The organism is Deinococcus taeanensis (assembly GCF_020229735.1).
Lineage (GTDB): Bacteria > Deinococcota > Deinococci > Deinococcales > Deinococcaceae > Deinococcus > Deinococcus taeanensis.
In genome coordinates this window covers 1732571-1790085 of the sequence record NZ_CP083455.1, presented here as the reverse complement: position 1 = coordinate 1790085, position 57515 = coordinate 1732571, and the positions used below count along the sequence as shown (strand labels likewise).

The window sequence follows — 57515 nt, the reverse complement described above, 5'->3', positions numbered from 1 at the left end:
CACCGGCGATGCGGGCGCGCAGGCGCTTGCCCACGAGGCGGTAGATGCTTTCGTAGGCGCGTTCGAGGGTCCGCACGAGGTGGGTGGTGACGTGCAGGTTGTCCTCGGCGCTCATCAGGGCGGGGTTGATCACGTCGATGGAGGAGTCGGTGACGGCCTCGGCGAAGTAGGCGCGGTTCACGCCAGCGAGGGCTTCCTCGCCGAAGTACTCGCCGGGCTTGACGTAGCGCAGGGTCAGGCCGTTGCCATCGTCGTCCATGGTGTGCACGCGCACGAGGCCGGAGGCGACGCGGTAGAGCATGTCGCTCTTGCCGGGGTAGAGGATGACGGCGCCGGGGCGGTAGGTCACGGTGTCCACGAAGGTCCGGGTGTTGGTGCTGATCATTCGTTTCGCCTCCTTGGGCGGATGAGGGTGGGGGAGGAGCCGGGAGGAGTGGGCACTGGGCCCCATTCCCGACGTGCTTACAGTGTAACCGAAAATCACTTTTTTGTAAACACTTTTGTTTCTTTAATCAGTGTTCAGGTCACAGATCGACCGGGTCTGGTGGCTCTCACAGATGGCCCGTCAGACGATAAAAACCGCTCCGGGACGTTTGTCTCAGGACTCACCGGGTGCTCATTCGTTCGGAGGGAGGAACAGAAAAGGGGCTGGCGTTGACCAGCCCCTTGCGTCCCGACAGACCTTAGAGTTCGTCCTCGCGGCGGATCGGGAAGGCGCTGATCACACTGTCACGCTCGGCAATGTTGATCACCTTCACGCCCTGAGCGTTCCGGCCCGTTACGCGGACCTCCTCCACACGCGTGCGGATGACGGTGCCCTTCTCCGTCAGCACCATCAGTTCCTCGTTTCCAGCCACGCGCGCCAGCGTCACGAGCTTCCCGGTCTTCTCCGTCACGTCCAGCGTGATGACACCCATACCGCCGCGCCCCTTGGCGGGGTAATCGCCCACAGGCGTGCGCTTGCCCAGCCCGCACTCACTGACCGCCAGCAGTTCGCTGTCCACGTCACTGCCGGGCACCAGTGCCATGCTGACCACCGCGTCGTCCTCACCATCACGCAGACGGATACCGATCACGCCCTGGGTGGCGCGGCCCGTGTCACGCACCTCACTGCTCTCAAAACGCATGGCCTTGCCGTTGCGCGTGGCCAGCACCACGTGATCACCGTCCAGCACCAGACCAACGCTGATCAGCTCGTCACCGGGCTGCAGGTTGATGGCGATCAGACCTGCGGACGTGATGTTCCCGTAGTCCGTGATCAGGGTCTTCTTCACGATGCCCTTGCGGGTCGCGAAGATGAAGCACCCCTCCTCATCGAAGCCCCTCACGCTCAGCACCGAGGCGACGTTCTCCTCCTCACGCAGGCCGGGCAGCAGGTTGCGGATGTGCGTGCCCTTCGCGTCACGGCCGGCTTCGGGCAGGTCGTAGATCTTCTCGTGGAAGACGCGGCCCTGGTCGGTGAAGAACAGCAGGTAGTCATGGGTGGAGCCCACGAACACGCGGGTATTCACGTCCTCCTCGCGCAGCTTGCCGCCGCTCGCGCCGCGCCCGCCGCGGCTCTGCGCGCGGTAGGCGTCCAGCTTCGTGCGCTTGAGGTACCCGGCCTTGGTCATGGTGATCACCATGTCCTCCACCGCGATCAGGTCCTCCTTGCTGATGTCCTCTTCGAGCAGCGTGATGGTGCTGCGGCGCTCGTCGCCGTAGCTGTCACGCACGTGCCGGATTTCCTTCTTGATCTCGCGCCACAGCAGCTTCTCGTCACCCAGAATCGAGCGCAGGAACGTGATGGCCTTCTGCAGTTCGTCGTATTCGCCCTGCAGTTTCTCGCGCTCCAGGCCCACGAGGCGCTGCAGACGCATATCCAGGATGGCCTGGGACTGCACCTCGGTCAGGCCGAAGCGCGCCATGAGCGAGTCACGTGCCTCGGCGCCCGTGTTGCTCGCGCGGATCAGGCTGATGACCTCGTCGATGTGATCGAGCGCCTTGAGCAGGCCTTCCAGGATGTGGGCCCGTTCCATCGCCTTGTCAAGCTCGTACTGCGTGCGCCGTGTCACGACGTCCCGGCGGTGCTCCAGGAAGTAGCGCATGGTGTCGATCAGGGGCAGCACGCGCGGCTCGCCGTTCACGATGCTGAGGTTGATGACCGTGAAGGTGCCCTGCAGCTGCGTGTACTTGTACAGCTGGTTCAGGACCAGGGTGGGAATTGCTCCGCGTTTCAGGTCGATCACGATCCGGACCGGGTCCTTGCGGTCGGACTCGTCGCGCAACGCGGCGATGTCCGGAATCTTCCCGGCTTTGTACATGGCGCTGATCGTCTGGATCAGGTTGGTCTTGTTCACCTGGTACGGAATCTCGCTGATGATGATCTGTGTGCGGCCGTTCTTCTCGTCGATACGGGCCTTGCCGCGCACCTTCAGGCCGCCGTGACCGGTGGCGTAGGCCTCACGGATCCCGGCGCGGCTGATGCGTCCGCCCGTGGGGAAGTCCGGGCCCTGCACGTGGGTCATCATGTCGTCCAGGCCGATGGCCGGGTCGTCGATCAGGGCCAGCAGCCCGTTGCAGATCTCGGTGAGGTTGTGCGGCGGAATGTTCGTCGCCATGCCCACCGCGATTCCGGACGCCCCGTTGATCAGGAGGTTCGGCACTGCGCTGGGCAGCACGCTTGGTTCCTCGGTGGTTTCGTCGTAGTTGGGCTTCAGATCGACGGTTTTCTTCTCCAGGTCGGCGAGGACTTCCTCGGCGACCTTGGTCATGCGGGCTTCGGTGTAACGCATGGCGGCGGGCGGGTCACCGTCAATGGAACCGAAGTTTCCCTGGGGGTGCACCAGGGGGTAGCGCATGTTCCACCACTGGCCCAGGCGGACCATGGCGTCGTAGATGGACGAGTCGCCGTGCGGGTGGTACTTTTTCATGACCTCGCCGACCACCGAGGCACTTTTGGCGTGCTTCTGGTTGGCATACAGGCCTTCGAGCATCATGGCGTACATGATTCGGCGCTGCACGGGCTTCAGACCGTCGCGCACGTCGGGCAGCGCGCGGTCCACGATCACGTTCATGGCGTAGTTGATGAAGTTGGTCTTGACTTCACTGGTGATGTCAACGGGATAGATTCCAGTCATGTGGCTCCAGTCGTGTGGCTGCGGCGGCGCTGCTCTGCCGCCCCAGTCCGGAATGTCGAGGCCCGGCCGTTCCGGGAATGCATTGATTCTACCACAGAATTATGTCTAAAGCGTAATAGAATCGGATTCCTCAATGCCCCTATTATAGCCCGAAACCCCGCACCACACCGAACACCGGCGCCCCCCGGACCCCCTCCAGACTGCCCCCGCCGGAGACAGCAGCCAGTCAGCCGGACCTGCCGGGCCGCACCCCCCCAGACGCCCCCGGTACCCCCGACCCTGGCGCGGCATATCATGACCCCACATGCTTGACCAACTCACGCAACTCGTGAAGGACGTCGACGGCGCCTGGGCCGCCGCCATTGGCGGACTGGACGGCCTGCTCATCGAAGGCCACGCGACCCTGGACGCCGACCTCAGCCTCCTGATCGCCGAACACGCCGGCCTGTACCGCGTTACTCAGACCGTGTACACCGACACCCTCCAGGGCGGGCAGCCCCGTGAACTGTACCTGCGTGGCGAACGCCTCAGCGTCTACCTGCACCCCATCAAGAGCGACTACTTCCTGCTGCTCGCCGTCGACGGCCGCGGCAACCTCGGCCAGGCCCGACTGTACGGCCGCGATACCGCCCGCAAACTGGAGGCCCAGCTGTGATCCTCGACCCCCTGCGCACCCTGCCCGGCGTGATCGCTGCCGCCGTCGTCGGCCCGGACGGCCTCGCCCTCGAATCCCACGGTGACGGCGGCGACGGCATGGCAGCCGAACTGGCCGCGCTACGCACCCAGCTTGACCGCACGGGCCGCCGCCTCGGCGCCGGCGAGGTCACCCGCATCGCCTTCACCAGCGAACGGGTCGAAGTCGTGGCCGTCACCACCGGCGACTTCATCCTGGGCGCCGCCATGACCCGCGGCACCGACACCCGCACCGCCCAGCAGACCCTCGCCCGCGTCGCCCTGGACCTCAACCTGCCCCGCCCGGAAACCACATGATCGACAGCCTCCTGGAAGTGCGCGGCGTGCGACACACCGCCCTGGTCGACCTGGACGGCCGCGTGATCGCCAAGGCCGGCCTGCACGAAGCCAATCTCCCCGCCGAACTCACCCTGATCGCCGCCGGCCGCGCCGTGATCGGCAGCCTGCAAAGCAATCTGAACACCGGTGACTGGCAGGAACTCCTGCTGGACGTCGACGGCGGCCCGGTTCTCCTCACCCCGCACGGCAACCAGATTCTCCTGACCGCCTTCGACGACGTCAGCAGCCTGGGCCGCATCCGTTTCGCCGTGCGCCGCCTCCTCGGCACCGCGTAACCCCGTCCGCGCACCCGGAACCCGCCCCGGCCCCCACCGGGGCGGATGCCATTTCTCCCCCCACACACGCGCTAGCGTGAAGGCATGAGAGACCGCCCCCGCCGCCTGCGCCGCACACCTGCCCTGCGCGCCCTGACCCGCGAAGTGCAGCTGCACCCCACCCAGTTCATTCATCCCATCTTCGTGCACGAATGCAGTGACGTCACCCCGATCAGCACCATGCCCGGCGTGCACCGCCACTCCATCGACAGCGCCGTGCAGCAGGCCGCGCTCGCCCTGAGCCTGGGTATTCCCAGCGTCATCCTGTTCGGCATCCCCGATCACAAGGACGCCCTGGGCACGGAGGCGTACGCCGACGAAGGCGTCATCCAGCGGGCGACTCGCGCCATCAAGGCGGCCGTGCCGGGCATCACCGTGATTGCCGACACCTGCCTGTGCGAATACACCGACCACGGCCACTGCGGCCCCCTGTGCGAAGTCCCCGGCCTCAGCGGCCCGGACGCCTGGACCGTCGACAACGACGCCAGCCTGAACCTGCTGGCACAGACCGCCGTCTCGCAGGCCCGCGCGGGCGCCGACGTGATCGCCCCCAGCGCCATGATGGACGGTCAGGTCGCCGCCATCCGCACCGCCCTGGACGAAGCCGGCTTCACGCACGTGCCCATCATGAGTTACGCCGTGAAATACGCCAGCGCCTACTACGGTCCGTTCCGCGACGCAGCCGGCAGCACCCCCAGCGTCGGCAACCGCGCCACCTACCAGATGGATCCCGCCGGCGGCTACCGCGAGGCGCTGCGCGAAGCGCGCCTGGACGCCGAACAGGGCGCTGACACCCTGATGGTCAAACCCGCACTGGCGTACCTGGACGTCCTGAACCTCCTGAAACGCGAATTCGACCTGCCGGTCGTGGCGTACAACGTCAGCGGCGAATACGCCCTGATCAAGGCCGCCGCGCAGGCCGGGTTCATGGACGAACGCCGGACCGTCCTGGAAACCCTGACCGGCATGCGCCGCGCCGGGGCGGACGCAATCATCACCTACCACGCCCTGGACGCCGCCCGCTGGCTCCAGGCGTCCGGAGACCTGTGACGCCGCGCCGCGACAGGAGCCCAGCGTGACCGGCGTCACGAACCCTATCCGGGTGGACTGGATCCCCACCGGGCTGTGGCCGGGCCGGCTGGGCCTGACGTTCGCCCCCGGCAAGAAAGGCGCCAGCGTGTACCAGCCGGGCCTTACCCACGACCGCAGCGTGACCGACGACATCCGGACGCTCGCGCAGCAGGGCGTGAATGTCCTCGCCCCGCTGATTGAGGACTTCGAGTTCAGCCTCCTCGGCATGGACGGTTATCACGACGCTGCCGACGCGAATGCCCTGGCCGTGGCGCCCTACCCCATTCCTGACGGTCAGGCTCCACGCAACCTGCAGGATTTCACGGCGTACATCGATGAGCTCATGACGGCCCTGCTGGACGGCCGGAGTGTCGTGGTGCACTGCCGGGGCGGCCTGGGCCGCGCAGGCCTGACCGCCGCGTGCCTGCTCGTCCAGGGGGGCCTGAATGCACAGCAGGCCATCGACCTCGTGCGGGAGACCCGCAGCCCCCACGCCATCGAGACGACCGAGCAGGAACAGTTCATCATCGCCTTTGCCCGGTAATCCCCGTGGGCTGCAGCCCGGTTCATGGCAGCCTCAACCTGAGGACAGGCGCCTGGCAAGACAGCCGGCCCTGAGCGTCAACTCCGCGCGGCCGGTCGAGGCGTCTGTGGGGCTGACCCCGAAAGGCAGGCGGCCGGCGGCCCTGACCGGTGGCCCGTGCTGCGTGCCGCCCCTCCTCACGGCCACGACCAGAAGCTTTACGCTGCCCCCGCCCGCGCTCTGAGCCGCTCAGCTCTGCGGTTCAGTCCAGACCTGGGCAGGTCAGGCGAGCAGGCTGACTGCCCGGTGCCGGACCGACCGGACCCGCAGCGTCAGGCGGTCATCGGGGCTCGCGGTGGGCCGCGCCACCTCCCTTAACTGGTAGGTGGGGTCCCCCTCGAGATCCAGGGTGCGCAGGATGGCCGCGAGATTCAGCAGGATCAGGCCCTCCGCCATGCCGCTGCCGGCACACACGTGCGTGCCCACCCCGTATGGGGCGAACACCCCCGGGCGCCGGTGCTCCATGCGGCCCGGCGCGAACCGGTCCGGGTCGAAGTGTGCCGGGTCCGGGTAGCAGTCCGGCAGGCCGTGAGGCACGGTCGTGGCAATGATCACCTGCCGACCGGCAGGGATGGTGTAGCCCGCGAACGTCACGTCCTGCGTCAGCGTGCGCGTGAGGGCCGGGGCTATCGGGTGCAGGCGCAGGCACTCCAGCACGAACCGGTGCAGATGCGGCAGATCCGCCAGTACGTCCGGATGGGGCGGGCCGTCCGCGAAGACCCGGTCGGCTTCCGCCATGAGGTCCACGGCGTATTCGGGGTGGCGCCCCAGGCGGTACAGCACGAACGCGAGGGTGTTCGCGGCGGTGTCCATCCCGGCCACGAACGCCCCGATGGCTGCCATTCTCACGTCCAGGTCCGACCAGAACGCTGGATCCGCTGCCTGCGCGGCCAGCAGGTCGTCGATGAGGTCAGGGGCGCGTCCGGCCGTTTCAGGAGTGTGGCGGCGGTGCTCGTCGATCAGGTCCTCCACCATACGCAGGGAACGGGTGCGGGCGCGGCGGAACGCCGGCAGGTGCTCGGCCAGGGCGGGGCGCTGCTGCGTGACGCGCACCATCAGGGTCGTCTGCACGAAGGTCAGCAGGTCAGGCAGGAAGGGGCGGGCGGTGCCGTTCACCACCACACGCGCCAGTTGTTCCGTAATGACTGCTTTGCAGAACGCGGCGACCGGCAGCGCGTCACCGGCACGCAGCGCGCTGAGGTCCTCGGCCACGACGGCCAGGGCCGGGCGCAGCCGCTCCAGCAGGTAGGAGCGGGTGTACGTGCGGGCCTCCACCCGGCGGAACGCGCGGTGCTCCTCGCCATCCACGCTGATCAGGGAGCGGTTCACGCCAAACGCCTGGTCGTTGGGCTGCCACGCTTCCCTGGACCGGAACACGCGGTGCCCTTCTTTCATGGCGAACACGTTCGCATCCGGTCCGGCCAGCACCGTGATGGTGCGCCCCAGACCCGTCACATGGAACACCGGGCCGTGCGTTTCGTGGCAGCGGGTCAGGAATGTCCGCAACCGGTGCGGCCACAGCTGCGTGAGGCTGCCCAGCACGGGCGGGCCGGGCACGCTGGGAATGACCCGCGGGGCGGGGGAGAGAGGAACGGCGCCGGTCATGCGTCACGATACCCTGCGCCCCCGCTACGGGAGGACAACACGGCCCCGCCGGTGAGGGCGGGGCCGCAGGGAGAACTGAGATTCAGGACTGGGCGTACATCACGGCGCGTTTGACTTCCTCGATCAGCTGCGTGATCGGGATGTCGCGCGGGCACGCTTCAGTGCAGTTGTACGCCGTGCGGCAGCGCCACACGCCGGTGTTCTGGTTCATGATCGCCAGACGCTGGTGGGTGGCCTCGTCACGGCTGTCGAAGATGAACCGGTGCGCCTGCACGATCGCCGCCGGCCCAAGGTAGGAGCCGTTCACCCAGAAGATCGGGCAGGAGGTGGTGCAGCACGCGCACAGAATGCAGTTGCTCGAGTGGGCCATGCGCTCGGCATGCTCCTCGGACTGGATGCGTTCCGCGGCGGGCGCCGGAGACTCGTTGATGAAGTACGGCATGATCGCCTTGTACGAGTCGAAGAACGGATCCATGTCGACCAGCAGGTCCTTTTCGACCTTCAGGCCCCGGATGGGTTCCACGGTGATGGTCCCGCCGTTTTTCGCCACGTCCCGCACCAGTGTCTTGCACGCCAGGCGGTTGCGGCCGTTGATGAGCATGGCGTCACTGCCGCAGATGCCGTGCATGCACGAGCGGCGGAACGTGAGGCTGGGCTCCAGGTACCACTTGATGTGGTTGATGACGTCCAGCACGCGGTCGCCCGGCTGGGCTTCCACGTCGTACGTGCTCCAGTGGGCTTTCTTGTCCTTTTCAGGATCGAAGCGCAGGACTTTGACTTTCAGTTGCAGCATGGGCACGCTCGCGCTGACGGGCGCGCTGCTGGCTTGTGCATGGGTCTGGGTCATTGGGGTTCCTTCCAGAGGCCGGGAGAACCCCGGCCCGGGTACGGACGTCAGTACACGCGGGGTTTGGGCTCAAAGGCCCGCGTGAACCCCTTGAGGGCCACGGGTTTGTACCCGATGATGACGTCGTTGTCGTTGTTGAGGTTCTTGTACGCCATGGTGTGCTTCAGCCAGTTGGTGTCGTCCCGCTCGGTGTAATCCTCGCGGTCGTGCGCGCCGCGCGACTCCGTGCGGTTCAGGGCGCTGGCCGTCATGGCCTCGGCGCAGTCAAGCATGAAGCCCAGTTCCATCGCCTCGATCAGTTCACTGTTGTAGCGGCGGCTCGGATCGGACACCGTGACGTTCTGGTAGCGGGCTTTCAGTTCCTTGAGCACCTCAACCTGCGCGGCCATATCCTTGCCGTTGCGGAAGATCCCGACGTTGTTCATCATGGATTCCTGCAGTTCCTTGCGGATCAGCGCGGCATTCTCCTTGCCGCTGCCGCTGCGCAGCCGCTCGAACAGATCCTGACTTTCACGCTCGGCCCCTTCGGTCATTTCGGGGTACTCCGCCTGACGGGCGTACTTCGCTGCAGCAATCCCGGCCCGGCGGCCGAACACCACGAGGTCCCCGAGGCTGTTCGTGCCCAGGCGGTTGGCCCCGTGCAGGCTCACGCAGGCCTGCTCACCGGCCGCGTACAGACCCTCCACGGTGCCGCCGGACCCGTCGCTGAGGCACAGGCCGTCGAGGTTCGTGGGAATGCCGCCCATCGCGTAGTGCGCGGTCGGCTGGATCGGCACGAGGTCCTTGACCGGGTCCATGCCCAGGTACGTGCGGGCCAGGTCCGTGATCTCGGCGAGCTTGCCTTCGATCACCTCGCGCGGCAGGTGCGTCAGGTCGATGTTCACGGCGTCCTTGTCGCGGCCCACCCCGCGGCCCTCACGGATCTCGGTGATGATCGAGCGCGACACGATGTCACGCGGCGCGAGGTCCTTGATGGTAGGTGCGTAACGCTCCATGAACCGCTCGCCACTGTCGTTGCGCAGAATCCCGCCCTCACCACGGATGCCTTCCGTGACCAGGATGCCCAGCTTCGCCAGACCCGTCGGGTGGAACTGGTAGAACTCCATGTCCTCCAGCGGCAGGCCCTTGCGGTAGTAGATGCTCATCAGGTCGCCTGTGAGCGTCAGGGCGTTACTGGTGATCTTGAAGATGCGCCCGTACCCGCCGGCCGCGAGAATGACAGCTTTCGCGTGGAAGGTGTGCAACTCCCCGGTCGCGAGGTGGTACGCCACCAGCCCCCGGCAGCGGCCATCCTCGATCAGCAGGTCCGTGACGTGGAACTCGTTGAAGAACGTCGTGCCGGCTTTCACGTTCTGCTGGTACAGCGTCTGCAGAATCATGTGCCCGGTGCGGTCCTTCGCGTAACAGGAGCGCTCCACGGCCGCCTTCCCGAAATCCCGGGTGTGGCCGCCGAACTTGCGCTGCGCGATCTTGCCTTCCGGCGTGCGGGAGAACGGCAGGCCCATGTGCTCCAGCTCGTACACGGCGTCGATGATGTCCTTGGCGAACACCTCCGCGGCGTCCTGGTCAGTCAGGTAGTCGCCGCCCTTGACCGTGTCGAACATGTGCCATTCCCAGTGGTCTTCCTGCACGTTCCCCAGCGCCGCGCCAATCCCGCCCTGCGCCGCGCCCGTGTGGGAACGCGTGGGGTACAGCTTGCTGATGCAGGCCACGCTCACGTTGCCTTTCGCGGCGTACAGCGCGGCCATCAGGCCGGCGCCGCCCGCCCCCACCACCAGAACGTCATAACGATGATGCATAGTCAGTGTCTTCCTTTACCACCCGCCGCGCGGCGGGGGAGAACCAAGAATGTCAGCGGCTCAGATCGCGAACAGGCCCACGGTCCCGAACGCGAACAGCAGGGCCACCACCGTGTAGAAGATGCCCTTCACCCACGCCCGGTTCGGGCGGGACCGCACGTAATCCTCGATGGAGTACCGCGCGCCGTTCGCGCCGTGCAGCAGCGACAGCGAGAGAATCAGCCAGTCGTAGAACTTCCAGGCGGGATTCGCGAGTTTGTTCACCACCGCGTCGAAGGTGGCGTCCGATTCGCTCACCTGGATGAACGTCATGTACACGTGCCCCAGGATCAGGAACATCAGAATCAGCCCGCTGACGCGCATGAAGATCCACCAGTTCAGTTCGGCGTTGTTGTGCGACTGCTGCCGCGCGTCCGTAAACGTCCGTGCACGGATCATCAGTAGCCCCCCACCAGGCGCGGGTACAGCGACACCGCCGACCCCACGAACGCCAGCACGCTGAGCAGCAGTACCACGTACCACATCTGACGCTGGTACGCCACGCCGGCCCCCGTGAAGTCCATCACGATAATGCGCAGACCATTGAACGAGTGGTACACCACGCCCGCCACCACGAACAGCAGCCCCACACGGAACGGCCACAGGTCATACCGCTCGTGAATCGTCATGTAGAAGCGCTCCCCGAAAATGAACGACCCGATGCTGAACACGTGCAGCAGCAGGTAAGCCAGAATCGCCAGCCCCGACAGGCGGTGAAGCAGGAACGCCCACTGCCCCTCTCTTCCTCGGTACATCCAATCCTCCTCGACGTCTCAGCCCCGTCTCGCCTACACACTAGGGCGAACGTTATGCCGTGTGGGTGACCATTCACACCACGCTTTCAGACCGTCCAAGAATAACACCCCCCCACCCAAAGACAGTGACACCCGGCCGACAGCGCGGAACGCCCGAATGTCACCGCTGTCACCCCGTGAGGGGCAGGCGCCCCGCGCGCTACCCTGAACACCATGACCACCCCCCCGCCCAAGGACCCGGCCGTCGAGGCCGAATTCACCCGCAAAATGGTGCTGGGCCTGCTCAGCACCCTGGAACAGAAAGGCCTGCTGAGCCGGGAAGAAGTGGACGGCATCATCCGCGCCGCCCGTCACGCTGCCACCCCGCCCGCCCCGCGCCGCCCCGGTGCGCCCGCAGGTCCCGGCACCCGCTGGGTCAAGCCCGGCCAGCCGCACGAACCGCTGGACCGCACCACCCCCGTCGCCATCCCCGACGTCAAACGCCAGGCCGACGCCCTCCCTGAGGAAGAGGTCATGCCGGTCATAGATATCGACCTGCAGTGAGGCTGCCTGAGCGCGGCCCCGTGGTGCTACACCACGGCCGCCGTGTGAACCCACACCCGGCTGAACCACTTGCGTCCGGGTCAACTGGACTGTGCTAGATCCCCAGGTGAAACCTTGTGTTACGAACAGTCCAGGCAAGGAGCCCACCTGACGTACCGGTGGGCTCCTTTACCCTATGACGCGGCCAGGCGCGCTGCCCCATCATCCGGCGGAGTGCTTCGATTTCATCCATTCAGGCCGCCGTACCCCAGCAGCTGTGCCGGGACAAGTGGTATCCCCGCTCCTTGAACCCCTGCTGTAACCCTGCGCAATCAGGTTGCCCAGGTACTCTGGGTTGCGCCTTGAGCTGTCGCAGCGACCCCGCTAAGCCCCATTGGTCAATTTCCACCAGCAGGTCAATCGGCCTACTAGGCAAGGGGGCCGGCGCGGAGGCGGCTGACTGGCCCAGTCCTAAGTCGTCACGTTCGACCCTGCCCGCTGATCCTCGGGCTCCGGGCAGCGTCAAATGCACCGGCGTGACAGAGGGGGCCGTTATGCCGTCCTGGCCCACCACTCTACGGGTACCAGGTTCACGGACCGGCGTTCTGCCGCATTGCTCGGTCTCTTTGCGTAGAGGACGCGGCGCAACGAAAAAGGGGTGGCTGACCCGCCACCCCCCTTCCGCCACCCGGTGTTACGGGTTTACCTTCACCCGGAAGCATACCCGGCCATACTGACCATTACTCAACGTGCCCGGCAGCGTAAAGGACAGGCCCGCGGAGCCCACTGCCCCGGCCGGAAGGACCTGACTGCTCCCGCCGTTCAGCGTGTACGTCCCGGAGCCCGCCAGGGTGGCCGTGTTGGCCGGGACCAGATCCGTGATGGTGAAGTTCGCGGCGGTCACGGCGCCGTAGTTCCGGAAGTCGATGCAGTACTCCACAACATCCCCAGGGGCGGTCGGTACCATGGCGTTTCCAGCCGTGCCGTCACTGCGGGAATACGCGCCACCTGTGGGGAGGCTCTTCGTGACGTTGCGCATCACCTTGATCAGCTCCACGTAGGCCATGCGCGTGGTGCCACTGCTGCTGTTATTCCCGCTGGCAGGGTCAAACGTGTCCGTACTGACCGTTGCCGTGTTCTGAACGCTCGTGGTACCAGCCTTGACCGCAGGAGCGTCCGGTGCTTTCACAAGCACGGTGTAGGTCCGGGTGGCGCCGCTCATCAGGGACGCGTGAGTCCAGCTGAGGGTGCCGCTGCTGTTGGAGAAGGTGCCCGCCTGACCATTGGGGGTCACCGACCACGACTGGTAGGTCACGCTGCTGGGCAGGACGTCCGTGATGACCACGTTCGCGGCGGCGGAGGGGCCAGCGTTCGACACAACCAGCGTGTACGTCACCGTTCCGCCAGGCAGGACGGTACTCGTGGCTGTCTTCGTGATACTCACGTCGGCGCCGCCAACCGTCACACTCACGCTGGAGGTGTCGTCTTCCCCGTTGGTCGTGCCGTTGCCGGGAATGGAGTTCGGGTCGAACGTGTTCGGCGTGGTCTTCACCTGAGCGCTGTTGCTCACGACGCCGTCGGCCGTCATCTTGACTTTGATGGTCGCGGTGACGGTCGTGTTCGCCGTGATAGTGCTGGGTGACCAGGTGCACACCACCGGGCTGCTCGAGGTCACGCACGTGACGGCCGAATCAGCGCTGACTAACTGCGCGCTGCCGGGCAGGATGTCCTCCACGGTGACCCCGGCTGCGGCGCCAGGGCCGGTGTTCGTCAGAGTCAGGGTGTAAGTGACGTTGGAGTTCAGCGGAGCGGAGCTCACACTCGCGGTCTTGCTGAGGCTCAGGTTGGCGTTTGTCACGGTATCCGTATTGGAGACCGCCGTACCGGTCGCACCGCCGCCTGTGACAGACGCTGTGTTCACAATGTTGGTGGTGATGCCGGTCGGGACATTCACATTGAGCGTCAGAGTCGTGCTGCCGTTCACGGCGAGCGGCGCCCCTGAGTACGTGCAGGTGAGGCTGGTGGTCCCGGTGCACGTCCAGCCCGCGCCGCTCGCAGTCGCCAATGTCAGGCCGGCTGGGAGAGTGTCAGTGAGGGTAAGGGTGCCGCTGCTGATGAGGTTCCCGGTGTTTGTAACTGTAAGTGTGTACGTGCCGCCGGTGGCGCCTGCCGCGTAGTTGCCGACGCGGAAGGTTCCGTGGGTCTTGGTCACCCCGAAAGCAGTCACGCCATTTTGAACGGTGACGCTACTGGCCGGCGTTGTGGACAGGCCAGTCGTGGCGGTGGCTGTGTTGGTGTACCGGCCGAGATTGGTGGGCACAGTAGCGGTGTAGGTAATGGTGAGCACGCCGCCGCTGGGAATGAAGAAGGATGTGAGGGGCGTCCCCAGAAAGGTGACGGTGCCGGTGGAGCCGGGGCTGGGCAGACTGTTCGGGGTGGTGATCACGCCGGTTGTGCCCGTGATCGTCGTGCTATTCAGCGTGACGTTGGCGGGCGCGGTGGGCAGCACGTCCGTTACCTTGTCAAGGTAGGCCCCGAACTGCGTACTGGTATTCGTAACCTTCACGGTGTACGTCACGGTGCCGCCAGCTGGGAGCTGGGTCGGTGTCACGGTCTTGGCGATGGAGAAGGCGTTTGTTGCGCCTGGGAAGCTGATGGTGAAGCCTGCGGCCTTGTAGTTGCCAGTGTACTTGACGTTGGTGTTCCCGCTTGTTGAGGAAGCGAAGGCATTAGCTATTGTGGTTGTATTGGCACATTTGTACATGAACCAGTAGCGCACTGAAACCAGGTTGCCGCCCTGAGGAGCGCTCTGTCGATCTGCGTTGGTCGATCCTGCTTTGAAGTAGATCAAGTCGGTGCTGTTGACCGGAATGGCATTCACCGCTGAGGCGGTGACCTGAGACTTTACCAGTTGCAGACAGTCGGCCCTAAATTCTGGATTCCCCGCCGGCTGGAGGCTGAACTCGTCGGAGGGGGAAGTGCCACCGAAGGAATAGGAAGCGTCATAGACGATGAGCTGCCCCACGATGGCGCCGGCGCCTAACAGGCTGCTGCTGAGCTGACCGCCGGCGTTGGCACTGATACTGTTGTAGGTGCTGACCGTTGTTGAGCTTGAAACGGTGCTGGTGGGCGTCCCGGTAATCGGGTCCGGGTCGGCAACGGTCACGGTGAGGGAGGCCGTGCTTATCCCAGCGGATCCGCTATAGCAAGGATAGGTGATGAACCAGTACAGCGTTCTCGAACTCCCTGCTGCCAGGGTGCCGATGTACTGCTCGGCGGCTTGGTTGCCGGCAAGGCCAAAGCTGGGCTCGGCAGTGTTGATGGTTCCGGTCCCTGCCGGGCCGGCTGTGATACCCAAGGTGGCCTTGAGGTTGATTAAAGTTCCACCTGAGGTGTTCGTGATTTTGAATGCCTGATAGGCCGCCTTGGGGGTGCTGTAGGTAAGGTCTGTGTTTTTGGTACAGGAGTTATTGCTGTCTGAGACGAGGTGGGTATCCGAGACCAGCGTGATGCTCACCGCACCGGCGTTGAGTGCTGCTGCCGGCCCACTCAAACCCAGCAGGCCCAAAATGGCCGTCAGTAGGCCGAGCAGGCGCGCCAGCCATCTGCGGTGAAGCAGGGTCGGGGTCAGGCGAGGCAGGGTGATTGGCACGGTCATCGCGCACCTCCTGTGTGTTCGTCAAGGATGAGGTCGAGGCGCAGGTACGCGCCCTGCTTGGTGTAGGTGCTGCCGAGGCCCTGGAAGCCGGTGGGGTTGTAGCCCAGGGTGGCCCAGGTGCCGGGCAGGAGGCGCACGGAGCCTTCCACGCCGGCGCCGTACAGGGTGGTGTCTGTGGCGGGTTGGATCAGGGCGCGGGCGGTGAGGCCCAGGCCGATCCGGTCGGTGACGTAGACGGTGGCGCCCAGGGTGGGCTGCCAGGTGAAGCTGGCGGGGTCGTTCAGGGTTTCTCGCAGGGCGACGCCGCCGCGTGCAGCCCAGGTGGGCTGGTGGTACTCGCCGGTGAGTTCACCGGTGAGCAGGCCGCCGCTGGGTCCCAGGCTGCCGCTTTGGTAGCGGAGGTACCCAAGGGCGTTCAGGGAGCCGGAGCGGTACGCGGCGGAGACGCTGGCGCGCGTGCCGGGGGTGGCGCCCAGTTCGGTCAGGGCGTCGGCGCTGAGGGTCAGTTCGGGGCTGAGCGTGCCGGTAATGCCGGCGCGCAGCACGGTTTTGAAGGTGCCGGCGTGGCGGGCGATGTCAGCGCCAACCATACCGGTGAGGCCGGGGCGGGCGTAGCGGAGGCTGGTGCCGACGCTGAATTCGCCGCTGCTGGCGCGCAGGTCGTACAGGTACGCGCCGTTCAGGCCGAGCGTGACGTTGCGGGCGACATTCAGGGTAGTGTCCGCGCCGAAGCGGGCGCGGTTGCCCTGGCCGCTTGCGGTGGGCAGGTCGTACGACGCGGTGAGGTTCGCTCCGCCGAGTTTCGCGTTGAGGCCGAAACTCGCACGCTGCCCGGCGGACCAGTCGATGGTGTCGGTGACGCGCGCAGTGACGTTCGGGGCGATCTCGGCGCTGGCGCTGACATGCGTGGTCGTGCCGCTGCCCGTGAGGGTCTGCGTGTGGGTGACGTCCACCCGGTATGGCGCGGCCTGGTACGACGCGCTGACGATGCCGGCCGTGCCTGCGTGTGTGCCGTAACCGGCGCGGGCGCCCACCCCGAAGGACCAGGGGGCGGCGGCGTAGCGCAGCAGGCCCGTGAGGTCGGCGCCGTTTCCTTCAGGCGTGCTGGTGAGTGTGGCGGTGCTCTGGGCGGTCCAGGAGCCGCCCAGGCTGGCCTGGACGCTGCCGGTGACGTTGAGTCCTTCGTTGAAGGCGTTCAGGCCGGCATACGTAGCCTGACGGTACCGCAGGCCGAAGCTGGCCTGACCGCTGGTGAAGGCGTGGCTGACGTTCACGCTGGCCTGAACGCCGCCGGACGCGGCGATCTGGGCGGTGAGGGTGTTGGTGCTGTCGGCATGGGTGGTTTTCACGCCATAGGTGGTGTGACCGTCGAGGTGCACGATGGCGGCGGCCACCTGGGTGTCGCCGTCGCGCGTGCCGACTTCGGCGCCCCAGGCGGGCGTGCGCTGGTGGGTGGGATCGGCGAGGCGGTAGGACGCGATGAGGGTGACGTCATTCAGGGCGTCGTCCACGGCGGTAAGGGGCCGGGCGAGTTCAATGGTGCCGAGGGCCGGGTCGATGACGTAATCCTCAAAGCGGGTGAGCGTCACGCGGTGCAGTTCCTGTCCTGTCGTGCGGTCGCGGGTCACGACCTCCAGTGTTTCGGAGTCGGGGCTGATGGGGCCGCGCGTGAGGCGCAGCAGACGCGTGCCGTTGGGCGTCAGGAGGTCCTGGGTCCGGCCGTCCGGAACGAGGGCGCCGAAGGCGGCGGCGTACGTGTCGCCGCGCGTCCGGGCGGACAGAGCGGTGAACTGCTCGCCCAGGCCAAACACCGTGATGGGCAGCGCGGCGGCGCGGTACTGGGCGCTGAACTCCGGGTGTTCGTAGCGGAACGCGACCGGGTCGATGCCCTGTAGCGGAATCGTTTCGGTGCTGGCGTCCCCGTATGCACCGTACCGGTCGTTCGGGTTCACGCTGCTGGGCAGGCCGCGCGAGGCGACGCTGGCGTACAGTTTCCCGCGGCCCTGCATGCCCTCGTAGTACCCGCTGGCCGTCCAGGCGCTGACGCCGAAGGGACTGGCGCCCAGCGTGACGGACGCGTGGCCGATGCCGACGGTCGTGTCGCGCGGGGTGATGTCGAAGGTGAAGCGCTGCACGGTCCGGCCGACGAGGACGTCGAGGTGCCAGGTGCGGGGGGTGGCCTGCGCGGGCAGTTCGAGAATCGCCTCGCCGCCGTGCAGGGCCACCTGCTGGCTGCCGGTGGTGGCGCTGGCGTCGGCGGTGAGGGTCTGAATGTCGGACTGAATGGTGAGGGTCTCCTGGTCGGTGGTGAGGCCGCTGTCGTCAAGCACGCGGAGTTTCACCCGGACGGGGGTCGCGCCGTCTGCCTGAAGTTGCAGGGGCAGCACCTCGACGCGCGCGGCGGGGCCGACCATGCGCACCCTGATGGTGTCGGTGCCGTGCCCGATGACGTTCGTGCCCGTGTGAATGCGCACGCCGTAGTAGGTGACCCGTTCGGTGCCGGTGGCGGTGTCCATGTCGCGTGTGCCGGCATTCGATTCGGGCACGACCTCACCGTTCACCGTGAGGGGTGCGGCGGCGCCCCGAGGGTTCACGACCGTGACAGTAATGGCGTCGCGGTCCCGGATGACGCTGTCTGTAGGGGGGAAGGTGATGCTGCCGGGGTTGGCGGCCGGCGAGCCCGGCAGTGGCGCGGCCAGGGCCAGGTCGGCGCGGTCCAGGGTGCCGATCAGCGTGACATTCTGGCCGTTCACGCGGCCGCCGAGCGCAGCGGCCGGCAGCTGAGCCAGCGGCGCAGCGTGCGTCACGCGGTAGGTGAGGGTGCCGCTGGGGCCAGCTGGGAGGACCCAGTACAGCGTGCCGCTGGCCCCGGCAACCGGGTCGGGAATGGGATGGCCGTTCACGGCGCTGCTGCCGGGCACGTAGGCGGCGCCGGTGGGGAGGGCCTGGGCGATCAGCAGGTCGCTGGCCTGGGTGGGCGCCTGGTAGGGGAGAGTAAGGGTGGATGCCCTGGCGTCCGTGCCGGTGGTGGGCGTGGCCTGTGCGGCCCCTGTGCCCCCCGCAGGAAGGGGCGGCAGGGTCTGCGCGGCGGCGTGCGTGAGCATGGTCGCCATGAGCAGCATCAGCGTGCGGTTCATGGGGTCCTCCAGTGAACGGTTGGATCGGTGACGGCGGGGGTGCCAGGGACAGTGAAGCGGTAGGTGACGTGGGTGGTCCCGGCATTCAATGCGGTGACATCCAGGGTGCTCGTGCCTTCGGTGAGGGTGGCGCCGGTGGGCAGGGGGTCAGTGAGCGTGAAGGCGGCGAGGTCCACCTGGGTGGTGAGGGTCAGGGAGACGGCGTAGCTTCCGTCGGGGTTGGCCGTCACGTGCTTGTCCACGGTGAGGGGGCCCTGCGTGAGGCGTGTGTCGCGGGTGGCGCCGAGCGTCGCAGTCAGCGGGGTGAGGGGGAAGTCGGCGCTGGTCAGGCCGCTCACGACCACGAGTCTGGAGCCGTTCAGGCCGCCGTCCTGCGGGACGCTCAGCGGCGTGTAAGGCACGCTGTTCGGGTCGAGGCGCAGCGCGACGGGTCCTTCGAGGCGCGCGACGTGGTACAGGCCGGTGGCGTCCGTCACCACTGTCCGGCCGGTGGAGAGCACGATGCGGGCGTTGCCGACGGGCTGGTCCGTGCCGGGCTCGTAGCGGCGGTTGAGGTTCCGGTCGACGAACACGCGGCCGATCAGGTCGCCGTACACGTCGAAGACGGTTGCCTGGATTTTGGTGTGGGCCGTGGCGGTGTTGGCGTTGACGATAACGCTGCCCAGGTTCAGGCCCTGGGCCTGTGCGGTCACGGTGTTCACCAGGTCGGCCGGAGCGCCCGGCAGGACGCGCGTGTCGAAGGTGATCGTCACCTGCTGCCCGGCAGCGAGTTCCGGCACCGCCCAGACGAGCGCTCCGTTCTGCACGGCAGGATCGGGAACGCTTTGCCCGGCGATGCGGGACGTGCCGGGCACGTACTCCAGCGTGGCGGGCAGGGCGTCCATGACCGTGAGGTTCACCATGCTGGCGGTCGCAGAGGTGTTCTTTGCGGTGAGCGTGTAGGTGAGTCGCCCGCCGACCGTGACCTGCTGGGGCTGCGCGGTCTTCTGCATGAACAGCGCCGCGCTCCACACCGGGCTGCTCGTGCAGGGCGACGTGACCGCCTGCGGGTGCTGGTCGCTGGTGAAGGTGAAGCAGTTCGTGATGGCCTGGTCGTCCGGGGCGGTGGTTGCCACGCGGGCCGTGACGGTGTACGACACGGTTTCGGCGGGCGCGAGCGTGCCCGCGTGCCAGGTGAGGGTGGGGCCGTCGACGCTGGGTGTGCCGGTGGCGCTGGCCAGCGCGAGGCTCGCGGTGAGGGTGTCGGTGACCGTCACGTTCGTCAGCGGGAACGGGTACGGGTTGGTGACGCTGAGGGTGAAGGTCAGGGTGTGCCCGGTCGACACGGTGCCGGTTGGCGTGACGGTCTTGGACAGGGTGGGGCCCTGGTCGAGGATGCCGCTGATCACGTCCACAGTCTGGTTGGGTTCCGCGCCTGCGCTGGAGGACGCCGTGAGGGTGAGGGTGACCTGGCCGGCGCTGCGGGGCGTGACGCAGACCTGCACGTTCACGCTCTGCCCGGCCGTCAGGGTCAGCGGTTGCTGCAGGGCGGTGCCCTGGGCGTTCAGCAGGGTGATGTCTGCCAGACCGCCGGCAACCGTGGGCGTCAGCGAGACGAGGTCACTGACATTCCCGGAATTGAGCAGGGTGTGCGTGAAACAGACGAGTTGACCGGTCACCACGCCCTGACGGCGCTGGGTGTCCTGCTCACTGAGCTCCGGCGCGCCGGGGTTCCCGACCGGGCCCAGCGCGAGGGCCGGGGCAGCCGCGACGTTGAGTGTGGCGGTTGCGTCTGCGGCGGCGCCGGTGGGGGTGTGCAGGTCCGGCGAGACAGGAGTCAGCGTCGCGGTGTTGGTGCGCAGGCCGGGAGCAGCCGTGGCGGCGGCGCGCAGGCGGAACGTCAGTCGGCTGCTGCCGTGGGCGGGCACCCCCTGCGGAAGCGTCCAGCGCAGCCCGGTCACGGCGTTTCCGGGCGTGTCGGTCCAGGTTGTGCCGTCGCTGGTGTAGGTGAGGCGGCCACCGGGCACGTTGACACTGCCCGGCTCAAAGCTGAGACTGGAGAGCGCCTGCGTGCCCAGCAGGTCCTCGATGACCACCGCGTCGGAGGTGATGTCGCCAGTGTTGGCAACGTCAAGGGTCACGGTGTTCGCCGCGCCGGGCTGCAACGCGGCGGGCGTCATGCTCTTCGTGAACAGCAGGTGCGCTTCGCCGGTGACTTTCAGGTGAACCACGTTGTCCGCGTCAGGGATTCCCTCCGCGCAGGCGGTCACCGGCGCAAAGTCTGCCTCCCCGATCATCGCGGCCGTTGCGGCCACGATCATCAGGACGTTCACGGTCCTGTCCTGCGCGAGCGTCAGGCTGCTGATCTCAGGCTCACCGCTGTCCAGCGCCCGGTTGCCGTTGAGGTCCTGGAAGAACTTCACACTGCTGGCAGCCGGGGTCACGCCGGACACCGGCTGCCACGACAGCGGAAAGGTGAAGGTGTCGTTCCCGGCGTTCGTAACGGTTGCCCAGTACGTCGCGGTGTCCCCCACCCGAACCGTCTGGGTCTGGGCGGGAGAGGTGACGCTGCCGTTCGGAAGCAGCGACACACTGCAGACAGACGCCACCGTGGACTGCACGGCGTTAGACACGCTGTGCAGCGTGCCGTCGGCCGGGTCGTCGGTGCGGACCGTGCCCGTCGCCTGGTTCTGGATGATGGTGCCAGCGGGCGTAAGGGTCGCGGCGCTGGCGCCCGCCATCAGTGGAAGCAACGTGAGCAGGGCGGTGAGGAGTGGTGAACGGTGCACGAAGCCTCCTGGGGCAGACAGGCCGCGGAGCGAAAGACGCCGGACCCCCGGGTGAAACGGAAGGTCCGGCGTGCGGTTCATTTGACGCGGACGATGATGGTAACGACCACCGTGTGCATGGCACTGACGGTATCGTCCGTGTCGATGACGTTCTGGGCGTTGGCACTGTCCACGGCGATCTGCAACGTGGAACCGGCGCTGACGACCATGGGTGCGCCCGTGGTGTCGAAGCTGTTCGAGAAGCCGGTGCCCAGCTGAGCCCAGGCGGCCGTGCCGACGCTGCTTCCGGCAGCGGCGTAGCGGTAGGCGAAGTTCGCCGGCAAGCCGGTGACCGTGCTGCCCAGGCCGTCAAGCAGGGCTGCATTCAGGCTGACGAAGTTCACGTTGGCGTTCAGGATGTCCTGCAGAATTACGGTGTTCACCGCGCCGTTGCGGGTGTTCTTCGCGCGGATGGTGTACTTCAGGTAGTCGCCCGGCTTCACGTCGTTGGTGGTGACTTCCGTGTTGGCGGTTGCGCAGTCGGTGAGTAGCTTGCCGCAGTTCACCACCGTTTTGCCTGTGCCAGCCGGGCCGCTCATCTGGAGGGTACCGGAGGACTTCACCGTGAACTGGTCGGAGTTCGGGACGCCATATGTGGTGCCGCTGATCGTGTAGGTCCCGTCCGTGAGGGTCGTGACGGCCGTTCCGGCAGGAACACCGGTCGGTGAAGCCGTGCTGGACAGGAGCTGCTGCACGAACGACAGGGGCGTGTTCATGGCGGCGGCGGTACTGGGTACGCTGACGACACCGATCACGGTCACCGTGCTGCTGGCAGGCACACTCAGGGGGTTGGTGCTGTTCAGCTCGGGGCCGGTGGGTTCTCCGTTCACGTCCGCCAGGTAGAAGCGCACCGGAGTGGGGGTGGGGGTGGCGTTGACACTGCCGGTGCTGGTAACAACCGGGATTACCACCTGGTTGATGGTGGTGCCCGCCGTGGTGGGCACGTAGGTTTCAGTGATTGTCCCGAAGTTGGACACGGCCATGGTGTACTTGACGTCTGTTGGGCCGCTGGTGCTGGGCGTGACGTTCTGCGCCTGGGTGGGGGTGGTGCTGAGCACGTTGCCCAGGTAATCGCCGAATGCGGCGGCGCGGACGTTGAGGGTGTCGGTGGTGGTGTCAGGTGTGCCTTTCAGGCCGCCCGCGCCGCCGGCGGCGGCCGTGGAGTTCTGTGACGTGACCTGCACGGTCGCGACGGGTGTGGTGGTAATGGGCGCAGTCACGGAGCCGAGCGTGAGCTGTACCGTGAAGTTCACGGTGGCGCCGGCAGCCACGTTCGTGACCGCCGGGTAGCTCGTCCCGTCAATGGTGATGCCGGTGGCGCTGGTCAGTTCCGTGCCGCTCAGGTAGTACTTCACGGTGGTGCCGGCAGGGAAGCCGCTGAGTTTCGTGGCCAGCGCGTAGCTGTCCGTGCGGGAGCCGGTGTTCTGAAGGGTTTCGGTGAACGTCAGGGTCGTCTGGCCGGCGTTGACGTTCACGGTGCCGGTCTGGTTGTCGCCACTCGCAACAATGGTGTAGCCGGGGCTGGTGGTGGTGTCCTGCGTGCCGGCCGGGGCGTTCCCGGGAGCGAACCCGTTCGGGCCGACGCTGAAGGAATCGTTACGGGTGATGTTGGCTTCGTTCTGGTTGTTCGTGTCGTCCGGGGCGCTGCCGTCAGTAACGTTGTTCGGGATGCTGGTGTTCGTGTTGCGGTGCCCGACCGGGTTGCTGGAGTACACGCTGCCGTCGGTGGCAGTCGTCGGAATCTGGTACACCACCCAGAAGTCCTTGGTGCTGCCGGGATCCACGTTCGTGAATGACAGGCTGGTCTGGCCGCCATTCGTCCCCGGACTCGTCAGTTCCGGTCCAGCGGGCTGGTGCGTGAAGTAGTACACCGTGCCGGGCGTCTGAACGGTTTTTCCACTGATGGTGGTCAGATCCAGGGCGCCGCTGTTGACGGCGTAGCTGTCACCATTCACGTTCCCAGTGTTCGCGAGGGTGTACTTGTTGAACGTCACGTACGCCCCGGGAATGGCGCTGACAGGCGTGCGGTCCACCGTGTTGGGGGTGATGGTGAAGGCTGGAACAGCCTGCACGGTTGACGTTACCGTATTGGAGGTGGAGGGCGGCCCGCCGTTCGGCCCTGGGACGGGCGTGTTCGTTTCATCGTTGAATGTAGCGGTGGCTGTGTTCGTGATCAGCGTCCCAGCGGCGGTGGGCGTGCTGGGGGCGACGGGCTGAGCTACGAGGGCGTGCGCAGCGCCGACGGAAAGTGCGGTCATAAGGGCCAGCAGGGACGAAGTTCTGTTCATAACACCTCGGGTTTATTTGACTTTCACGCGAAGACTGAACTTCAGCGTTTCGTCCGGGTTCATGGTGGTGATCGTCCAGCGCGCGTTGGTGTAGCGCGTCGGGGGGATCACGACGTCCTTGGTCATGGCGCGGCCGTTCTCAGTGACGGTGAGACGTTCGGTCAGGGGCGCCCTGGCGTAGGTGCGGCCTCCGTCCGCGCTGAAGGTTGCCGTCCAGCGGGCGCTGCCAAGTACCGCGTCGCCGGTGAACGTGGTGCCGGCCGGGACGGGAAGGTTCACCGCCACACCGCGCAGGGTGCGGCGGGTGGTGTTGGTGGCGGTCACGGTCTGTTCAAGGACGTTGCCAGGCTGGACCGTGACTGGGGCCGGTTGACGCCGCTCAGTGACCTTGTCACCCGTCTGTACGGTTTCAACCAGGGCCTGCTCCAGGCGCAGGACCAGTGGGGCGGCCGTCTGGGCGACCGTCAGACCCGTCAACACAAAGAGAAATGGAAGGGTGGATCGTCTGAGCATGCGGGGTGTCTCCTGAGCAGCAACAAAGGGGCGAAGCGCCCAGGTTCACGGCACGCACTGGGAACTGACGTCTGTCGGTGGTGTCCCGCGAAGCTCACAGCTGGCGCACCGCTTCATCAGGACTAAGAACGATTAGAAGATAATAAAGAATTTATTACGGCCTTCTGACAGCCGGTCATTCAGTCCTTTCCGTGCCGCGTAGGAGCCGAGGCCGCGTCTTAACCCCACCCCCTGCGTTCACAGGAGCAAGCGGGTTGTCCACGCCCACGGTCCTCGCCATTCTTCTTGCGGACGTCGGCGCTGGACAGGATGGTCCAGGACAGTGACCGCTGCCCCCAGGTGCACCGGTACGGCAGGCCTCTGCGGGCGCACACTGTAGACCAGCGCCCGACATCAGGCCCGGCGGCCCCAAGACACCTCCCAGCACGACAGAAAACGGAGCGACACTCCTCAGCGTTGCCCCATGAAATCTTCGCTCCTACAGACGAAAGGGGGCGCCCAGACATCTCCTGCCTGGGGGCCCCTTCTGCTTCTGGTTGTTACCGCTTCAGGTCTTGAGGTTAAGGCTGGTTTTTCTGTTCAGCGCGTCGGCGGAGTTCGGAGGCGAGGTCACTGAAGTCCTGCGCGCCTGGCAGAACGCGCCGGGCGTCCTTTTTGGCTTCCTGCACCACCTGCACCTGCTGCTGGCGGCTGCTGGGCAGGCCCTGAGCGCGCCTTTCGAAGTGGTTCTGCGCGAGGCGGCCCAGGGCGAACGTCCAGCCGTACACGGCCGGCGCGGTAATCAGCCCCCCGATCAGTGGGAGGGCCAGTTTTGCCAGTCCGCGCATGACCTGCCGCGCGGCGACGCCGTACGCGACCGTAACGCCCAGTTCCCGCGCGATTTCCAGGGCGCGTTCACTGCTGATGTCATGCCCGTAGATCTTGCCGATGTGCAGAACCATCTTGGCCTGAACGGGTGTAATCAGGAGGATGTCCGCGAACGGAATCGGTTCGACGCTGATGGCGCCGGACAGCAGGGCCGCACTTTTGATGACTTCCTCGACGTTCTCCTCCGGGCTGAGGGCAGGGTCGACGTCGAAATTAAAGTTGTCCAGCACCTGTTTGACGAGGGGAGGCAGCATGCTGGGAGTGTACTGCCCCCACTTTGGGGCCGGTGTGGGCCTCCGTTTACGTTTACGACATGGACACAGGAAACGGACACGCCCAGGGGGGGAGGTGGCGTGTCCGCGGAGGGAAGAATGAGGGTGGATTCACCACTCACCGTCATGGTAGGACTCAGGGCCGGTGAAAAGCTGACAGTCCGGTCAGGCGGATGCGGTCGCTTCTGTCATGCACGGCTCATTCAGGCCCCCTGAATCTTGAGGTTAGGGGGGGTTCAGCGTCTCCAGCGTGGTCCGTCCTTGGTGTCCTCGACCGTTACGCCCACCCGTGTGAGTGTGTCGCGCAGCTCGTCGGCCTGCGCGTACTGCTTGTTCAGCCGATAATTCTGCCGGGCCTTGAGCACGAGGTCCATCAGGGCGCTGACCACCTGCGTGTCGTCCTGACCGCGGGCGGGGGCGCCGGTTTCCGCGAAGAGCCCCAGCACGTTCCCGCCCAGGGTGCGGAAGGCGTCCCGCGTGCGCTCGAGGGTGCCGCGCGGCACCGCGCCGGCATTCAGGGCCGCGTTGATGTCGGTGGTCAGGCCGAACAGGGCCGCCACAGCCTTGGGCGTGTTGAAATCGTCGCGCAGCGCCTCCTCGAAGGCCTCGGTGTGGGCTGCCACCCTCGCGTCGAGCGCGGCGTCCTGCCCGGCCGGCGCGGCTGGCAGGCGACGTTCGGTTTCGTGGAGCGCTTCAGTCAGGCGGCGGTAGCCGCTGCGGGCACTTTCAAAGGCGGCGTCGCTGAACTCGGTAATGGACCGGTAGTGACTGCCGACCAGCAGAAAGCGCACCACCATGGGGTCGTGCTGCGTCAGGACATCCTGAATGGTCAGGAAGTTCCCCTTGCTTTTGCTCATCTTCTCGCCGCCGATGGTCAGCATGTTGTTGTGCATCCAGTAGCGCGCGAACGCGTGCCCGGCCGCTTCGGCCTGCGCGATCTCCGCCTCGTGGTGCGGGAACTGCAGGTCGAGGCCGCCGCCGTGAATGTCGAACCCTTCGCCCAGGTACTTCAGGCTCATGGCGCTGCACTCGATGTGCCACCCGGGAAAGCCCACGCCCCACGGGGACTCCCAGCGCATGATGTGGCCGGGTTCGGCGTTCTTCCACAGCGCGAAGTCGCGCGGGTCGCGTTTCTCTTCCCGGACCGCCTCCCGCGTGCCTTCCTCCTGGTCGTCCAGACGGCGACCGGACAGCTTGCCGTACTCCGGCCAGGACCGCACGTCGAAATACACGCTGCCGCGCGACTCGTACGCGTGCCCGCGTTCGATCAGTTCCTCAATCAGGCGGATCTGCTCAAGAATGTGCCCGGTCGCGCGCGGGTTGATGCTCGGCTTCAGGACGTTCAGGGCTTCCATGTCCTTCACGAACGACCACAGGTACTTGTCCGCGACCTCCATGGGTTCCAGCTGCTCCAGCCGCGCGCGGGCCAGCATCTTGTCCTCGCCGTCGTCGGAGTCGTTCTGCAGGTGCCCCACGTCGGTGATGTTCGCCACGTACCGCACCTGGTACCCGAGGTGCGTGAACGCCCGGCGGATCACGTCGAACGCCACTTCCTTCTTCGCGTGGCCCAGGTGCGCGTCGCTGTACACGGTGGGTCCGCACAGGTACATGCCGACCCGCCCGGGGGTGGCCGGCACGAAAGGAACCTTCTGGCGTTGCAGGGTGTCGTACAGCACGATATTCGGGTCCGGTTGGCGCTGGGTCATGAAGTCTCCTTGAACACGCTGAAACACAAAAAGACCGCGCCACACAGAGGAGGGCGCGGTCACAGGCCGTGGGCTGCGCGACCGCTAGGGGAGGCAACACACGGACATCATGCGTTCAATGTAGCAGAGTCGGCGCGCCCGGCGCGGCCACGCCCACCGGGCCTGGCAGCGCTGCGGCGGCCGGGCGGCGCAACACCTCAAGCAGCACGTCCAGGAAGGCGCGCAGCAGCGGCAGGTTCGCGCGGTGCGGCAGGGTCGCCAGGGCCAGCGGGCGCGGCAGCGGGTCAGGCAGCGGCAGCGCCACGAGCCCGTCGGGCAGGGGCGCCAGCGCCAGGCGCGGCATCACGCTGACCCCCAGCCCGTGCGCCACCATGCTCAGGATCACGCTGTCCTCCGTGATTTCCGTGACCCGGTCCGGCTGGACGTCGTAGCGCCGCAACGCCGCCATGACGCGCACGTTGCAACTGTTCGGACCCGGCGCCAGCAGCAGCGGCCCGGCCGTGAAGTCGTGCAGCGTCACCGGGTGTGTGCCGCGGCGCGCGGGCGCCACGAACAGGTACTCATCCAGCACCAGCGGCGTCAGGCGCAGGTCCGGCATCACGTCCTCAATCACGACTGCGGCGTCCGCCACGCCCCGCCGGACCATGCTCTCCCCACCCACCTCGCCGTCCAGCAGGCGGACGGTCACGTCCGGATGGCGCGCCCGGAAGGCCGCCAGGGCCGGCGGAAGCAGGTGCGTGGCGGTCGAGCGGAAGGACGCCACCCGCAGCACCCCCCGCAGCGCGTGGTCGTCCTGCGCGGCCAGCAGCGCGTCCCCGGCCGCCTGCACCGCGGCGCGCGCATGCGGCAGCAGCCGTTCACCGGCGGGGGTGGGCAGCGCGCCGCCGCGGCCGCGGCGCAGCAGCGGCCGGCCGGTCAGGGCCTCGAGTTTACTGATGGCTTCACTCAGCGTGGACTGAGACACGCCGAGGTCCGCCGCGGCTTCACTGAACCCGCCGGCGTCCGCGACGGCCAGCAGAGCACGCAACTGCGCCAGGGACGGCGCGGCAGGGAAACGTTCGGACGACATACACCAGTGTAGACCCCGGCCTGCACCCCAGCGATCGGTTTCACCGATGGAACGCACCGTCCGGCCCGGTCCCCACCGATGGCCCCGGCACCCCGGGGGAGCGCACCCTGAGGGCAGAGGTGATGACCATGACCGCCAGCATCCGCCCCACCACCGCCCTGCCCGTCCCCGCGCCACACGGCTTCCTTCCGGTGTACACCCTGGAAATCACCACGCCCACCGGGCAGCCCACCACGCCCCTCCTGCCTGGCTGGACCGTCCACGTGTGGCCCGTGGCCCGCCTGGGAGACGCGACACTGCAGGTTCAGGCGCTGTACACCCACCTGACTGAAACCGACCTGCGCCGCGCCCTGCATGCCGCCGGGTACGCCGCGCTGGGCCCTGTCCGCGCCCACCAGTGACCTGCCCCGCATGAAGGCCGGGCCCGGCGCGCCTTGACCCGGGCATCACAAGGCGGCACGATACTGAACGCATGACCGACGGCGTCACCCCAGCCCAGACCGGCGCCGCCGCGTCCCTCAGCGCCGGTCAGGCCGGCGTTGCCCGGGTCAAGGCGCGGTTCCTGCGGATGCTCAGCATCACGCTTGAACAACTTGACGCCGTGCGCGACGCCCATGCCCGCGCCGAATTTGCTGGCCTGACCGCCCGCGCCGAGGCGCTCGAACGGGAAACGGACGCGCTGGAACGGGAACTGGACGACCTGTGCCTTCAGGCGTTTGCCACGCGCCTGACCGACGCGGAACTTGCCTTTCACCTGATGGTCTACCGTTCCCTGACCAACCTGGAACGGGTGGGCGACTACGCCTTCAACGTGGCCCGCGACCTGGAGACCTTCGCGCCCCGCGCCCGCAGCGCCACCCTGCAGGACGCCCTGCCGCTCGCGCGGCTGCTTTCCACCATGATTGAACGCCTCTCGTACGCTTTCACGGAGCGTGACGTTCAGGCCGCGCGTGACGTCATGCGCCTTGATTACGAGCAGGTGGACGCCCTGTACGAGCAGATGCAGCGCGCCAGCCTCACCCGCCTGCTTGAACGGCCCGAGGACACGGACGTGGCCCTCACAGCCGGCCGCATGGCCCGCAACCTCGAACGGCTCGGCGATCACCTCGTGAACGTGGCGGAGCGGCTCGAGCAGGTCATCCTGCACCACAGCGCAACAGAATAAGCGAGAGGAGCGGCTGGGCCACCAGCCGCTCCTCTCCTGGCGGTCTCAGGCGACCGGCGCGACCCTGTCCGTATGAATCGTGCGTTCCTCTGCCTGCGTGCCCTTCAGGAGCGGCATGACGAGTTCCCCGAACCGGCGCGCCTCCTCCAGGTGAGGGTACCCGCTGAAAATAAACGAGCTGAATCCCATCGCCTCGTACCGGCGGATCTTGGCCGCCACCTGCTGCGGGTCACCCACCAGCGCCACGCCCACCCCGCTGCGGGCCATGCCCACGCCGGCCCACAGGTTCGGTTCCACCATCAGGTCCTCATCCACGGCCCTGAGCAGGTCAATCTGTCGTTGCTGCCCCACGCCGTCCACATGCGCGTGACTGGCCACGAACGCGGCCCGGACCTCCGGGTCCACGCGGCTGATCAGCCGCTCGGCCGCGGCGCGCGCCTCTGGTTCGGTCTCGCGGACGATCACGTGGGTGCGCAGCCCGTAGCGCAGGGGCCGGCCCGTTTTCGTCTCCAGGGCGCGCATCTGCTTCAGGCGTTCGGCCAGCATGTCCTCCCGCTCCCCCCACATCAGGTACACGTCCGCGAGGTCCGCGGCGATCTCCTGCGCCACCGGGGACGCGCCGCCAAAGTACAGCGGGATGGGCTGCACCGGCGCCGGGTCCAGCACCGCGTTCTCGAAGGCGTACACGTCACTGCGGAACGACTGTGGCGGCGGGGCGGTCCACAGCTGGCGCAGCACACTCATGAACTCCCGCGTGCGCTCGTAGCGCCGCGCATGATCCTCGAAGTCTCCGTACATGGCGTTCTCGGCGGGGCTGCTGCCGGTAACGATGTTCACCCGCACCCGGCCCGGGAACAGGTTCTGCAGCGTGGCCAGCATCTTCGCGTACATCGCCGGGTGGAACATGCCCGGTCGCACCGCGATCAGCACCCCCGGATCGGTGGGCGCGCTGCGGGCCAGCGCCGCCACGGCCGCGGTGTAGTTCTCGTGTTCACTGTGGTAGTTGGTGGCCGTGAGCAGCGCCTCGAAGCCCGCCTCGCCCGCCGTGCTGATCAGCGACTGCAGGTACGCCAGGGTGGGCTTGCGGGGTGGTTTCTCCCGCGTGCCGATGAATTCACCGTCACGCGACAGCTGAAGGAACCACAGAAATTCGGACTGGGATGGTTGGGTCATGACTTGCCTCCTGGCAGGGTCTGCCAGACGCAGACGGTGGGGCCGTGGCCGCCGGGTTCCGTCGCGCAAAGAAACTGAACGTGGCGCGTGGAGTGCGGCCCGTTCTGTGCGGCCTGCCACGTCCTCAGGAGCCGCTGGGCAACGAGCCCGCCGGCCTCTGGCGGTTCGTCACCACTGGACGGCACGAGGCCCGGACGGCGGCTATGGTTCAGAACCCTCCCGGCCGCCCGCCGGTCGTGCCCAGTGCTCTGCTGGCACGCCCGGACGTTGTCCGCGTTACAACGGTCTGCAAGGATGAGGTGATCTTCAGACTCGTTAAAGGGCGGCCAGAGCACGGCGCTCAGTGGGCGTGCGTACGTGAGGTTGCCCCCGTTGGCGGGGAGATCGGCCGCAACGGTCGCCCACGCCCCTGGTATGGTGAGAACGGCAGACGCCTGGGGCAGAGCGCTCACGCCTTCACCCCTCCGGCCGTCAGTCCAGCCACGAAGCGGCGCTGGAACACCGCGATGAGCAGCACGAGGGGCACGGTGGCAACCACGACAGCTGCAGCAATCAGGGGCCAGGGAAACGCGAATTCACCCTGGTAGAGGGTCACGCCGACCGACACCGTGCGCATGGAGAGTTTGGTGTTGAAGCTCAGGGCCAGCAGAAATTCATTCCAGGAGTTCACGAACACCAGCAGGGCGGCTGTCACCACGCCCGGCGTGGACAGCGGCAGCACCACGCGGGTGAGCGCGCCGACGCGGGTGGTGCCGTCGACCATTGCGGCGGCTTCCAGGTCACGGGGAATGGCGCTGAAGAACGCAACGAGCGTGAGGATGGCGATAGGCAGGCTCAGCGCCGCATACGGCAGAATCAGCGCAGGGGCTGTGTTCAGCAGGTTCGCGCCGCGCATGAGGCGAAAAAGAGGCACGAGCAGACTCACGACGGGCAGCATGCTGAACGTCACGATGGTGGTCATCAGCACCCCGCGCCGGCGGATGTTCAGGCGGGCGAGCGCGTACGCGGCGGGCACGGCGGCCGCGATACACAGCGCGGTGCTGAGCAGGCTGACCGTCAGGGAATTCAGGAAGAACTGCGCGAACGGCTGCTCGCTGAACACCCGGGCGTAGTTGCTGAAGTCCAGCCGGGACGGCAGGTACTGCACCGGGAACTGCTGCAGTTCCCCCTCGGACTTCAGGCTGGTGAGGATCATCCACACGAACGGGAAGAAGCCGCCCACGATCAGGGCGCCGAGCGCGGCGAACCGGCCGGCGCGCTGCCCTGGCGTGAGGCGCTGCGGGGCGACGTCGCCGCTCACGCCTGACCTCCGTCGCGCACGAACCGCACGTACACGGCGGTCACGGCGAGACTCAGGGCGAACAGGGCCACGCTGAGGGCCGCGGCGTACCCGAAGTCCAGGAACTCGATGCCGGTGCGGTAGATGTAGACGCCCAGCGTTTCAAGCAGGCCCTGCGCGGGCGCCTGCTGAATGAACGTGTACGGAATGTCGAACACCTGCACGGCGCTGATGGTGCGGAAGATGAACGCGACGGCCAGGCTGGGGGCCAGCAGCGGCAGGATCACCCGGAAGAACGACTGGGTGCGGGTGGCGCCGTCCACCTCGGCCGCTTCGGTCAGGTCGCGGGGGATGCCCTGCAGGCCGCCCAGGACGATCAGCGCCACGAAGGAACTGGTTTTCCAGACGATGGTGATGACCATGGCGAGCACGCTCAGGCCGGGCGTGCTGAGCCAGCGCAGCGGCTCCTGAATCACCCCGGCGCGGACGAGCAGATCGTTGACGACGCCGTACTGCGCGTTGAACAGCCACGCGAAGATCAGCCCCGTGATGACCGGGGGCATCGCCCAGGGGAGCAGCAGGGCCACGCGCGCCAGGTCGCGGGCGCGGCTGGGCATGTGCGCCGCGAGCGCCATGGGAACGCCCACCAGGAACGACCCGCTGACGGTCAGGACGCCGAACACCAGGGTGTTGCGCAGCGCCGCGCCGAAACGCGCGTCGCGCAGCATCTGCCCGTACTGCGACAGGCCCACGAACCCCTGCAGCCACGGTTCAGTCAGTTTGTTCAGGTACAGGCTGTCGCGGAAGGTGGTGAGCATGGGCAGCAGCAGGACGCCGAGCAGCAGCGCCGCGGCCGGCAGCAGCAGCAGCAGCGCCAGCAGGCCCTCGCTGGGCTCGCGGCGTGCCCGGCGGCGGAGGGGGGTGGGAGCCCGGGTCACTTCAGCAGCGGCTCCAGGTCACGCTTCATGTCGTTCAGGGCGGCGTCCACGCTCTTGCTGCCGGCGACCGCGGCCGAGACGTTGTTGCGGATGATCTCGCTGACGCGCGGGTAGGCGGGCGTCACGGGGCGCGGGCGGGCCTTCGTGACGATCGGGTACAGGGCCTTGAAGTGCGGGTTGGCGGCGAGCACGGCCCGGTCGTTGTACAGGCTCTTGCGCACCGGGAGGTACGCGCCCTTCACGGCCATTTCCTTCTGCACGTCGCTGCTGGCCATGAACTGCAGGAGCCTCACGGCGGCGGCCTTGTTGCGGCTGAAGGCGTTCACGCCCCATTCCCAGCCGCCGGTGCAGGTGGCGCTGGCGTTCTTCCCGAAGGCGGGCAGCGCGGCGACTCCCACGTTGCCCTTCACGCGGGTGGGCTGGGGACTGTTGCCCTGAAAGTGCGCCCAGGCGTAGCTCCAGTTCAGGCCGAACAGGACGTTTCCGCCCTGGAACTGCTGGCGGGAGTCGTCGGTTTTCATTTCGGCGCTGGCGGCCGGGGCAAGTTTCGTCTTCACGGCGTTCACGAGGAACCCCAGGCCCTGTCTCGCGGCGGGACTGGTCACGTCATTGACGCTTCCCCCGCCGGTCCAGGTGAGTTCCAGGAAGTTACACACGGTGCCCTCGATGGGCGCACCCTGGAAGTTGAAGCCCTGCAGGCTGCCGCCTTCGGCTTTCTGGATGCGGGCCGCCGTCGCGGCGAGTTCCTCCCACGTTCTGGGCACTTTCGCCTTGTGTTTCTCGAGCAGGTCCTTGCGGTAGTACAGGAACTGCGAGTCCGTGAAGGCCGGCATGGCGTACAGTTTGCCGTTCACGCTGGCCGCGCCGATCGGGCCGGCCAGGAACGCCTTGAGGTACGTGTCCTTGCTGGGCAGGTACGCGTCAAGCGGTTCGGCCCAGCCGGCCGCGGCGAACGTGGCGGTGCGGACCACGTCGATGAGGAAGATGTCCAGGGTCGTGTCGCGGGCGGCCAGGACAGTGGTGAGGTACTGGTTCTGCGCTTCGCTGGTGGCGCCGCCGGTTTCGATCTTGATCCGGACGTTGGGGTTCTGTTTCTCGAAGCGGTCGAAGAGCGGCTGGAAGATCTCAGGGCGCTGCTGGCTGCCCATGAACACGGTGAGGGTGGTGGCGGCGTGGGCGGCGCTGCCGAGAACGGCGAGGGCCAGGGTGGCAGTCAGGGACAGGTGGGTACGCATGAAACCTCCAGAACAGTGCGAAAGTGGATTTGTTTTATCAACTAAACGCGGTGGGGCGCTGGCGTCACGAGTCACCACTCTCGACAACCCACCGTCGCGCACCCCACAGGGCACGCAGCGCCCTGCGCCAAATAGCTTACGGCTCCGCTCCAGCACGCGGCGTACACTCGGACCCGTGACCACAACCGAGATGCCCCGCTGGCGTACGGACGACCTGTACGCCGGCCTGAACGATCCTCAGCTGGACCGGGACCTCACCGCTCTGGGCGCCGACGTGAAGGCCCTGGAAACCCTGTTCGACACGCACGCCGTACGCGCCGGCGGCCCAGTTGCCCCGGCCGCTGTAGACGCCGCGCTGAGCGAACTGAACGCCACACTCACCCGCCTGGGTACCCTGCGCGCCTTCATCTCCGCCTTCGTGACCACCGACAGCCGCAACGAGCACGCGCAGGCCCGCATGGCCACCCTGACCACCCTCGCCCTGCCGCTGGGCCCGCTGCGCTCCCGCCTGACCGCCTGGCTCGGCGGTGTAAGGGGCACCGACCTCAGCAGCCTGCTGACCCACAGTGCCGGGGCCCGCGCACACGAGCACCTGCTGCGCCGCGCCGCCGAACTGGCCCGCTGGCAGATGACCCCCCCAGAGGAGGACCTGGCCGCGCGCCTGCACCCCGCCAGCGGCGGCGGCTGGGCCAAACTGCACGGCAACGTGTCCAGCACCCTCAAGGGCGAGTACCGCGGGCAGACGCTGCCCGTCACGGCGCTGCGCGCCCTCGCCAGCGACGCCGACCCCAGCGTCCGCGAGGACGCCTACCGCGCCGAGATCGCCGCGTGGACCACGCAGGACACCGTGTTCGCGGCGTGTATGAACGGCGTCAAGGGCGAGGAGAGCACCCTCGCCGCCCGGCGCGGCTTCACCGACCCGGTCGCCCCCAGCCTGCTCAGCAACGGCATCGACCAGCAGACGCTTGACGCCATGCAGGCCGCCGTTGTGCACGCCCTGCCGGACTTCCGCCGGTACTTCCGCGCCAAAGCCCGCCACCTGGGCAAAACCCGGCTGGACTGGTGGGACCTGTTCGCTCCGGTCGGCCGCAGCGGCACCCACTGGGACTACGGCGCCGGCGAAACCTTCGTGGAACGCCAGTTCCGCGCGTACAGCCCTGCACTGGGCGACTTCGCGGCCCGCGCCTTCCAGAACCGCTGGATTGACGCTGGCCCCCGCGACGGCAAACGCAGCGGCGCATTCTGCATGAAATGGACGGGCGGTGACAGCCGCATCCTCATGAACCACGACCCCAGCCTCGACTCCGTCAGCACCCTCGCGCACGAACTCGGGCACGCCTACCACAACGTGCAGCTCGGCGCCCTGCCCCCCCTGCAGCAGGAAACGCCCATGACGCTCGCGGAGACCGCCAGCATCTTCTGCGAGACCATCATCCAGAACGCCGCGCTCGCCACCGCGCAGGGCGAAGAGCGCCTGTACGTGCTCGAAACGCAGCTGATGGGCCACGCGCAGGTGATTGTGGACATCCACAGCCGCTTCCTGTTCGAGAAGGCCGTCTTTGAACGCCGCGCGGCCGGTGACCTGAATCCCAGCGACTTCAGCGCCATGATGATCCAGGCGCAACGCGACACGTACGGCGACGCACTGAACACCCCCCACCCATACATGTGGGCTGTCAAACCTCACTACTATGGCCGCAGCTTCTACAACTACCCGTACACCTTCGGCCTGCTGTTCGGCCTGGGCCTCTACGCCCAGTACGAGCAGGCCCGCACGCTGGGTCAGGCAACGGATTTCCAGGCGCGCTACGAGGCCCTGCTGGCCTCCACCGGGCAGGCCACCCCACTGGAACTCGCCGCGCGGTTCGGCATTGACCTGCACGCCCCGGACTTCTGGGAAGGCAGCCTGAACGTCATCCGCCGCCAGATTGACGCGTACGGGGCCACGCCGGGCCAGCCGTAGCTCCAGGCAGACAGGGGGCGAGGTCACGTGACCTCGCCCCCGTCTGCTCGGCTGCACTGTCAGCGGACGCGGACTTCCTGATCAAACCAGGTGAGCACCCGTTCGGTCCCGAACGGCCACACGCTCACCCGGGCGGCCTGCGCGGCCTCCTGCGCGAACTCGGGAAGCGGACCGTGTCCCTTGGGCGTCACGTTCCAGGCGGGCGCGTCGGCAGGCAGGCCCGCCAGTTCCCGCGCCCGCTCCAGCCCGGTGCGCAGGTCTCCCAGCTCATCCACCAGGCCGCGTTCCAGGGCGTCCTGGCCGCTCCAGATGCGGCCGCGGCCCAGTTCATTCACGCGCTCCTTGCTGAGCCTGCGTCCCTCCGCCACGCGGGTGGTAAAGCGGTCGTACACCTCCAGAATGCCCTTCTCCACATGGTCGCGTTCCTCGTCCGTGTACGGGCGCGCCGCGGAATACATCAGGGCCCGGTCCCGGCCGACCCGCTCGGGATTCAGGCCGTGCCGGCGGTTGAACTCCTGCATGACCGGCTTGCCGCTCACCACGCCGATACTGCCGGTCAGGGTGTACGGGGACGCCACGATCCGCCGGGCGTGCGTGGCCACGTAGTACCCTCCGGACGCCGCGTACTCACCCATCACGACCACCACGGGCTTCTCACTGGTGGCCACTTCACGCCAGATCAGGTCACTCGCCAGGGCGCTGCCCCCGCCGCTGTTCACGTACAGCACGATGGCCTTGGTGGTCTTGTCCTGCCGGGCGCGGCGCAGCGCGGCCACCACCGTGTCCGACCCGGCCATCGGCCCGCCCAGCAGCGGCAACGGCACCGGGTTGTTGCGGCTCTTGCCGGTTACGATCGCGCCGACCAGGGGCACGACCGCCACACGCCCCGCCTTGGCGCCGGCAGGCCGGTGCGGCATCAGCAGGTCCGCGACCGCCGCGAAGGGCCGGCTGGCCGGACCAATCAGTTCATCCTCGTACGCGACCCTGGTGATGACCCCGGCCGCCAGCGCCCCCTGCGCGCTGGTCAGATCCGCCGCGAGCCAGCCCGCGGCCTGCGTGGTACTCACGCCGCGTGCCGCGGCCAGATCCTGCGCCCACGCGGCCTCCATGCCGTCCAGGTACGCCTGAAGCTGCTCGCGGTTGTGCTCGTCCATGTGATCCTGCGAGAAACGCGTCAGGGCCGCCTTGTACTCCCGCACGCGCAGGTTCTCGAACTCAATGCCGTGCTTCTTCAGAAATTCACCCAGGAAGGTGCTCTCCACCCCAAAGCCACTGAGGTTCACCTCGGCAGATTCCGGCGCGACCAGTTCCGGCGCGCCGCTCGCCGCGATCACGGTGGTCATGGTCAGGTGGGGCAGGTACGCCACCACCCGCTTGTCCTGCGCCAGGGACGCCAGCAGGCCCCGGACAGCGTGCGCCGTGGCCGGGGACGCCGTGAACTCCCCGAAGCGCACCAGCACGCCATGCAGCCACGCCGCGCCGCGCAGCTTCTCCACGCGCGAGGCGAGCGCCTCCAGGGTCTCGGTGCGGTTCAGCAGGGCCTGCACCGGGTTCGTGGGCTGCCGCTCCGCGTACGGTCCGCTGAGATCCAGCACCACCCAGGTGGGCCGGGTCACGCCGCTGGGCAGCGCGTCATCGTCTTTTTTCGGGAACGGAAGTGAAAACAGGGCCATGCTCCACGCTACGCGCCGCGCCCCTGAGAAGTTCCACGCGCGCCGCGGCCCAGGCGCGCGCCCATTGCCGCGGCGCGCGTGACGAGCACCTCCGCGGCGTCCGGCGGCAGCAGATCCCGGGCCGTGCCGGCCCAGAGGGCCAGCCAGGCGCGCAGGTGCGCCCCGCCGATCCCCAGCCCGGCGTGTGCGCCGTTCAGGTTCCCGCGCCACGCGGGCAAGGGACCCTCTGCGCCGCCCAGCATGGTCACCCAGAAGGCCGTGACGTGACGCAGATGCGCCGGCCAGTCCGTGACGTGCGCCGCGAACACCGGGCCCAGCAGGGCGTCCTGCCGCGCCCGCGCGTAGAACTCCGTCACCACCGCCTGCACCGCCACCGGCCCGCCCACCACTTCCAGAGGCGATCCGGGCCGGCGGTCCGTCAGGCTGGGCAACGCTGCCAGGAACTCCGCCCTGATCCTGACCGGCAGAGTCACGTCCGCCCAGGCGGTCGCGCGCCCGTGCGACCAGTGCAGCGGCACCTCGCCGCCCCAGGCATGCACCACTGCGCCGCGCGGCAGAGGCGACCAGTCCACGCCGCCGTGCGCGCCGGCCGGGACCACGGCCGCGCCCAGCGCCCGGCCCAGCAGCGCCGCACCTGACCCCCAGCCCAGCACGGGCACGTTGCGCCTCAGGGCCTCTGCCACCAGCCCCAGCGCCACCCAGCGCTCCGGCCGGTCCCGCACGTCCGTAACCGGCAGGCCGTCATGCGGCAGGAGCAGTCCCGACGCGTTCGGCAGCGCCCCCGCCCGGGCAGCCACCACGCTGCCCGGCGCCGCCCAGCCGGGCAGAGGAGGGAGGCTGAGCAGCGCCCGCGTCATGCGCGCAGCATAGCGGTCCCCGCCTTACGTTTCCGTGGGCGGCGCGCGGCGTACACTGGCGGGCTGATGAGCGCTCCCGCCCGCCCCCCGCACACGCTGTCCGTCGCGCCCATGATGGACTGGACCGACCGGCACTGCCGCGTGTTTCACCGCACCCTGACGCGGCGCACACTGCTGTACACCGAAATGGTCACCAGCGGCGCCATCCTGCACGGGGACCGTGACCGGCACCTGGGGTTCGACCCGGCCGAGCATCCGGTCGCGCTGCAACTGGGCGGCAGCGACGCCCGCGCCCTGGCCGAGTGCGCCACCATCGCGCAGGACTACGGGTACGACGAGGTGAACCTGAACTGCGGCTGCCCCAGCGACCGGGTCAGCAGCGGTTCGTTCGGCGCCTGCCTCATGGGCACCCCGGACGTCGTGGCGCGCGCCGTGGACGCCATGCGCGCCGCCACGACGCTCCCCGTGACCGTGAAGCACCGCATCGGCATTGACGACCTGGACAGCTACGAGCACCTCACGCACTTCGTGCGGACCGTGGCGGGCGCCGGGTGCACCACCTTCATCGTGCACGCCCGCAAAGCGTGGCTCTCCGGACTGTCCCCCAAGGAGAACCGCGAGATTCCCCCACTGCGGCACGACGTGGTCCGGCAGCTGAAGGCGGACTTCCCGCATCTCACGGTGATCCTGAACGGCGGTGTGCTCAGCCTGGACGCGGCCCGTGGCGCGCTCATCTGGGCGGACGGCGTGATGATCGGCCGCGCCGCCTACCAGGACCCGTACCTCCTGGCCCGCGCCGACCAGACCGTGTTCGGCGCTGAAGGCAGGCCCGTCACGCGCCGCGAGGCCATCGAGGCGTACCTGCCGTACGTGGAAACGCAACTGCGCGCCGGACAGCCCCTGAACCGCATGATGAAACACACCCTGGGGGTGTTCGCCGGGCAGCCGGGCGCCCGCCACTGGAAACGCACCCTCAGCGAAAAAGGCCACCGCCCCGGCGCGGGCCTGGAGGTCGTGCGGGAAGCGCTGTCCGGCGTGCCGGACAGCGTACTTGACGACCGGTCCGCGGTCCCCACCACAGCGCTGGCGTAAACCACCCAGGAGGAGGGCCGCTTCAGCCGCGGCGGGTGAAGTCCGCCGTGGTCGGCAGCCGCTCGATCCACGCCACGATGATCTCGATGCAGGCCTTCACGTCCCGCTCGTCCACCATCTCGCTGGGGGAATGCATGTACCGGTTGGGAATGCTCACCACGGCGCTCGGCACGCCCGCCCGCACCAGGGCCAGCGCGTCGGCGTCCGTACCGGAGTACCGGCCGGAGGCGCTGAGCGTGAACGGCACGTCCGCCTCGCGCGCCGCGTCCGTCATCTGCCGCGTGATCACCGGACTCACCATCGGGCTCACGGTCAGGTTCGCGCCCGACCCAAAAGGCGCCACGCCGTATTTCTTCTCGCTGACCCCCGGCTGTTTGGTCTCGTGGGTCACGTCCACCGCGACGCCCGCCACGGGATTCAGGTGGTACCCACCCACCTGCGCCCCGAAGCAACCGATCTCCTCCTGACTGGTGCCCACCGCCACCACGCGGTACCCGAGGTCACGGTCCTTCAGGGCGCGCAGCGCCTCAAGCACGATGAAGGCGCCCACGCGGTTGTCCAGCGCGCGGCTCACGATGCGCGTGCCGACCATCACCGGGCCCTGCTCAATCACACCGTACGTCCCGACCGGCACGTGGGCCACCACCTCGTCCCGGCTGAGCCCCACGTCAATCCACAGGTCCTCGATCTTGCTGGCCTTGGTGCGGTCCTCGGATTCCATCACATGAATGGCTTTCTTGCCGATCACGCCGATCAGGTCTCCGCCCGGCGCCAGCAGCCGGATGCGCTGCCCCACCAGCACCTGCGGATCCCAGCCGCCCACCGGCAGCACGCTCAGGAACCCCTCGTCCCCGACGTGCGACACGATCAGGCCAATCTCGTCAAGGTGCCCCATCAGGGCAATGGCAGGCGCCCCTTCAGGACCAACCTCCGCGTACACATTCCCGTAGTGATCCTCATGCGTCCGGGCGAACTGCCCGGCCTCGTTCAGCCACACGTCCGCCGCGCGGCGTTCCAGGCCGCTGGGCGCAGCCACCTCCAGCAGGCGGAACAGAAACTCCCTGTTGATGTCACTCACGTCCGCGAGTCTACGCCGGGCCCACCGGCCATCCGCCAGAATGGGCAGTGCCATGCCCGACTCCCCCCCAGGTCATCCACCCAGTCCGGACGTTCACGTGCAGGTCGAGATTCAGCACCTCGCCGCCCACAGCACCCCCGAACGGCAGCTGTTCACGTACGTCATCCGCATCGAGAACCGCAGCGGCGACACCTGGAAACTCCTGGCGCGCCACTGGGACATCATCGACGCCCACGGGCAGACGACCAGCGTGGACGGTGAAGGCGTCGTGGGCGAGCAGCCGGTCCTGCCCCCCGGCGGAACCTTCGTGTACGACTCCTTCGTCACCCTGCAGACCACCCCCGGCCGCATGAGCGGTCACTACGTGATGCAGGACGCCTGGGGGCAGACCGCGCACGTGCCCATCCCGGCCTTCCGGCTGGACGTGCCCGGCACCCGCACGCTGAACTGACCCCACAGCGCCTCGTTCACGCCACGGCGCAGTGGAATCGCCGCCTCACGAATCACGTCGGGTGAACGTGAGTCGAGGGGCCCCGCCCGGATGACTGCAGGCGCTGCTCCTTGGCAGCGGTTCCCCCTGCCCGTCCTTCATGACCACCTGCGGAGGCGCTTCAGGAGGCCGCTGCGCAGGCACGGCGGGCCTCAGGAGAGGGGAGGCCGAGCTTCCTCCCGTGGCCTTAACCCTGCGGCAGTTCCGCCTCCACCACCGTTCCGTGCCCGGGGCTGGACAGGACCCGGTACAGCCCCCCGCGCGCCTCGACCCGCTCGCGCATCTGCAGCAGGCCCAGCCCCCCGGCGCTGCTCACCCGGCCGGTCAGCTGCTCGGGATCGAACCCCGCGCCGTCGTCCTGCACGCGCAGCGTCACCTGCTCCGCGCCGTGCAGCGTGACCTTCACCTCCTGCGCCCGGGCGTGCTTGGCGACGTTGTTCAGGCTCTCCTGCAGAATCCGGAACACCACCGCCTCGTCGCCCGGCGACAGGTGCACGTCCCCACTGACGTTCAGGTGCACGCGCAGCCCGTTCTGCTCCCCGAAATCCAGCACGTACCGCCGCACGGTCTCCAGCAGCCCGTACCGTTCCAGGTCGATGGGCCGCAGCGCGAAGATCGAGCGGCGCACCTCCCGGATCTGCTCGCGCAGCAGCGTCGTCGCTGCGCGCACCTCCGCCTCCGCCCGGGGCGGGTCCGTGTGCACCTGCCGCGCCACCACGTCCAGCTTCAGCGCCGCGAACGCCAGGGACTGCGCCACGCCGTCATGAATTTCACGCGCGATCCGGGCGCGCTCATCACTGATCGCCAGCTCTTCCGAGTACAGGTACGCCCGGGCGTTCCGGACCGCCAGCGTCGCCTGCCCCGCCATCAGGGCCAGCAGTGACACCCGCGCGTCATCAAAGGCGCTCGGGCGGCCGTCCCCCAGCAGCAGAACACCCACGAGGCCCTCGTCGTCCCGCATGGGCAGGCCGAGCACGCTCTGCGCTTCCCGGAACACCTCCTCTGCTTCTGCGCCGGACGCGGCCAGCGGTATCTCGGCCTGCGCCACCCGCTGCGCGAACGCCGGCGCCACCCCACCGCGCCGCTCGCCCTGCGCGTCCTGTGCGAACTCCAGGCGCAGCACGCCATCCTGGTCACTCAGGACCACCGCGCGCGCGTCCGCCCCCACCCGCTCGGCCATGGCGTGCGTCACGCGGGAGAGCAGGCGGCGCATGTTGCGCTCCGCACGGATGCTCTGATCCACCGAGTACAGCGTCATCAGGTCCAGCGTCCGCTGCCGCACGGCCTCCACGCCGCGCGCCACCTCCGCCGCCAGGGCCTGCGCCAGCGCCTCGTCCTCCGCGTCCGGCGGCGCGTCGAAATGCAGGGCCAGCGCCCCGCCCCCCGGGACTATGACCTTCAGCGGATACAGCGGCCCGCTCGTCTGACCTTCCTCGGCCACGGCGCCCCCGCTCAGACCGCCGGGCACGGTCAGCGTGGCCCGCTGCGCGCCCGCCACGCGCACCGCGCCGCGCGCGGCGATGTCCAGCACCGCGCTCATGTCCGCTGCGTCCGACAGGTCCCGCATGAGTTCCTGCACGGCGCCCAGCCGCGCGTGCGACACCCGCAGCTGACCGTACAGGTCCAGCAGCTGCCGCTCGGCCCGCTCGCGGGCGCGCGTGCCCTCCGCAATCCACTCCACGCTGAAGTACGTCACGGCCGGTCCCACCAGCCCGTAGAACAGCAGGTGCGCCCAGAGCTCCTGGTCCGGGCGGCGCAGCAGCGAAATCAGGAACTCCACCACGCCCACCACCAGAACAATCAGCGGCGGCAGCACATTCCGCACCACCCGCACCCGGTCCGACAGGCGGAACCCGCGCGGGCCGCGCCCGCCGTGCGCGTCGTCCAGGGTGGGGGGAAGCGCCACGTCCGGGGTGGGGGAGAGGCCAGAGGTCACGGCGTCAGGGGCAGGCTGGCGCGGCGCGGAAGCGTCCGTCATGCCCTCAGTCTAGGCGGGCCCGGCTCAGGGCGCCGTGGCGTCCGGCTCACTCGCCCCGCCCTCCGGCGCGGCCTCACCGCGCGGCTGGACCGTGCCGCGCGCGGCGGCGTCCTCCACCTTCCACTTCACCTGACGCAGAAATCCCCGGAACAGGCGGCTTTCCGCACTGCTCATCAGGGCCCGGTCCAGCAGGGCCCGCCACAACCGCAGGGTGTGCCGCGCCCGGACCGCGTCCGTGTACCCGATCAGTTCCATCGTTTCGTGCAGGTGACCGTACGCGGCCTCCATCTCCTCCCGCGTGGCCGTCTTGCGCTGCCGCTCCGGCAGTTCCTCCTGCCCCTGCAGGAACTCGTAGCACACCAGCAGCACCGCCTGCGCCAGGTTGAGGCTTGCGTAATCACCGGTGGGTACGCGCACCGCCACCTGACACTGCTCCAGGTCGCTGTTGATCAGCCCCGACTCCTCCGGCCCGAACACCAGCGCCGGCGCGGCCGCCGCGCGCACCAGAGGCCGCACGTACGCCGGGTGCTGGGGCGGGGGCAGGTCTGCCCGCAGCCGCGCGGTGGTGCCCACGCTCAGGTCCCGGTCGGCCAGGGCTTCACGCAGCGTCGGGTACACCCGCGCCTCACGCAGCAGGTCCGCGGCATGCACCGCCATGGCCAGCGCCCCGGAATCCAGGTGATCGCAGCGCGGCGCCACCAGCCGCAGGTCCCGCGCGCCCATGTTCAGCATCGCGCGCGCCGCCGAGCCAATATTGCCTGGGGTTTTGGGGGAAACGAGAACAACGGCCAGATTCACGCCCGGGATGCTACCGCGCCGCGCCGGCCCGGACCGTAAGCCGCCCGGGGCGCGTGTCCTCAGGGGGAGGCCAGCAGCGGCGTCTCATCGGCCACGTGCAGCCCCCACCCCAGGTCATGCGCGAGCTCCTCCGCAGTGTCCCCCCACGAATCGATGCTCAGGCGCGTCACGCCGCGCGCGCGCAGGCGGGCACTCACCTCCGCCAGCAGCGCGGAACGCAGCGCCGTGTGCCGCCACAGGGGATGCACGCCCGGCGCGTCCACACGCGCCTCGCCGTCCTCAATCACTGCGCGGCACACACCCACCCCCCGGCCTTCCGGGTTCAGCGCCACCACGCTCAGCTCAGGGTCAAAGCCGCCCGCGCCGTCCAGCGCCGCCTCATCACTGACCGCGTGATGCCCCACCCGGTCCTCGGAGGTGCGCAGCGCCTCCAGCCGGGCGGGCACCGGCACCTCCGCCAGGGCCCGCAGCGTCACCCCTTCCGGGGGGTCTACCCGCCGGTAGGGCACGCGGCCCTCCAGCCGCCGGTACGCCCCCACCTCCCGCCACCCGGCCTGCAGCAGTGGCTCCGGCGGAAACAGGTGCCCCTCGGCGAACACGTACACGCGCCCGGCCTCTGCGCGCGCCACGTCGGCCAGCGCCAGCGCCACCGGCCCCCGCAGCGCCGTGGCAAACACGCCGCCCAGCAGCTCCGCGCCGTGCGCCGGGCTGGGCCGCGTGCCCGCCGCGCCCAGCACCACCTCCCGCACCTCGCCCTCCTCCCCGGGGTGCACCTCAAAGGCCACCCACGCCGCCGAGCACGCCTCCGCCATCCACGCGACCGCCTCGGCCGGCGCCTCGTACAGCGCGGCCAGAACGGTCGTCAGGCCCTCACCGGACAGACGCTCCACCTGCACCGGCCCTCCCTCCCCGGTCAGTGCGCCGCTCAAGCGTCCACCAGACCGGTCAGGGGGCGCAGCGGGCCGCCCAGCACCCGCGCGTACAGGCCCAGGTACTCCCGGGTCGGTCCCTCCCAGCTGAAATCCAGGCTCATGCCGCGCTCCACCCGCCCGGCCCACTCTGCCCGGTTCTCAAAGACTGCGCGCGCCTGCGCGCACGCCTCTATGAGCGCGCCGGGCGTCACACCCGCAAACCGGAAACCCACCTCGTGCGGCACCGTATCCACCAGCCCGCCGGTTTCCCGCACGACGGGCAGGGTGCCGTAGCGCATCGCAATCATCTGCGACAGCCCGCACGGCTCAAAGCGGCTGGGCATGGCGAACGCGTCCGCCCCGGCATAGATGCGGTGCGCCAGAGTCTCGTTCATGCCCTGCGCAAACGCCACCCGTTCATGCGACGCCCACGCCCGCAGACCCTCCTCCAGGCGCGGGTCCCCGCCGCCCAGCACCACCACGTTCCAGTCCTGCGTGAGGGCCGGCAGGGCTTCAATCAGCAGGTCCATGCCCTTCTGCTCCGCGAGTCGGCTCACGGCGGCCAGCACCGGCGCGCCGTCCAGACCGAACTCCGCGCGCAGCGCCGCGCCCGCCGCGGCCTTGCCCGTCAGGTCCCCGAACGGCTCGATGTCCGGATCCACCCGCGGATCCCAGCGCTCCTGATCAAGCCCGTTCAGAATGCCGCTCAGGCGCCCCTCATGCGTCAGGCGCAGCATCAGCCCCTCCAGCCCCTCACCGTACTCGGGCATGGTGATCTCCAGCGCATACGTCGGGCTTACGGTCGTCACCTGCGACGCGAACACCAGCCCGGCCTTCATCAGGTTCACGTCCCCGTGAAATTCCAGACCCTCATGCGTGAACGCCCACTCCGGCAGGCCCGTCCAGCCCATGCCGTCCAGCAGGTTCCAGCGGCCCTGGTACTGCAGGTTGTGTACGCTGAACACCGCGCGCAGACCAGCCAGGCGCGCGCAGGCCACCACCAGCCCTGCCTGCCAGTCATGCCCGTGCAGCACGTCCGGCTGCACACCCAGCTGCGCCAGCGCCGGCAGCACCGCCCGCCCGAACTGCGCGAAGCGCCACACGTCATCCGGGAAGTACAGGCCCGGCCGGTCAAACGCTTCAAGACCCACGAACAGGTACTGCACGCCGCCCATCGACAGCTCCCCCACGCGCACGTTCTGCAGGGGCACGCTGCCCGGAATATCCAGCGAACCGCGCCACACCTCCCTGACCGGCTGACGGATGTCCGCGTACCAGGGGGAAACGACACTTACACCCGCACCCAGACGCGCCTGCTGCGCCGGGAGGGCGCCCAGCACATCACCCAGGCCACCGGACCGCGAGAACGGGAACACCTCGGACGCCACATGCACGACACGCATACCCTGCACTCTACCCGTCCTGCGCCGCCTGGCCCTTCGCCTGCCTCCTCCACGCTCCCGGGGCGTTTGACAAGATGCGGGGCCGTTGCTACACTTCCCCTCGCCTGAACGACGGGCGCAAAGCAAGCCTCCGGGCTCTTAGCTCAACGGTCAGAGCAGTCGGCTCATAACCGATTGGTTGCCGGTTCAAATCCGGCAGGGCCCACCACACACGGGCGGTTAGCTCAGCGGTAGAGCATTCGCTTCACACGCGAAGGGTCGTAGGTTCAAATCCTATACCGCCCACCATACCACCCCTCACTTCAGTGGGGGGTGATCTGCTGTGCCGTCACGTTCCGGCCTGCGAACGAGGCTGCGGCGCAAAACTCCAGGGCGCACCGGTTTGTTGAGAACTGCTGAAGGACACGACAAGAAACACCGCTCCCCGCTCCGCACCAGCGGCCGGGCGCGGCATGAGAGCATAGGGGGATGCCCGGAAGCACCCCCCAACGCCTGTGCGTCCTGCTCGTGGACGACAACCCGGCAGACCGGCTGCTGGCCGAGGAGGCATTCGGCGCCATGCCTGACGCCGTCAGTGTGCACATGTGCCAGAGCGGTCATGACGCCCTCGCCTGGCTGCGCGCTCACAAAGACGCTCTGCCTGACGTCATGATCCTGGATGTGAACATGCCTGGCATGACTGGCCTGGAGGTCCTGCAGATCGTCCGCGATGACCCGGGCTTCCGGCACCTGCCGGTCGTGATGCTGTCCACGTCGGACCAGCCCGAGGACATCAACCGCGCCTATGAACTTGTCGCCAGCTCCTACTGGGTGAAGCAGGCCGACTTCGCAGGATTCCTGAAGCAGATCGAGGACTTCGTGCGCTTCTGGCAGCACGCCCGCTTCCGAAACCGTGCGCCTGCCCCCCGCCGCCAGTAGCGCGATCCCGCCGCTTCCCGCTGCCCGGCAGGGCGGGTGCTGAGCCGATCAGGGCGTTCAAACGGTGTACTGACCCGCGCAGCTGGGTAACGCGCCCCCTGCGAGGAGGAAGGGCGCCGTTCGTGCCTCACGTCCCTTCAATGGCGCTTGTCGCCCCGCGAAACGGCTGCCGCGAATTGGGTCCTCCTGCGGCACTGCACGTGCCTGAGGCCCGGAGTTCAGCCTGAAGGGACATTGGCTTCCGGGTAGGGTGGTGGTCTTCACCTGCGGGTGTGGTGACGCGCCCGAAAGGCGCGGCCGTCAACACTGGGGGTGTGAACCTGCCGCAGATGCTCAACGAACTCCTCATCAACATGGCGCTGCTGGTGGCCGGGGTGTTCATGTTGAGCCTCACCCTGACCGCCCGGCCGCAGTCGGACTCACCGGCCCGCCTGCTGATCCGGTACGCGGGGGCCGTGGCCGTGGCTTTTCTGCTGCTGCTGAACACCGTACAGATCGCGCCGGGGCTGCTGTTCGACTTCCGGTCCGTGATGGTGGCCCTCGCCGCACGCCGGTACGGCACGCTCGTGGGCCTGCTCGTGGCCCTCCCGGTCGCGCTGTACCGGCTTTCGCTGGGGGCCCCGGCGCGTGGCCGGCCGTGCTTAGCCTGATCCTCGTGTCCGTGCTGGCCGCCTGGGACACCGGCCTGCTGCGCCGGACGCCGCACTTCGCGGTCGGTGGCCGGGCCGGGCCGTGGTGGGGGCCGTTTGCGCTGTTCGGCCTGACGAGCCTCCCGACGTTCCTCGCGTTCATGCTGGCCGGCCGCTCCCCGCTGGACGCCCTTCCGGTCTACCTGAGCATCGCCGGGCTCAGCGCAGTGGGCCTGTGGGCGGGGCAGGTCGCGGACTTCACGCGCCTGCAGGCCCTGGCGCGCGTCGAGCAGCTGGAGGAACTCGCGTACCGTGACCCGCTCACCGGGGCTTTCAACCGCCGCCGTTTTGACGATGACCTGAGCGGCCTGCACCCCCCCGCCTTCCTGCTGCTGCTCGACCTGGATCACTTCAAGCGGATCAACGACACGTACAGCCACGACGCCGGGGATCAGACGCTGGCCGTCACAGCGCAGGTTCTGCAGGAACTGGTGCGCCCCACCGACCACGTGTACCGGATGGGTGGAGAGGAATTCGCAGTGTTGCTCGCGCCGTGTGAACCGGCCGCAGCCCTGGAGGTCGCCAACCGCGTGTGCCGGGGCGTCGCGCGCGACGTGGGCGTCCGGGCAGGCCTGCCGGGTGTGCAGATCACGGTGTCCGGCGGGCTGGCGCCGGCCCTCGGCCCGAAGCGGGAAGTGCTGCGCACGGCCGATGAGTCCCTGTACGCTGCGAAAGCAGCGGGGCGCAACCGGATTCATGCCGCCGCCCCGTTGAATGCACCGGCCTGGGCGGCACACGCCCCGCCGGTGCAGCCGGCACCGTCCTCCACTCCCGCGGACCCCGGCCGGTAAGAGGCGTGGGCGGGCGTCCGGAGGGCCTGGGCGGGCGTGAAAGCTGTTAATGCCTTTCTCGTGGAAGAGTCCCGTGACGACTCCTGCGGCACAGTGGGTGAAATGACCGATCATCTGCGCGCCCGCCACCTGAGCGCTGTTCGTGCCAGACGCGCCCGGCTTCTCTCACGCCTGTGCCCGCCGGGCCAGGCCGGCTGACGTCCCTCGTGAGCGGCCATGAGCAGCGGCTACTCGGCCAGCCCGTGGAGTTCTTCTCCACGGCGGCCGGGCCGGACAGCGCCCCGGAACGCCTGACGCGCCTGATCGCCCGGGTGTTCCAGAGCGCGGTGCTGGTGCAGCGCGCCGGCGAGGAGCCGGGCTGGTTCACAGCGGCGCCCGGCGGTGCAGGTCAGGCCGAACCGGCCTCCCTGCCCCCGGAGCTGCTGGGCTTCCTGGCCGGGTCCGGCGGACTGCTTGACGTGCCCGACACGTGGGCCGACGCGCGCTTTCAGGCGTGGCTGCCCACGCCGGGCGCCTGCGTGTCCGCGGCCCTCACCGGCCCCTGCGGAGAGATCCGGGGTAGCCTGAGTCTGCTTCACGCGCAGCCCCGCGCTCCACTCACGGCGCACGAACAGGACACCCTGCGTGAATTCGCGCAGCTGCTGACGGATGAACTCGTGCGGCACGACACGCACCAAGCTCTGCTGCGCGAGCAGCAGCGGCAGCGCTGGATGCTCGCGAACGCGGATACGATGTTCTGGGAGTTCACGCCCGCCACAGGGCGCCTGCGCCTGAGTGGGGAAGCGCAGGACCTGGGCCTGGACACCCACACGCTACCGGGCACCCTGGCGGACTGGGCGGCGCTGCTGCACCCGCAGGACCGCGAGCGGGCCATGACGGCCCTGACCACCGCCGTGCAGCGCGCCGAGCCTTACGCCGACCGCTACCGCGTGGTGACAACCGGCGGCGAGGTGGCGTGGGTGCGGGCCCAGGGCCAGCCGGAATACCGGCCCTGCGGCACGCTGTCCGCGTTCGTGGGAACCGTGCAGAACGTCACGGCGCAGACGCAGCGCGAACAGGCGCTGCAGGAAAGTCAGGCGCGACTGCGTGCCGTGCTGGAAAGCATTCCCGACTCCATCACGCTGAAGGACGCGGGCGGCCGCTACCAGATGATCAACCACGCCACCACCGTCCTCTTTGATCGTTCCGCGCCGGACGTGCTTGGCCAGACGGACGAAACGCTGCTGGACCCGTTTGTCAGTGCGCAGGTTCGTACCGCCGATGAGCGGGTGCGGATGACCGGGCAGCCTTACACCTTTGAAAGCACGGTCGGCGGGCGCATCCTGATGACCAGCAAGCATCCGTACCGGCTGGGGACGGAAACGCTGGGCGTGGTGAGCGTCAGCCGGGACGTGAGTGAGCACCGGCACCTCGAGCAGCAGCTCGAACGGCAGGTCAGCCTGACCGGCAGCCTGCTGCAGAGCCTGCCCGGCGCGTTCGTTGCGCTTGACCGGCAGGGCCGGTTCACCTACGCGAATGTGACCGCGGAGCGGCTCCTCGGGTTCGCGCCGGGCACCCTGATCGGCCGGGAAGTCCGGGACGTGTGCAGCTGGCTGCGGGGCAGCGAGCTGGAACAGCAGCTCACGCAGGTCGCGGCCGGCCGCGGTCCGCTGCGCTGCGAGACGCAGTCGCCCGAGACCGGCGAGTGGTACGAGGTGCACGCCGCACCTGCACCGGACGGTCTGGCCGTGTCATTCCTGAATGTCACTGCCCGGCGGCACATGGAAGAAACGCTGCTGTCGCTGAACGAGACGCTTGAGCGGCGCGTGCAGGAGCGCACCGCGGAACTGCAGGACATGGTCGCCCGGGACGCCCTCACCCGCCTGCCGAACCGGCGGGCATTCGACGACGCGCTCGACGAGGCGCTTCGGGACGCCGCTGAGCAGGGTGCCCCGCTGTACCTGCTGCTGCTGGACCTTGATGACCTGCAGGGCATTAACGACCGCGATGGGCGCAAGCACGGCGATTACCTGCTGCAGTGCTTCGCGTCGGCGCTGCAGGAGGTGTTTGCCGGGCACGGCCAGGTGTTCCGGCTGGGCGGTGACGAGTTCACGGTGCTGCTCACCGGCCGGCACTGGTCAGGCAGTGAGCTGCGCGCGCAGCTTGAGCGCGTCTCGCACAGCCGGCACTGGCAGGCGGCCGGCGCGCCGCGTGCGTCGGTGGGCAGCGTCGCCTTTCCTGCTGACGCCCAGGCCGCGAACGACCTGCTGCGCCTCGCGGACCAGCGGATGCTGCGGGAGAAGACCGCGCGGCGCGCCACGCGCGGCTTGGCTGACACGAACGGCGACGGCACACTCGGCCAGCTGAGCACCGACATGCTGTGGCAGGCGGCGCGCGCCACCTCCGCCCTGATCCGCTCGGACGGCACCGTGGGCCGCGACGGCTGGCAGTCGTTTTTGCACGCGGCCGTCGCGGCCCTCCCGGGCGCGGAAGCCGGGTCGCTGTACATGCTTGAAGGAGACACGTTCGTCATGGTCGCCCAGACCGGGTACTCGGACGCCCTGCTGGGCGCGGCGCACGCCGCACCCCTCATGAAGGACTGGTACGGGCCGCACGGGGACTGGGAGGCCGGGGAAGCGCGGGTCCTGAGAGACGCGGCGCTGATCGCGAAGCTGGCGCGCAGCACCTTCGACCCGGCCGCGCAACCGGCCGTGCTGGAGGCCTTCGAAGTGCTGGGTGAATTTGATCACCTGCAGGTCACCGTGGCCGTCCCGGTGGTGGTGTCCGGGCGGGTGGTGGCGCTGCTGAACCTGGATAACCTGCGTGCCCATGACGCCTTCGGTCCGCAGGAACTGCGCACCGCTGAGGAGTTCGCCCGGCAGGCCGCGGCGATGCTGGCCACGCATGAACGGCGTGCCCGTGAGCAGGCGCGAACGCGGGAACTGGAGGTTCTGTCGAAGGTGAATGCCGCGCTGGGTTCGGTGCGCCGCCCGGAGGACATCGAGCGGGTCCTGGTCGAGGAAGCGCGGGCGCTGCTGCGCACCGAGCACGTGGCGTTCGCGCAGTACGAAGCGCACGACGACGCCCTGCACCTGCTGTTCCGGTCGGGCACATTCCAGCAGGAGACGTGCCCGGCGCTGCCGCGTGGGCAGGGCATCACCTGGCAGGCCGTGACGACCGGACAGGTTATTCACGTGGCCCGCACGGACCTGGACGAACGCGTGTGCCACACCGGTCATCTGCTGAGCGGCGCGCTGATCGCCGCGCCTCTGCCCGCCGCGCCGGGCGTGCCCATGAGCGCCATTCTTGCCATGCGGCCCGCGCCGGAAGTGTTCACGGACCTCGACGGGCGGCTGCTGGGCGCGCTGGCCGCGGCGGGTGTCGCGGCGTTCGAGCGGGTGCATGCGGCGGCCGAGGAGCGCCGCCGGGCGGAGGAACTGCGCCTGCTCTCCGAGCTGTCTGAATTCACTGGCGCCGCTGATGACGCCTCCACCGTCGCCCGGCAGTGCCTCACGGCGTGCCGCACCTTCCTGAACGCCGACGTGGCCCTGTTCGTCCCGGCCGACCCGGACGACACCTGGGCTGACGGGACCTTCCCGGAAACCGGGCCGCTGGGGGAGGCGCCGGCCGTCACGGCCGGCCGTCTGCTCGGTGCCGGGCCGTACCGCGCCACCCACACCTACGCCACCCTGGACGGCGCACACCCGGCCCTGGTGCAGGCCGGCCTGCAGGCGGCCGTGAAACTCCCGGTGATGGAACGAGGGGAGCGGGCCGGCCTGGTAGCGCTGCTGTGGTTCCGGCCTCTTCCGGCGCTGCCGGACGCCGCCGCGCCCCTGTTGATGCGCGCCGCGGAACTGATCGGTCACGCCCTGGACCGGCAAGCGCACATCGCGGACGTGGAAGCCACCCGTGAAGGCGCGCTGCTGGCGCTGGGTCTGTCCCTGGAACTCCGGGATTTCGAGACTGCCGGGCATACCGAACGCGTGGTGCGGCTGGCCCTGGCGGTGGGGCGCGCCATGGGCCTGGACGACACGCAGCTGGAAACCCTGCGGGTGGGCGCGTACCTGCATGACATCGGGAAACTCGCTGTACCGGACGCCATCCTGCTCAAACCCGGGCGCCTTGACCCGGAGGAGTGGACGGTCATGCAGAGCCACGCGGCGACCGGGCACGCCCTGGTGAGCCGCATCCCGACCCTGCCGCAGGGCGCGAAGGGCGTCGTGCGGCACCACCACGAACGCTGGGATGGCGGCGGTTACCCCGACCGGCTGGCCGGCGAGGCCATTCCTGTGGCCGCCCGCATCTTCAGCGTGGTGGACGTCTTCGACGCCCTGACGAGTGAGCGGCCGTACAAACACGCCTGGCCGGCCGAGGACGCCCTGCAGGAAATCCAGGCGCAGGCGGGCCGGCAGTTCGACCCGCAGGTCGTACAGGTGGCCCTGGCGGTCCTGACTGCCGGTGAGGCACAACCCGGAGGTGACGCGTGAACCGCCACGCCATGACGTTCTCTCTTGTGCCCGCGCAGGGTGACGGGCCGGACAGCGCCCTTCAGGCCCGGCTGCACGCCGCGTACGACCTGCTGGGCAGCGCGCCGCAGGACGCTCTGGCTGAGGCGCAGGCTGCGCTCAGTGAGGCGCAGGAGCGCAATCTGCCGGCCGCTGAGGCCCGCGCCCTGCGGATCGTGGGCCTCGCGCATCATCTGCTCGCGCAGTTCGAACTGGCCCTGGACCACCTGCAGCGTGGCCGGCAGCAGTACCGGCTGCTGCGCAACGCGGCTGGCGAGGCCGACTGCCTGAACAACATTGGCAGTATCTTCTTCGCGCTGGGCAACTACTCCACCGCCATGGAATCCTACCTGGAAACCCTCACCATCCGCGAGGAACTCGGTGACGAGGCCGGGCAGGCCAGCGCCCTGAACAACCTGGGGAACGTGGCCCTGGAACTTGGCGACGCGGCCGGCGCGCTCGCCCACCACGAGCGGTCGCTGCACCTCGCGGAGCGTTCGGGGCGTCAGGACGTGAAGGCCGCCGCGCTGTGCAACCTCGGCTCGGACTACCAGGCACTCGGGCAGGTGCCGCGCGCCATTGAGGCGCATCGCCGCGCCATCAGCTTCGCCCGTGAGATTCGGGACGGGCACTGCGAGGCCGAGGCGCTGGCCAACCTGGGGCGCACCTACCACGACAGCGGCCAACCCAGCCGCGCCCTGACTCCATACACGCGGGCGCTGAAGGTCACGGGCCGGATGGGCGACCGCGCGCGCGCCGTGGACGTCCGGCTGGCGCAGGCACGCGCGTATCAGGCGCTCGGGCAGCTGGACGTCGCCGCGGCTCTCCTGGACGGCACCCTGCGGGACGCCACGGCCCTGAACGCCCGCAAGGCCATGTACCAGGTGCACGAGACGCTCGCAGAAATCGCGGAGAGCACCGGCGACGCCGTTAAGGCCCTGGCCCACTACCGGCAGTATCACGCGCTGGAACGCGAAGTCCTCAGCCGCGACGTGGACTACCGCGTGCGCAGCCTGATGCTGCACTACGACGTCGAGAAACGCCGCAAGGCGCACGAACTGCTGCGCGCTGCCCACGAGGAGAAAGCGCAGCTGCTCGAGCAGCTGCAGGTGCAGTCCGCTGAACTCGACCGGCTGGCGCACGAAGACCCCCTGACCGGGCTGATGAACCGCCGCAGCTTCGAACTCCGCTTCGCGCAGGCGTGCGCGGAGGCCAGCACGACCGGCGCGGCCCTGTCCGTGGTGATGATCGACGTGGACCACTTCAAAAGCATCAACGACGCCTATGGGCATGATGTGGGCGACGAGGTCCTGCGTGGCGTCGCGGGCAGTCTGGCCGGCGTGTGCCGCAGCAGCGACCTCATCGCCCGGTACGGCGGAGAGGAATTTGTGATGGTGCTCCCAGGCACGCCCCCCGCTACAGCCTGCAGCGTCGCTCAGCGGCTGCTGACCGTTCTGAGCCTCCAGCACTGGGACGCCCTGGCTCCTGACACACGCGTGAGTGTCAGCTGCGGCGTCGCGGGTTTCGCGCCGGGCCACACCCCACAGTCCCTGCTCCGGCAGGCAGACGAGCGGCTGTACGACGCCAAACAACGCGGCCGGGCCCGCGTGGAAAGCTGAGCGGCTCCCGTTAGCGGCCTGACTGTCCCAGGTGCCGCCTGACCTCTTCGAGCACCGTACTGGCATCCGTTTCAGGGTTCACGTTCTGCCAGTGCTGGACGATCACATCATCCGGGCCGATCAGGAACGTCTCACGCCGCGCCGGCCGGAACGACAGCTCCGGGAGAGGGTCATCCAGCACGCCGAACTGCGTGCTCAGGCGGTGCTGCTCATCCGTGATCAACGGAAAACTCACCTGACACACGTCGCGGAACACCAGCTGCTGCTTGCGGGTGTTGCTGCTCACGCCAAGAACCTTCACCCCGGCCTGCGCGAATTCCGGGTGGTGGGCCTGATAGCGCCGCGCCTGCAACTGGCAGTGCGATGCGGCGGCGTGGGGGAAGAAGAACACCACGCGCCACGTCCCTGAATCCTGGCCCGAGTCGTACCGGGCGCCCTGATCCGTGGTGGCAGTGAACGCCTCGACCTTGTCTCCAACTGTCAGCGACATACCTGGAGTGTAAAGCGCCGGTCCGCCGAACGCCTTTCACAGAGGGGGGAGCCTCAGCGCCTGTGAAAGACAAACACTGCCGCAACACGGATGGCTGACCGGCCAGGGCACACGTTCCTGCGGCTTGCCGCGTGTACCAGGCGTACCTTCAGGCAATCCCATCAGGGTGCAGGCCCTGTCAGCTGCTGAAAGTCCAGTCAGGTGCACCTCCGGTTTCTGAATGTTTCCTTTGGATCACCTTCCGAAATTCCGTACTTAAGACCGGTCTTTCCCTGTCAGACTGTGCCGGGTGAGTCTGACGTGCATATGACAGTTCTTGTTGTGGATGATCATCCGGCTGAACTGCTGCTGACCTGTGAGGTCTTTGAACTCACCATGCCAGACGTGGACGTCATCACAGCCGGCTCCGTTCCGGAAGCCCTTCACATCCTCTCAGAACATCAGGTTCTGCCCGACCTGATCCTGCTCGACCAGCAGCTGCTCGGTCAGAGTGGCTTTGAGGTGCTGAGCGCCGTGCGCGGCACGCCCCGCACGCAGCACATCCCCGTCATCATGATGAGCGCTCAGCATCAGGACGCCCACGAAACCCTGGCGCGCGAACTCGGCGCCACCGCCTACCTGCAAAAAAGCGTGGACCTGCACGAGTACATGGATTCAGTCACCGCCTTCATGGAAAAGGTGCGCTAAGCGAACACTGCGTGCGACCTTCCCAGGATTGACCCCGGGACGTCCCGCTCCGCCGTTCGTCCTTCCCGATCCAGCTGTTACTGCGGGGGGCACTTCATCCCGTATGCTGAGCACGATGAGCGCCGTGATCCACCTGCAAGCGCTCGGGCTGACCGAGTACGAGGCCCGTGCCTATACCGCCCTGCTGGCCCTCGGCCGCGCCGTGCCGGCCCGCGTGGCCCGGCAGGCCGGCATTCCCCGGCCCAAAATCTACGAGACGCTCGAACGGCTCGAAGGTCGGGGCCTCGCCGCCAAGGTCGGTCAGAATCCCCTGGAATACGCGCCTCTCAGCGCCCGCGAGTACCTTGCCCGCGCACGCCGCTCCTTTGACGACCGCCTGGGCGCACTCGACCGTGACCTGTCGCGCCTCGCGCCGGACCCCGCTCCGGAAGCCGTGTACCACCTGTACGGCGAGGCGGCCATCCGCAGCCTCTGCGAAGACCTCACCCTGAATGCCCGCCACAGTCTGTACATGGCGGGCGACGCCAGTTTCGCCGACCGCCTGGAGCGCCTCAGCCCGCGGGGCGTGGACCTGCACCGCACGCCCCTGACGAACCTGCCGCCCATCGCTGCGCAGGGCCAGCGGGCCTTTCTGCTGGCCCGTGACGGAGAGGCGGCGCTCGTGGCCCACTTCATCGACGATGGCGGCGTTGGGGAAGCCCACGGCGTGCACACCCACAACCCCGTGATCATTCACCTGATTGAAGGGTACGTGCAACTGGCCGCGCAGCAGAACCCACCTCACTAAGCGCCCGCGCAAGTTGACAGCTTCAAAGACCGCTGTTAATCTATCTGAGCCTCAAACGAGGCCAGAGAACAAACCGGGGCTGTGGCGCAGTTGGGAGCGCGTCTGAATGGCATTCAGAAGGTCAGGGGTTCGAATCCCCTCAGCTCCACCAAGAGGAACGCCCCGCACCCAGGCGGGGCTTTTTCAAGGCGATGTAGCTCAGCTGGTTAGAGCGAACGACTCATAATCGTTAGGTCCGCGGTTCAAGTCCGCGCATCGCCACCAAGAGATCACCCACGGATCACCCGTGGGTGATGCTTTTTTGGCAGTGGGCCAACCGTAACCGCTGCTGGGGTCTGGGTGGGCTGGCGGCCTAGAATGCCTGTCATGTCGGATGTTTCTCCAGTGTCTCCGCGCGGCGAGGTGCCGCGTGATGTTCTCGTGCGCTGGCTGGGCGAGTACCTGAACGTCTCCGCGTTCCGGGATCCCAGCCTCAACGGCCTTCAGATTGAAGGGACCGAGCTTATCCGCCGGGTGGCGGTCAGTGTCGACACCAGCCTGAAGACCCTTCAGCATGCTGCGGACAGTGGCGCGGACCTGCTGATCGCCCATCACGGTCTGTTCTGGGGGCAGCCGCTCGCGCTTACCGGTCCGCACCGGGAGCGGGTGCGAGCGGCCCTGATGGCCGACCTGAACGTCTACGTCTCCCATATTCCGCTGGACGCGCATCCGGAGGTGGGGAACAACGCCATGATTGCCCGAGCGCTGACGTTGCAGAACCTTCAACCGTTCGGGGAGTGGGCCGGGACGCGGATCGGTCTGGCGGGGGAGCTGCCGTTCGAGCAGTCCCTGCAGGACTTCGCGGATCGCGTGCAGAAGCTCACGGGAGAAATCTGCCTCGTGCATGGGGGCGGCCGGTCTCCGACCGTGCGGCGCCTGGGTGTTCTCAGTGGCGGCGGGGCGGGCAGTATCGCCGAGGCGGCCGCCCTGGGGCTCGACACCCTGCTGACCGGCGAGCCGGAGCACAAGCACTTC

General features: G+C 68.3%; 46 protein-coding genes and 4 tRNA genes (2 of these 50 running past the window's edge). 23 read left to right on the top strand and 27 right to left on the bottom strand.

Annotated features, from left to right (window positions below):
• Together LAJ19_RS08570 and gyrA are read right to left on the bottom strand one after the other, a co-directional pair.
• Nucleotides 1-385: the 5' portion of a helix-turn-helix domain-containing protein gene (locus tag LAJ19_RS08570; protein WP_225475350.1), read on the bottom strand. 221 nt of this gene lie to the left of the window's left edge; the window shows 385 of its 606 coding nt (coding positions 1-385); the start codon lies at nt 383-385; the stop codon falls past the left edge of the window.
• A gap of 298 nt (nt 386-683) precedes the next feature.
• Nucleotides 684-3119, bottom strand: a complete 2436-nt coding sequence (gene gyrA / locus LAJ19_RS08565; RefSeq protein ID WP_225475349.1) for a DNA gyrase subunit A — start codon at nt 3117-3119, stop codon at nt 684-686.
• Between the two features lie 304 nt (nt 3120-3423).
• On the opposite strand from gyrA, the gene LAJ19_RS08560 reads away from it, so the two are divergent.
• The 5 genes from LAJ19_RS08560 (at nt 3424) to LAJ19_RS08540 (ending at nt 6080) form a co-directional block, all read left to right on the top strand.
• Nucleotides 3424-3774 carry a roadblock/LC7 domain-containing protein gene (locus tag LAJ19_RS08560; protein ID WP_225475348.1) on the top strand — a complete coding sequence of 117 codons (351 nt, stop codon included), beginning with the start codon at nt 3424-3426 and terminating at the stop codon, nt 3772-3774.
• Nucleotides 3771-4109 (top strand): roadblock/LC7 domain-containing protein, encoded by a 339-nt coding sequence (locus tag LAJ19_RS08555; protein ID WP_225475347.1) that lies wholly within the window; start codon nt 3771-3773, stop codon nt 4107-4109. The genes LAJ19_RS08560 and LAJ19_RS08555 overlap by 4 nt, the downstream gene beginning before the upstream one ends.
• Entirely contained in the window at nt 4106-4426 is a 321-nt protein-coding gene (locus LAJ19_RS08550) for a roadblock/LC7 domain-containing protein (RefSeq protein WP_225475346.1), read from the top strand. The genes LAJ19_RS08555 and LAJ19_RS08550 overlap by 4 nt, the downstream gene beginning before the upstream one ends.
• Nucleotides 4427-4510: 84 nt before the next feature.
• Nucleotides 4511-5515: a porphobilinogen synthase gene (gene hemB, locus LAJ19_RS08545; protein ID WP_225475345.1), complete on the top strand. Its 1005-nt coding sequence runs from the start codon at nt 4511-4513 to the stop codon at nt 5513-5515.
• A gap of 25 nt (nt 5516-5540) precedes the next feature.
• Complete coding sequence (locus LAJ19_RS08540) at nt 5541-6080, top strand: cyclin-dependent kinase inhibitor 3 family protein (protein WP_225475344.1); 540 nt, start codon at nt 5541-5543, stop codon at nt 6078-6080.
• Between the two features lie 261 nt (nt 6081-6341).
• On the opposite strand, the gene LAJ19_RS08535 is transcribed toward LAJ19_RS08540, so the two are convergent.
• From LAJ19_RS08535 to sdhC, 5 genes are all read right to left on the bottom strand, one after another.
• On the bottom strand, nt 6342-7724 hold the full coding sequence (locus LAJ19_RS08535; RefSeq protein WP_225475343.1) for a cytochrome P450: 1383 nt from the start codon (nt 7722-7724) through the stop codon (nt 6342-6344).
• An 82-nt stretch (nt 7725-7806) separates the two neighbouring features.
• Complete coding sequence (locus tag LAJ19_RS08530; protein WP_225475342.1) at nt 7807-8571, bottom strand: succinate dehydrogenase iron-sulfur subunit; 765 nt, start codon at nt 8569-8571, stop codon at nt 7807-7809.
• 47 nt (nt 8572-8618) lie between these two features.
• Complete coding sequence (gene sdhA / locus LAJ19_RS08525) at nt 8619-10370, bottom strand: succinate dehydrogenase flavoprotein subunit (RefSeq protein ID WP_225475341.1); 1752 nt, start codon at nt 10368-10370, stop codon at nt 8619-8621.
• A gap of 60 nt (nt 10371-10430) precedes the next feature.
• The gene (locus LAJ19_RS08520; RefSeq protein ID WP_225475340.1) at nt 10431-10808 is read right to left on the bottom strand and encodes a succinate dehydrogenase hydrophobic membrane anchor subunit; all 378 of its coding nucleotides are present in this window, start codon (nt 10806-10808) and stop codon (nt 10431-10433) included.
• On the bottom strand, nt 10808-11164 hold the full coding sequence (gene sdhC, locus LAJ19_RS08515) for a succinate dehydrogenase, cytochrome b556 subunit (protein WP_225475339.1): 357 nt from the start codon (nt 11162-11164) through the stop codon (nt 10808-10810). Before sdhC ends, LAJ19_RS08520 begins: the two co-directional genes overlap by 1 nt.
• A gap of 213 nt (nt 11165-11377) precedes the next feature.
• On the opposite strand from sdhC, the gene LAJ19_RS08510 reads away from it, so the two are divergent.
• Complete coding sequence (locus tag LAJ19_RS08510; protein ID WP_225475338.1) at nt 11378-11707, top strand: hypothetical protein; 330 nt, start codon at nt 11378-11380, stop codon at nt 11705-11707.
• A gap of 673 nt (nt 11708-12380) precedes the next feature.
• On the opposite strand, the gene LAJ19_RS08505 is transcribed toward LAJ19_RS08510, so the two are convergent.
• From LAJ19_RS08505 to LAJ19_RS08470, 8 genes are all read right to left on the bottom strand, one after another.
• Nucleotides 12381-15344 (bottom strand): DUF11 domain-containing protein, encoded by a 2964-nt coding sequence (locus LAJ19_RS08505; RefSeq protein WP_225475337.1) that lies wholly within the window; start codon nt 15342-15344, stop codon nt 12381-12383.
• Entirely contained in the window at nt 15341-18481 is a 3141-nt protein-coding gene (locus LAJ19_RS08500; RefSeq protein ID WP_225475336.1) for a TonB-dependent receptor, read from the bottom strand. The genes LAJ19_RS08505 and LAJ19_RS08500 overlap by 4 nt, the downstream gene beginning before the upstream one ends.
• A complete protein-coding gene (locus LAJ19_RS08495) occupies nt 18478-21249 on the bottom strand; it encodes a DUF7927 domain-containing protein (RefSeq protein WP_225475335.1) in 2772 nt (923 codons plus the stop codon). The genes LAJ19_RS08500 and LAJ19_RS08495 overlap by 4 nt, the downstream gene beginning before the upstream one ends.
• Nucleotides 21250-21326: 77 nt before the next feature.
• Nucleotides 21327-23546 (bottom strand): beta strand repeat-containing protein, encoded by a 2220-nt coding sequence (locus tag LAJ19_RS08490; protein WP_225475334.1) that lies wholly within the window; start codon nt 23544-23546, stop codon nt 21327-21329.
• A 42-nt stretch (nt 23547-23588) separates the two neighbouring features.
• Complete coding sequence (locus LAJ19_RS08485) at nt 23589-24089, bottom strand: hypothetical protein (protein ID WP_225475333.1); 501 nt, start codon at nt 24087-24089, stop codon at nt 23589-23591.
• A 560-nt stretch (nt 24090-24649) separates the two neighbouring features.
• Entirely contained in the window at nt 24650-25210 is a 561-nt protein-coding gene (locus tag LAJ19_RS08480) for a YcjF family protein (RefSeq protein ID WP_225475332.1), read from the bottom strand.
• 254 nt (nt 25211-25464) lie between these two features.
• On the bottom strand, nt 25465-26934 hold the full coding sequence (cysS, locus tag LAJ19_RS08475; protein WP_225475331.1) for a cysteine--tRNA ligase: 1470 nt from the start codon (nt 26932-26934) through the stop codon (nt 25465-25467).
• 115 nt (nt 26935-27049) lie between these two features.
• A complete protein-coding gene (locus LAJ19_RS08470; protein ID WP_225475330.1) occupies nt 27050-28003 on the bottom strand; it encodes a LysR family transcriptional regulator in 954 nt (317 codons plus the stop codon).
• 128 nt (nt 28004-28131) lie between these two features.
• Between LAJ19_RS08470 and LAJ19_RS08465 the strand changes: the two genes are divergently transcribed.
• Together LAJ19_RS08465 and LAJ19_RS08460 are read left to right on the top strand one after the other, a co-directional pair.
• The gene (locus LAJ19_RS08465) at nt 28132-28404 is read left to right on the top strand and encodes a hypothetical protein (RefSeq protein ID WP_225475329.1); all 273 of its coding nucleotides are present in this window, start codon (nt 28132-28134) and stop codon (nt 28402-28404) included.
• Nucleotides 28405-28571: 167 nt separating this feature from the next.
• Nucleotides 28572-29168, top strand: a complete 597-nt coding sequence (locus LAJ19_RS08460; RefSeq protein WP_225523236.1) for a phosphate signaling complex PhoU family protein — start codon at nt 28572-28574, stop codon at nt 29166-29168.
• 45 nt (nt 29169-29213) lie between these two features.
• Here LAJ19_RS08460 and LAJ19_RS08455 read toward each other — a convergent pair whose 3' ends face one another.
• From LAJ19_RS08455 to LAJ19_RS08440, 4 genes are all read right to left on the bottom strand, one after another.
• Complete coding sequence (locus tag LAJ19_RS08455) at nt 29214-30341, bottom strand: LLM class flavin-dependent oxidoreductase (RefSeq protein WP_225475328.1); 1128 nt, start codon at nt 30339-30341, stop codon at nt 29214-29216.
• A 448-nt stretch (nt 30342-30789) separates the two neighbouring features.
• The gene (locus tag LAJ19_RS08450) at nt 30790-31641 is read right to left on the bottom strand and encodes a carbohydrate ABC transporter permease (RefSeq protein WP_225475327.1); all 852 of its coding nucleotides are present in this window, start codon (nt 31639-31641) and stop codon (nt 30790-30792) included.
• Nucleotides 31638-32558 carry a carbohydrate ABC transporter permease gene (locus LAJ19_RS08445; RefSeq protein WP_225475326.1) on the bottom strand — a complete coding sequence of 307 codons (921 nt, stop codon included), beginning with the start codon at nt 32556-32558 and terminating at the stop codon, nt 31638-31640. Before LAJ19_RS08445 ends, LAJ19_RS08450 begins: the two co-directional genes overlap by 4 nt.
• Nucleotides 32555-33793 (bottom strand): ABC transporter substrate-binding protein, encoded by a 1239-nt coding sequence (locus LAJ19_RS08440; RefSeq protein ID WP_225475325.1) that lies wholly within the window; start codon nt 33791-33793, stop codon nt 32555-32557. The genes LAJ19_RS08445 and LAJ19_RS08440 overlap by 4 nt, the downstream gene beginning before the upstream one ends.
• 175 nt (nt 33794-33968) lie before the next feature.
• On the opposite strand from LAJ19_RS08440, the gene LAJ19_RS08435 reads away from it, so the two are divergent.
• Nucleotides 33969-35756, top strand: coding sequence for a M3 family oligoendopeptidase (locus LAJ19_RS08435; RefSeq protein WP_349774805.1), 1788 nt, complete (start codon nt 33969-33971; stop codon nt 35754-35756).
• Between the two features lie 59 nt (nt 35757-35815).
• Here the strand turns inward: LAJ19_RS08435 and sppA are convergent, their stop codons facing one another.
• A complete protein-coding gene (gene sppA / locus LAJ19_RS08430; RefSeq protein ID WP_225475324.1) occupies nt 35816-37429 on the bottom strand; it encodes a signal peptide peptidase SppA in 1614 nt (537 codons plus the stop codon).
• An 8-nt stretch (nt 37430-37437) separates the two neighbouring features.
• Nucleotides 37438-38286, bottom strand: coding sequence for a group III truncated hemoglobin (locus LAJ19_RS08425; protein WP_225475323.1), 849 nt, complete (start codon nt 38284-38286; stop codon nt 37438-37440).
• 66 nt (nt 38287-38352) lie between these two features.
• On the opposite strand from LAJ19_RS08425, the gene dusA reads away from it, so the two are divergent.
• Nucleotides 38353-39378, top strand: a complete 1026-nt coding sequence (gene dusA, locus LAJ19_RS08420) for a tRNA dihydrouridine(20/20a) synthase DusA (protein WP_225475322.1) — start codon at nt 38353-38355, stop codon at nt 39376-39378.
• Between the two features lie 22 nt (nt 39379-39400).
• On the opposite strand, the gene LAJ19_RS08415 is transcribed toward dusA, so the two are convergent.
• Complete coding sequence (locus tag LAJ19_RS08415; RefSeq protein ID WP_225475321.1) at nt 39401-40456, bottom strand: M42 family metallopeptidase; 1056 nt, start codon at nt 40454-40456, stop codon at nt 39401-39403.
• Between the two features lie 52 nt (nt 40457-40508).
• On the opposite strand from LAJ19_RS08415, the gene apaG reads away from it, so the two are divergent.
• Nucleotides 40509-40907, top strand: a complete 399-nt coding sequence (gene apaG / locus LAJ19_RS08410) for a Co2+/Mg2+ efflux protein ApaG (RefSeq protein WP_225475320.1) — start codon at nt 40509-40511, stop codon at nt 40905-40907.
• Between the two features lie 226 nt (nt 40908-41133).
• Here apaG and LAJ19_RS08405 read toward each other — a convergent pair whose 3' ends face one another.
• The 4 genes from LAJ19_RS08405 to LAJ19_RS08390 are packed head-to-tail and all read right to left on the bottom strand — an operon-like array spanning nt 41134 to nt 46036.
• The gene (locus LAJ19_RS08405; protein ID WP_225475319.1) at nt 41134-42924 is read right to left on the bottom strand and encodes a GAF domain-containing sensor histidine kinase; all 1791 of its coding nucleotides are present in this window, start codon (nt 42922-42924) and stop codon (nt 41134-41136) included.
• A 24-nt stretch (nt 42925-42948) separates the two neighbouring features.
• Nucleotides 42949-43722 (bottom strand): RNA methyltransferase, encoded by a 774-nt coding sequence (locus LAJ19_RS08400; protein ID WP_225475318.1) that lies wholly within the window; start codon nt 43720-43722, stop codon nt 42949-42951.
• Between the two features lie 59 nt (nt 43723-43781).
• Complete coding sequence (locus LAJ19_RS08395) at nt 43782-44651, bottom strand: hypothetical protein (RefSeq protein WP_225475317.1); 870 nt, start codon at nt 44649-44651, stop codon at nt 43782-43784.
• Complete coding sequence (locus tag LAJ19_RS08390) at nt 44648-46036, bottom strand: glycogen synthase (protein ID WP_225475316.1); 1389 nt, start codon at nt 46034-46036, stop codon at nt 44648-44650. The genes LAJ19_RS08395 and LAJ19_RS08390 overlap by 4 nt, the downstream gene beginning before the upstream one ends.
• A gap of 132 nt (nt 46037-46168) precedes the next feature.
• Here LAJ19_RS08390 and LAJ19_RS08385 point away from each other — a divergent pair.
• The 7 genes from LAJ19_RS08385 to LAJ19_RS08355 all read left to right on the top strand — a co-directional run bounded on the left by LAJ19_RS08385 (nt 46169) and on the right by LAJ19_RS08355 (nt 54537).
• Nucleotides 46169-46244 (top strand) — tRNA-Ile (locus LAJ19_RS08385).
• A gap of 5 nt (nt 46245-46249) precedes the next feature.
• Nucleotides 46250-46324, top strand: a tRNA-Val gene (locus tag LAJ19_RS08380).
• Nucleotides 46325-46504: 180 nt separating this feature from the next.
• Entirely contained in the window at nt 46505-46954 is a 450-nt protein-coding gene (locus tag LAJ19_RS08375) for a response regulator (protein ID WP_225475315.1), read from the top strand.
• 314 nt (nt 46955-47268) lie between these two features.
• A complete protein-coding gene (locus LAJ19_RS08370; protein ID WP_225475314.1) occupies nt 47269-47604 on the top strand; it encodes a LytS/YhcK type 5TM receptor domain-containing protein in 336 nt (111 codons plus the stop codon).
• A 5-nt stretch (nt 47605-47609) separates the two neighbouring features.
• A complete protein-coding gene (locus LAJ19_RS08365; protein WP_225475313.1) occupies nt 47610-48434 on the top strand; it encodes a GGDEF domain-containing protein in 825 nt (274 codons plus the stop codon).
• A gap of 173 nt (nt 48435-48607) precedes the next feature.
• Nucleotides 48608-52900: an HD domain-containing phosphohydrolase gene (locus tag LAJ19_RS08360; protein WP_225475312.1), complete on the top strand. Its 4293-nt coding sequence runs from the start codon at nt 48608-48610 to the stop codon at nt 52898-52900.
• On the top strand, nt 52897-54537 hold the full coding sequence (locus LAJ19_RS08355) for a diguanylate cyclase (protein WP_225475311.1): 1641 nt from the start codon (nt 52897-52899) through the stop codon (nt 54535-54537). Before LAJ19_RS08360 ends, LAJ19_RS08355 begins: the two co-directional genes overlap by 4 nt.
• Before the next feature lie 10 nt (nt 54538-54547).
• Here the strand turns inward: LAJ19_RS08355 and LAJ19_RS08350 are convergent, their stop codons facing one another.
• Complete coding sequence (locus LAJ19_RS08350) at nt 54548-55027, bottom strand: peroxiredoxin (RefSeq protein WP_225475310.1); 480 nt, start codon at nt 55025-55027, stop codon at nt 54548-54550.
• 306 nt (nt 55028-55333) lie between these two features.
• On the opposite strand from LAJ19_RS08350, the gene LAJ19_RS08345 reads away from it, so the two are divergent.
• From LAJ19_RS08345 to LAJ19_RS08325, 5 genes are all read left to right on the top strand, one after another.
• Nucleotides 55334-55714, top strand: coding sequence for a response regulator (locus tag LAJ19_RS08345; RefSeq protein ID WP_225475309.1), 381 nt, complete (start codon nt 55334-55336; stop codon nt 55712-55714).
• 115 nt (nt 55715-55829) lie between these two features.
• Nucleotides 55830-56501, top strand: a complete 672-nt coding sequence (locus LAJ19_RS08340; RefSeq protein ID WP_225475308.1) for a TrmB family transcriptional regulator — start codon at nt 55830-55832, stop codon at nt 56499-56501.
• Nucleotides 56502-56576: 75 nt separating this feature from the next.
• Nucleotides 56577-56652: transfer RNA gene (locus LAJ19_RS08335), tRNA-Ala, on the top strand.
• 36 nt (nt 56653-56688) lie between these two features.
• A tRNA-Met gene (locus tag LAJ19_RS08330) sits at nt 56689-56765 on the top strand.
• A gap of 102 nt (nt 56766-56867) precedes the next feature.
• Nucleotides 56868-57515 carry the 5' portion of a Nif3-like dinuclear metal center hexameric protein gene (locus tag LAJ19_RS08325; protein WP_225475307.1) on the top strand. The gene runs 144 nt beyond the window's last position, so 648 of the gene's 792 nt are visible here — the first part of the coding sequence; it begins with the start codon at nt 56868-56870; its stop codon lies beyond the right edge, outside the window.

Excerpts from the sequence above, each read along its gene's own strand:
- LAJ19_RS08345 (WP_225475309.1), top strand. The coding sequence starts at position 55,334 with ATGACAGTTCTTGTTGTGGATGATCATCCGGCTGAACTGCTGCTGACC.
- LAJ19_RS08490 (WP_225475334.1), bottom strand. The coding sequence starts at position 23,546 with ATGACCGCACTTTCCGTCGGCGCTGCGCACGCCCTCGTAGCTCAGCCC.
- apaG (WP_225475320.1), top strand. The coding sequence starts at position 40,509 with ATGCCCGACTCCCCCCCAGGTCATCCACCCAGTCCGGACGTTCACGTG.
- gyrA (WP_225475349.1), bottom strand. The coding sequence starts at position 3,119 with ATGACTGGAATCTATCCCGTTGACATCACCAGTGAAGTCAAGACCAAC.
- hemB (WP_225475345.1), top strand. The coding sequence starts at position 4,511 with ATGAGAGACCGCCCCCGCCGCCTGCGCCGCACACCTGCCCTGCGCGCC.
- LAJ19_RS08405 (WP_225475319.1), bottom strand. The coding sequence starts at position 42,924 with ATGACGGACGCTTCCGCGCCGCGCCAGCCTGCCCCTGACGCCGTGACC.
- LAJ19_RS08560 (WP_225475348.1), top strand. The coding sequence starts at position 3,424 with ATGCTTGACCAACTCACGCAACTCGTGAAGGACGTCGACGGCGCCTGG.
- dusA (WP_225475322.1), top strand. The coding sequence starts at position 38,353 with ATGAGCGCTCCCGCCCGCCCCCCGCACACGCTGTCCGTCGCGCCCATG.
- LAJ19_RS08465 (WP_225475329.1), top strand. The coding sequence starts at position 28,132 with ATGACCGCCAGCATCCGCCCCACCACCGCCCTGCCCGTCCCCGCGCCA.
- LAJ19_RS08505 (WP_225475337.1), bottom strand. The coding sequence starts at position 15,344 with ATGACCGTGCCAATCACCCTGCCTCGCCTGACCCCGACCCTGCTTCAC.
- LAJ19_RS08480 (WP_225475332.1), bottom strand. The coding sequence starts at position 25,210 with ATGCTGCCTCCCCTCGTCAAACAGGTGCTGGACAACTTTAATTTCGAC.
- LAJ19_RS08375 (WP_225475315.1), top strand. The coding sequence starts at position 46,505 with ATGCCCGGAAGCACCCCCCAACGCCTGTGCGTCCTGCTCGTGGACGAC.
- LAJ19_RS08440 (WP_225475325.1), bottom strand. The coding sequence starts at position 33,793 with ATGCGTACCCACCTGTCCCTGACTGCCACCCTGGCCCTCGCCGTTCTC.
- sdhA (WP_225475341.1), bottom strand. The coding sequence starts at position 10,370 with ATGCATCATCGTTATGACGTTCTGGTGGTGGGGGCGGGCGGCGCCGGC.
- LAJ19_RS08500 (WP_225475336.1), bottom strand. The coding sequence starts at position 18,481 with ATGAACCGCACGCTGATGCTGCTCATGGCGACCATGCTCACGCACGCC.
- LAJ19_RS08470 (WP_225475330.1), bottom strand. The coding sequence starts at position 28,003 with ATGTCGTCCGAACGTTTCCCTGCCGCGCCGTCCCTGGCGCAGTTGCGT.
- LAJ19_RS08535 (WP_225475343.1), bottom strand. The coding sequence starts at position 7,724 with ATGACCGGCGCCGTTCCTCTCTCCCCCGCCCCGCGGGTCATTCCCAGC.
- LAJ19_RS08510 (WP_225475338.1), top strand. The coding sequence starts at position 11,378 with ATGACCACCCCCCCGCCCAAGGACCCGGCCGTCGAGGCCGAATTCACC.
- LAJ19_RS08460 (WP_225523236.1), top strand. The coding sequence starts at position 28,572 with ATGCTCAGCATCACGCTTGAACAACTTGACGCCGTGCGCGACGCCCAT.
- LAJ19_RS08485 (WP_225475333.1), bottom strand. The coding sequence starts at position 24,089 with ATGCTCAGACGATCCACCCTTCCATTTCTCTTTGTGTTGACGGGTCTG.
- LAJ19_RS08340 (WP_225475308.1), top strand. The coding sequence starts at position 55,830 with ATGAGCGCCGTGATCCACCTGCAAGCGCTCGGGCTGACCGAGTACGAG.
- LAJ19_RS08350 (WP_225475310.1), bottom strand. The coding sequence starts at position 55,027 with ATGTCGCTGACAGTTGGAGACAAGGTCGAGGCGTTCACTGCCACCACG.
- LAJ19_RS08550 (WP_225475346.1), top strand. The coding sequence starts at position 4,106 with ATGATCGACAGCCTCCTGGAAGTGCGCGGCGTGCGACACACCGCCCTG.
- sdhC (WP_225475339.1), bottom strand. The coding sequence starts at position 11,164 with ATGTACCGAGGAAGAGAGGGGCAGTGGGCGTTCCTGCTTCACCGCCTG.
- LAJ19_RS08520 (WP_225475340.1), bottom strand. The coding sequence starts at position 10,808 with ATGATCCGTGCACGGACGTTTACGGACGCGCGGCAGCAGTCGCACAAC.
- LAJ19_RS08455 (WP_225475328.1), bottom strand. The coding sequence starts at position 30,341 with ATGACCCAACCATCCCAGTCCGAATTTCTGTGGTTCCTTCAGCTGTCG.
- sppA (WP_225475324.1), bottom strand. The coding sequence starts at position 37,429 with ATGGCCCTGTTTTCACTTCCGTTCCCGAAAAAAGACGATGACGCGCTG.
- LAJ19_RS08390 (WP_225475316.1), bottom strand. The coding sequence starts at position 46,036 with ATGCGTGTCGTGCATGTGGCGTCCGAGGTGTTCCCGTTCTCGCGGTCC.
- LAJ19_RS08530 (WP_225475342.1), bottom strand. The coding sequence starts at position 8,571 with ATGACCCAGACCCATGCACAAGCCAGCAGCGCGCCCGTCAGCGCGAGC.
- cysS (WP_225475331.1), bottom strand. The coding sequence starts at position 26,934 with ATGACCCAGCGCCAACCGGACCCGAATATCGTGCTGTACGACACCCTG.
- LAJ19_RS08425 (WP_225475323.1), bottom strand. The coding sequence starts at position 38,286 with ATGACGCGGGCGCTGCTCAGCCTCCCTCCTCTGCCCGGCTGGGCGGCG.